Below are 55,778 nucleotides of genomic sequence, written 5' to 3' on the forward strand. Positions count from 1 at the left end.
TCGACCGCGGCGGTGTCGTAGATGAAGGTGTCGCCCGCGTCGATCTCGACGATGTCGTGGACCAGCAGCATGGCCGTGACCCGGGCGAGATCGGCGCCCGGCGGGGCGTACTCGGCGAAGACCATCGCCAGCATGCCGAGGTACCACGAGTGCTCGGCGTCGTTCTCCCTGCGGGAGCCGTCCATCAGGGTCGTGCGGCGCAGTACGCGCTTGAGTTTGTCGATTTCGACGACGAAACCGACCTGGGCCGGCAGACGTTCCTCATCAGGCACGGTGGTCACCGCCACAGCCTAATACGCGGGGCCCCGCGGCTTTCGTCCCCCGACACGCGGGCGCGGCGGCCCGGAGGCGTCCACCACCGCCCGAGCACTGGTCACGACCAGGCGATGGGACGGGATCGCGAAGGGGATCGGCCCGCGGTCGGGGAGACCGCGGGCCGATCGCGGCGGCGCGGGTCAGGCGACGCCGAGACCCTGGGCGACGCCCTCGCCGAGGTCCTTGTGGATGTTGCTCCAGTACTCGACGACGCGCTTCTTCATCTCGGCGGTGACCTCCGGGGCGGAGGCGTGGCCGACGATGTTGCTCACCAGGTGCTGCCGATCGGTGCCGGACAGCACGTTCTCCCACAGCGCGCGCGGCTGCACGAAGTCGTCGTCCTCGGCGTGCCTCTGGTAGGCGCTGCGGATGATCTCACCGGCGATGTGGTAGTTCTCGCCGGCGAACAGCGACGGGTCGGCGGCCGGCCCGCCGGCGCTGTTCGGCGCGTACACCGGGTCGGCCGGGTTGCTGACCCGCATCGCGCCGTCCTTGTTGTAGCTGTGGACCGGCGACTTGGGCTGGTTGACCGGCAGCTGCAGGTAGTTGGTGCCGATGCGGTAGCGGTGGGCGTCGGGGTAGGAGAACAGCCGGCCCTGGAGCATCTTGTCCGGGGAGGCGCCGATGCCGGGCACGAGGTTGGCCGGCTCGAAGGCGGCCTGCTCGACCTCGGCGAAGTAGTTCTCCGGGTTGCGGTTGAGGGTGAAGCTCCCGATCGTGATCTCGGGGTAGTCGGCGTGCGGCCACACCTTGGTCAGGTCGAAGGGGTTGAAGCGGTAGTCCGCGGCCGCCTCGAACGGCATGATCTGCACGTTCACCGTCCAAGACGGGTGGTCGCCGTTCCTGATCGCGGTGTGCAGGTCACGGAGGTGGAAGTCGGCGTCCTGCGCGACCACCGCGTCGGCCTCGGCGGCGGTGAAGTTCTTGACGCCCTGCTGGGTCTTGAAGTGGTACTTCACCCAGAACTTCTCGCCGGCCGCGTTGTACCACAGGAAGGTGTGCGAGCCGAAGCCGTGCATGTGCCGCCAGCTCGCCGGGGTGCCGCGGTCGGTCATCAGGAAGGCGACCTGGTGGGCCGACTCGGGGGACAGCGTCCAGAAGTCCCACTGCATGTTGTGGTCGCGCAGGTGATTGTCGGCGCGGCGCTTCTGGCTGTGGATGAAGTCGGAGAACTTCGAGGGGTCGCGGATGAAGAAGATCGGTGTGTTGTTGCCGACGATGTCGTAGTTGCCGTCCTCGGTGTAGAACTTGATCGCGAAGCCGCGCGGGTCGCGGGCGGTGTCGGCGCTGCCGAGCTCGCCGGCCACGGTGGAGAAGCGCAGGAAGAGGTCGGTCTCCTTGCCCTTCTGGAAGAGCCCGGCCTTGGTGAACTGGCTGACGTCCTCGGTGATCCGCAGGACGCCGTACGCGCCGCCGCCCTTGGCGTGCACCACGCGCTCGGGAACGCGCTCGCGGCTGAACTGGGCCATCTTCTGGATGACGTAGTGGTCCTGCAGCAGCAAGGGACCGTTCGGGCCCACGGAGAGCGAGAACTCGTCGCTCGGCGCGGGTATCCCCGCGTCGGTGGTGGTCACAGGCCGGTCGGTCATCGCGGTCCTTTCGGGTCAGCGTGGCGCGGAGCACACGCGCGTCCCGCTCCCACGGCTCTCGCGTGAGTGCGGTCGCGGGGGGTCAGTTGCTCCGCGAGAGGCATTCGGGGCAGGCGCCCCAATAGATCACGTCGGCCTCGTCCACCCGGAAGCCCGCGGCGTCCACCGGATCGAGGCAGGGGGCCTCTCCGGTCGCGCAGTCGACGTCGGCCACCTTGCCGCAGGCGCGGCAGACGAGGTGATGGTGGTTGTCGCCCACTCTCGCCTCGTAGCGAGCGGGGCTTCCCATGGGCTCGATCCGGTTCAGGAGGCCGGCGCCGTGCATGGCGTGGAGTCCGTCGTAGATCGCTTGGAGGGACACGTGGCCGACGCGTTCGCGCACACCGCGGTAGATGGCGTCCACGTCGAGGTGGTCGCCCGATCTGACGGTGTGCAGGATCGCCATGCGGGCCGCGGTCACCCGCAACCCGGCATCGTGCAACAGCTCGACATCCCCCACGACCTGCACCTTAGGCGGTAAACCTGAATCATTCAAGTCAAGGAACCTTCCCGGTCTGGCGATTTTCGATCGCCCCCCACATGGGGGTGGTGTCCAGATCTGGGCGAAGGTGGCATGCTCTTGAGGCGATGAGAACCCAGCCCTTGGCCGACGTTATGCCCGGATTGCCAGACATTTCCCCTCGGATGAAGCTTGCCCGCCGTGCCACGCGTGCCCGGCTGGCCTTCGCGGTCGCGGTCGCGATGCTGCCGGTCGTGGCGTGCTCGGCGGCGGAGTCCGCCGCACCGCCGGCCAGGAGCACCACGGGCGCCTCGAACACCTCCGGCGCGGCGACCGGCGAGCAGCGGGCCGAGAGCAAGCGCCGGCCGTTCACCATCGCCTTCGGCGGCGACGTGCACTTCGAGGGCATGCTCAGGAACCGGCTGGCCACCCCGCGCACCGCGCTCGGCCCCATCTCGGGAGTGCTGCGCCGCGCGGACCTGTCGATGGTCAACCTGGAGACCGCGATCACGCAGGGCGGCACCCCCGCGCCGGGCAAGCAGTTCACCTTCCGCGCCCCGCCGTCCGCGCTCACCGCGCTCAAGGCGGCAGGGGTCGACGTGGCCTCCATGGCCAACAACCACGGCATGGACTACATGGAGGGCGGGCTGCGTGACAGCCTGGCGGCGATCCGGCGCGCGCGGTTCCCCGTGGTCGGCATCGGCCGGGACGCCGCGGAGGCGTACCGCCCGTTCCGCAAGGTCGTCAACGGCAACCGGGTGGCGATCATCGGCGCCACGCAGGTGCTCGACTCCAACCTCGTCCAGGCGTGGACGGCGACCGCCGGCAAGGGCGGGCTGGCGTCGGCCAAGAACGAGCAACGGCTGCTCCAGGCGGTCCGGCAGGCCCGTCGCACCTCCGACACGGTGATCGTCCATTTGCACTGGGGCACCGAGCTGCAGAAGTGCCCGAACGCCGCACAGCTCTCCTTGGCCCCCAAGCTGATCGCCGCCGGTGCCGACGTCATCGTCGGCGGCCACGCGCACATCCTGCTGGGCAGCGGCTATCTCAAGGGACGCTACGTCAACTACGGCATGGGCAACTTCGTCTTCTACAACTCCGGTCCGCAGACCGGCCAGACGGGCGTGCTGACGCTGACCATCAACGGACGCAAGGTCCTGAAGGACCAGTGGACTCCGGCCCGGATCACCGGCGGCGTCCCGGTGCCGCTGACCGGCGCCGCGCGCACCCAGGCGGTGACGGGCTGGACGGCCCTGCGCGGATGCGCGGGGCTGAGCGCCCGCCCGTGATCGCCGCGCCGGCGCCCCATAGAGGTGCTCGGCGTCGAAGGCCGCGGTGAAGATGCGCAGCGACTGCCTGCGCGCCGAGTTCGCCGACGAGGGCATCAGGCTGAGCGTGATCTGCCCGGTGTTCATTTCCACCCCCATCGCTGGCAGAGCGGTCCACCACGGTGTGGACCGCTCCATGAGCGTGGCGGGCGGGAATCCGCCCAAGCGGGTCCGCCGCGCACCTCCTGTGTGCCGTCCACCGGAACACGGCGGTCGTCCCGGTGAACGCCGAGGGGAAAATCGGATATGCGCTTTTCGGTATTTCGCCGTCGCTGTTGCGGGGAATCGCCCGCATTATGGATTCCGATAGAGGACGTCTGGCGGGGAAGTACTGACCGCGGCGCCGTAAAAGGGCAAGATGAAGTCTGTGTCAGGGCTGCCCATCACCGGATGTCACGACGACGACCAGATGCCGCTGCGCCGAAGACCTTCGCAGCGCCGCAGCCTGCGTCGCGTCGAACGCATGCTCGATGCGTGTGCGGAGTTGCTCGACGAGGTCGGTTACGAGGCGCTGTCGACGACGCGTATCGCCGAGCGGGCGAACGTCGCCATCGGATCGGTCTATCAGTTCTTTCCCGACAAACGGGCGATCACCCAGGCGCTGACCCAGCGCAATGTGGACTTATTCATCTCCCGGGTCGGCAAGCGTTTCATGACCGAGGACTACTCCGGCTGGTGGCACGCGGTCGACGCGATCATCGACGTGTACGTCGAGATGCACCGGAGCGTTCCAGGGTTCCACGCGCTGCGGTTCGGCGACGCGGTCGACCTCAACCTGCTCGACTCGGTGGCGGAGAACAGCACCGTCATCGCGGGGCGGCTGCGCGGGCTGCTGCTCGCCGAGTTCGGCATGGCCGACAGTGAGGAGCTCGACCTGTGCCTCACCGTGGCCGTCGAGGCCGGTGGTGCGGTGCTCGCGCTGGCCTTCCGGCGCGACCCCTCCGGCGACCCGCCTCTGGTGACGGAGGCCAAGCGGCTGATCCGCGGCTATCTGTCCAGCCAGCTCCGCTCCCCGGGCGACGCCCGCGACGAGCCGCGGACCGCCTGAGCCTCAGCCCTCCCGGTTCCCGGACCGGACCGCCGGCGCCCACGGCGGGATGTTGCGCTCGCCGGAGCCTGGCTCGCACGAAGAGGTGACCTGCCGTACGGTCTGGCGGGCCGCCTGGAGCTCGGCCCGCAGCCGGACCAGCTCCTGGTGCTGCCGGTCGGCCGTCTCCAGCCGGGCGGTGGCGTACCCGACGGTGCCGGGGACGGCCGCGGCCACCAGGGCCGCACAGGCGAGGGCGAAGGTCGTCTGCCAGGACATGTCCATCGCAGCTCCTTCGAAGAGCGGGTGACGTTCCAGGCGAGTCGAATATGCCCTTCGCCCCGCACGACACACTGCGGGTAGTCAAACATGTGCAAATCAGGACGTAAGTAATGCCTGCCGTTGTCCCCGCACGGTGGAGCGGCGCTCGGTAATCTCGTCTTGTGGCACATGTGACACGTGAGCAGCTTGATCGTCTGCTCGAACAGGCTCTCCTCGACGACGACCACGGAACACTGGCGGGGAGGCTCGACGACCTGGCGCGCGGCTACGCGTCAGGAGAGGTGTCCCGTGCCGCGATCCTCGTGCTCGCCGCCGAGGAGTGGCGGCAGGCGGGCCAGCCGGCCCGGGCCCTCGAATGCTTCCACCGGGCGCTGGACGACGGCGGCGAAGTGAGCGTCGATCCCCGGGCGGGCATCGCCGACACCCTGTTCGAGCTCGACCGACCCGACGAGGCCCGCGAGCTGGTCGAGTCGATCAAGGCGGACGGGAACGTCGACCCCAGCACCGCCCTGAACGTCGCCGAGACCTTGCTGGCCTACGGCGACCCGCGGGCCGCCCACGAGTGGGCCACCGAGGGCATCCGCGCGGGAGAGGGGCCGCCCGGCATCCGCGACGCGCTGCTGCGCACGCGCTACCGCATCCGCGTCGACCTCGGCCTCCCCGAAGACGACCTCGACGCCCTCCTCGACGCCTCCCGCTGAGGAAGCCGGGGCCGCGATGCGGAAGAACGCGGCGCTCGGCGTGGGCGGCCCCGCCTCAGGGCCGGGCTCTCATCGGCGGGCGGTCCCGTTCACCGTCCTCTTTCGGGTGCGCCGGGGTCAGCGGACGCGCAGGCCGGCGACCGTGGTGCCGGTCGCCGGTTCGGTGCCGACCTCGGCGTCCAGCGCGCCCGGGACGTGCGCGGACACCGGGGCGGGAAGGGGCTCGGGGTCCACCGGCAGGCCGTTCACCCCGGCGACCACGCCCGGCGCGCCGACCGTGTGCCGCCCCTGCCCGTCCTCGTGGCGCAGGACGCCCTGTGCGGTCCGGGCCTCGCCGTAGGCCGCGCGGTTCGCGGCCATGCCCTTGAGCAGGAGCGGCAGGCCGATGCCGCGCACGATGGCCGGCAGGTCGGTGAGGCCGATCACCGCGGAGGTGTGGGCCGGCAGACCCGGCGAGCGCCCGACGTGCTCGAAGCTGAGGAGCAGGTCGCCCTGGCCGTGCGGCGCGGCCGGAGCCGCCGGCACGGGCGGCGCCGGAACCGGGACCGGGACCGGCCGCTCGTCGGTCCGCGAGGTGACGACGGGCGGGTGCGCGCCGGGAACGGTGGCCTCGTCGGACCGCGCGGCGGCGGAGGTGCCGCCCGTCCCCAGGCAGACCGTGCCCGCCGCGACGGCCATCGCGAGCATGCCCTTGATGTGCAGTGAACGAATCATGAAGACTCCCTGACTACTTTTCGTGCCTTGCCGAGCACCGAAGGTAGCCAGGGAGTCCCATCGTCGGCGGGTCGTTGACCCGATGCTGGGGAAATCCTTACCGGGCGGGCCGCACCGTCAGCGTGTCCCCCGCCTCGTCGAGGTCGACGACGACCTCGTCACCGTCCCGGATCTCGCCCGCCAGCAGGCTCTTGGCCAGCTTGTCGCCGATCGCCGACTGCACCAACCGGCGCAGCGGCCGCGCGCCGTACAGCGGGTCGTAGCCGGTCAGTGCCAGCCAGTCGCGCGCCGCCGGGGTGACGGTCAGCGTCAGCCGCCGGTCGGACAGGCGCCGGGCCAGCCGCGCCACCTGCAGGTCGACGATCTGCGACAGTTCCTCGGAGCCGAGCGCGTCGAACAGGATCACGTCGTCCAGCCGGTTGAGGAACTCCGGCTTGAACGAGCCGCGCACCGCCGCCATGACCCGATCGCGCTTGGCCCCGGGATCCAGCGCCGGGTCCACCAGGAACTGCGAGCCGATGTTGGAGGTCAGGATCAGGATGGCGTTGCGGAAGTCGACCGTGCGGCCCTGCCCGTCGGTCAGGCGCCCGTCGTCCAGCACCTGGAGCAGGACGTCGAAGACCTCGGGGTGGGCCTTCTCGATCTCGTCCAGCAGCACCACGGTGTACGGCCTGCGGCGCACGGCCTCGGTGAGCTGCCCGCCCTCCTCGTAGCCGACGTACCCGGGAGGGGCGCCGACCAGGCGGGCGACGCTGTGCTTCTCGCCGTACTCGCTCATGTCGATGCGCGTCATGGCGCGCTCGTCGTCGAACAGGAACTCCGCGAGCGCCTTGGCCAGCTCGGTCTTGCCGACGCCCGTGGGGCCGAGGAACATGAACGAGCCGGTCGGCCGGTCGGGGTCGGCCACCCCTGCGCGTGCCCGGCGCACGGCGTCCGACACCGCCCGCACGGCCTCGCGCTGCCCGATCAGCCTGCGCCCGAGCTCGTCCTCCATGCGCAGCAGCTTGGCCGTCTCGCCCTCCAGCAGGCGCCCGGCCGGGATGCCGGTCCACGACGAGATCACCTCGGCGATGTCGTCGGCTCCGACCTCCTCCTTGACCATGGAGTTCTCCGGCTGCGCCTGCGCGCTCGCCTCCGACAGCTCCTTCTCCAGCCGCGGCACGTCGCCGTACATCAGCCGGGAGGCCGCCTCGAAGTCACCATCGCGCTGGGCGCGCTCGGCCGCCGAGCGGACGTCGTCGAGCCGCTTCTTCAGCTCGCCGACCCGGTTGAGGCCGGACTTCTCCTTCTGCCAGCGCGCGACCAGCGCGTCGAGCTCCTCCTGGCGGTCGGCGAGCTCCTTGCGGAGTTTCTCCAGCCGCTGGACGCTCGCCTCGTCGGTCTCCTTGGCGAGGGCCAGCTCCTCCATCTTCGACCGGTCGACGGCCCGCTGCAGCTCGTCGATCTCGACCGGCCGGGAGTCGATCTCCATGCGCAGCCGGCTCGCGGCCTCGTCGACCAGGTCGATCGCCTTGTCCGGCAGGAAACGGGCGGTGATGTAGCGGTCGGAGAGGGTGGCCGCGGCGACCAGCGCGCCGTCGGAGATCTGCACCTTGTGGTGGGCCTCGTAGCGGCCCTTCAGCCCGCGCAGGATCGCGATGGTGTCCTCGACCGACGGCTCGCCGACGAAGATCTGCTGGAACCGCCGCTCCAGCGCGGGGTCCTTCTCGATGCGCTCGCGGTACTCGTCCAGCGTGGTCGCGCCGATCATGCGCAGCTCGCCCCGGGCCAGCATGGGCTTGAGCATGTTGCCGGCGTCCATCGCGCCCTCGGCCGCGCCGGCGCCGACCATGGTGTGCAGCTCGTCGATGAAGGTGACGACCTGGCCGTCGCTCTCCTTGATCTCGTTGAGCACGGCCTTGAGCCGCTCCTCGAACTCGCCGCGGAACTTCGCGCCCGCGACCATCGCGCCGAGGTCGAGGGAGACCAGCCGCTTGCCGCGCAGGCTCTCGGGCACGTCGCCGGCCACGATGCGCTGCGCCAGCCCGTCGACCACCGCCGTCTTGCCGACGCCCGGCTCGCCGATCAGCACCGGGTTGTTCTTGGTACGGCGGCTGAGCACCTGCACCACGCGGCGGATCTCGTTGTCCCGGCCGATCACCGGGTCGAGCCTGCCGGCTCGGGCCAGCTCGGTGAGGTCGACGCCGTACTTCTCCAGCGCGCGGTAGGTGTCCTCAGGGCTCTCGCTGGTGACCCGGGCGTGCCCGCGGACCTTCTCGAACGCCTCCAGCAGGGCGTTCGGCGTGGCACCCTGCGCCTTGAGCGACTCGGCCACCCGGCCACCGTCGGCCGCCAGGCCGACCAGCAGGTGCTCGGTCGACACGTACTCGTCCTCGAGCTGCTTGGCCCGGGCCGCGGCGGTGTTCAGCGCGGCCAGGAGCTGCCGGGAGGACGACGGCGCGCTCACCGTGGCGCCCTGGGCCTTCGGGATCTGCTCGAGCTGCTGCTCGGCCTCGGCGCGCAGCCGCTTCCAGTCGGCGCCGACGGCCTCGAGCAGGTGGACGGCCGTGCCGTCGGTCTGGGAGAGCAGAGCCGTGAACAGGTGGGCCGGGGCGACCTCCGGGTGGCCCTCGGCGGCGGCCCGCCGTACGGCGGCCGACAGGGCTTCCTGGCTCTTGCGCGTGAGCTTGTAGTCCATGCCTACCTTGCCTTTCTCGCATGGCGGATCGCCGGACGCCCGCCCGGCCCGCGCTGCTCCGCCTGGTGCCACGTCGCTCCGCACTGTGCCGGCGTCGCTCCGCTATATGGGGTGCTCCCCGGCCCGGGCTGCGCGAACGCGCCGGGGCGGGGTGGTGTCGATGGGGCCGCGCGGCCCGGGGCGGTGCCGGCCGGGCCGCGGCGTGGACGTGCGCCGCCGCTCACGCGGGAGGCAGTTGGTACTGGATCAGCGCACGGATCATCGCCAGCTCGCCGCGGAGACGGCCGATCTCCTCACGCATGCGGAGGTTCTCGGTCTCCAGGGCGAGGATGCGCTTGATGCCCGCCAGGTTGATGCCCTCCTCCTGGGAGAGCCGCTGGACCTCGCGGAGCAGCACGATGTCCCTGGTGGAGTACAGCCGGCCCCGTCCGGCCGTCCGGCCCGGACTGACCAGGCCGAGACGATCGTACTGCCGGAGTGTCTGCGGGTGCAGCCCGGAAAGCTGAGCGGCCACCGAGATGACGTACACCGGGGTGTCGTCGGACAGGTCGAAGTAGTTGGCGTCCATCGGCGTCGCCTCCTTTCGAGGGCTACTCGGTCTGCGCCTGCCTCAGCAGCTCGGCGCGTGGGTCCGCGCTTTCGGAGACCGCGCGGTACTCCTCGAGCGCGGCCCGCTCCTTGTCGTCGAGGCGCTGGGGAACCGTCACCTCGACGGTGGCCAGCAGATCACCTTTGGTGCCGTCCTTGCGGGTGACACCCCGGCCGCGCACGCGGAACGTGCGGCCGTTCGGAGTGCCCTCGGGGATCCGCAGGGTCACCGGCATGCCCTGGAGCACCGGCACCTTGATCTCGGCGCCCAGCGCCGCCTCGGCGAAGGTCACCGGGACGGTGATGGTCAGGTTGTCGCCCGACCGGCCGAAGATCGCATGGGGTTTCACGTGAATCTGGACGTACAGATCGCCGGCCGGGCCGCCGTTCTCGCCGGGCGCGCCCTTGCCCTTGAGCCTGATGCGCTGGCCGTCGGCCACACCCGCCGGGATGCGCGCCTGGAGGGTGCGGGTGCTCTTGCCGCGCCCGCTGCCCTCGCAGACGGGGCAGGGGTCGTCGACGAGGAGCCCGCGGCCCTTGCAGTCGCGGCACGGCTCGGAGAAGGCGAAGTTGCCGAGGTTACGGCTCGCCGCGCCGGTGCCCTCGCAGGTCGGGCAGACCCGAGGAGTGGTGCCGGCCTTGGCGCCGGTGCCGCTGCACGCCTCGCACGCCGAGGAGCTGGTGAGCCGCAGGGCCACCGTCGTGCCGTCCACGGCCTCCATGAACGACAGCGTGACCTCGGACTCGATGTCCTGGCCCCGGCGGGGCCGGGTGGTCGTGGTGGTGCGCCCGCCACGGTTGAACAGGCCGCCGAACAGGTCGCCGATGCGCTCACCCGTGCCGCCGCTCTGCGCCGACCCTCCGAACAGGTCGCCGAACTCGAACGGGAAACCACCACCGGCGCCACCGCGGGGGGCGCCGCCCCCCGCGTATCCGCCGAGACCCGACCCGAACAGCGCGCGCGCCTCGTCGTACTCCTTGCGGCGCTTGCTGTCGGACAGGACGTCATAGGCCTCCGAGACCTGCTTGAACTTGGCCTCGGTCTCCGTGTTGCCCTGGTTGGCGTCCGGGTGGTACTTCCTGGCCAGTCTCCGGTACGCCTTCTTGATCTCTTCGGCGGTGGCGGTCTTCGACACACCAAGGACCGCGTAATAGTCCTTCTCCAGGTAGTCCTTGGTGCTCATCTATCGCTTCCTTCGTGACCCAAAGGGATGGTCGCTCAATTGTCCTCGGGCTCGGCCGCCGCCGCGCCCGCTCCGTCCTGGTCGGACGCCGAGCGCTCCGAGGGCTCCTGCGGCTCGGCGACGGCGACCCGCGCGGGGCGCAGGATGCGATCGCCGATGCGGTAGCCCGGCTGGAGGATCTCCACGCAGGTGGGCTCGGTGACGTCGGCCGAGTAGCTGTGCATCAGGGCCTCGTGCACCATCGGGTCGAACACGTCGCCCTTGGCGCCGTAGGCCGAAAGGCCCAGCTTGCCGACGGCGCTGTCGAGCGCCTCGCTCACCTTGGCGAAGCCGCCGGTGAGTTCACCGTGGTCGCGGGCCCTGCCGATGTCGTCGAGCACGGGCAGCAGCTCGGCCAGCACGCTGGCCACCGCCTGCTCGCGGACCGTCACCCGGTCGCGCTCGACGCGCTTGCGGTAGTTGGAGTATTCGGCCTGGAGGCGCTGGAGGTCCGCCGTGCGTTCGGCGAGCTGGGCGGCGACCCCCTCGTCCGCCGGGGCCGCCGCGGGCGCGGCGGCCGGGGAAGGCGACTCGGTCGCCTTCCCCGCACCCTGGCGTACCTCTCCCGTTTCGGGATCGATGCGCCGGTTGTCGCGGATCACCAGGCCTTCGTGCTCGCTCCCAGAGTTCGGGGAGGTCACGCGGCACCGCCCTCCCGCTTCGGCTCGTCGTCGACGATCTCGGCCTCGACGACGTCGTCGTCGGCCTTGGCCTGGCCGGTGGCTCCGGCGCCGGCCCCGGCGGCCGCGCCCTCGGCGCCGCCCTGGGACTGGGCGTAGATCGCCGACCCCATCTTCTGGCTCACCGTCGCGAGCTTCTCGGCGGAGGTGCGGATGGCGGCCGTGTCGGTGCCCTCGAGGGTCTTCTTCAGCTCGCTCAGCGCCTCCTCGACCTCGGTCTTGACGTCGGCCGGGACCTTCTCGTCGTTCTCGCGGAGGAACTTCTCCGTCTGGTACGCGAGGCCGTCGGCGTTGTTGCGCGTCTCGGCCTCCTCGCGGCGGTTCTTGTCCTCCTCGGCGTAGGACTCGGCCTCGCGCATCATGCGCTCGATGTCGTCCTTCGGCAGCGCCGAGCCGCCGGTGATGGTCATCGACTGCTCCTTGCCGGTGCCGAGGTCCTTGGCGGAGACGTTCACGATGCCGTTGGCGTCGATGTCGAAGGTGACCTCGATCTGCGGGATGCCGCGCGGCGCCGGGGCGATGCCGGTCAGCTCGAAGGTGGCCAGCTTCTTGTTGTAGGCCGCGATCTCGCGCTCACCCTGGAAGACCTGGATCTGCACCGACGGCTGGTTGTCCTCGGCCGTGGTGAAGACCTCCGACCGCTTGGTCGGGATCGTGGTGTTGCGCTCGATGATCTTGGTGAAGATGCCGCCCTTGGTCTCGATGCCCAGGCTCAGCGGGGTCACGTCCAGCAGCAGGACGTCCTTCACCTCGCCCTTGAGCACGCCCGCCTGCAGCGCCGCGCCGATGGCGACGACCTCGTCGGGGTTGACGCCCTTGTTGGGCTCCTTGCCGCCGGTGAGCTCCTTGACCAGGTCGGTCACGGCCGGCATGCGGGTCGAGCCGCCGACCAGCACCACGTGGGCGATGTCGGCGACCTTGATGCCGGCGTCCTTGATGACCTGGTGGAACGGGCCCTTGCAGCGCTCGAGCAGGTCGGCGGTGATGCGCTGGAACTCCGACCGGGTGAGCTTCTCCTCCAGGTGCAGCGGGCCCTCGGCCGACGCCGTGATGTACGGGAGGTTCACCGTGGTCTCGGTCTGCGCCGACAGCTCGATCTTGGCCTTCTCCGCGGCCTCACGCAGCCGCTGGAGCGCCATCTTGTCCTTGGACAGGTCGACGCCGTGGGCGTTCTTGAAGCGGGTCACCAGCTCGTCGACGACGCGCTGGTCCCAGTCGTCGCCGCCCAGGTGGTTGTCACCGCTGGTCGCCTTGACCTCGACGAAGCCGTGGCCGTCCTCCTGGCCGACATCGAGCAGGGACACGTCGAAGGTGCCGCCGCCGAGGTCGAAGACCAGGATGGTCTGGTCCTTGTCCTTGTCGAGCCCGTACGCCAGAGCGGCGGAGGTGGGCTCGTTGATGATGCGCAGGACGTTGAGGCCCGCGATCGTGCCGGCTTCCTTGGTGGCCTGCCGCTGGGCGTCGTTGAAGTACGCCGGGACGGTGATCACCGCGTCGGTGATCTTCTCACCGAGGTAGGCCTCGGCGTCCGTCTTGAGCTTCTGCAGGACGAAGGCGCTGATCTGCTGCGGAGAGAACTTCTTGCCGTCGATCTCGACGGTCCAGTCGGTGCCCATCTCACGCTTGACCGAGCGGATGGTCCGGTCGACGTTGGTGACGGCCTGCCGCTTGGCCACCTCGCCGACGAGGACCTCCCCGTTCTTGGCGAACGCGACGACGGAAGGAGTCGTGCGCGAGCCCTGCGCGTTGGCGATGACCGTGGGCTCACCGCCCTCGAGGATCGAGACGACGGAGTTGGTCGTCCCCAGGTCGATACCTACCGCACGTGCCATGAGTACGTCCTTGTAGTCAAAGTTGAGTCCGTGTGACTCAATGCTAGCCCCGCTCGGCGTCCTGTCAAGCGAGTTGAGTCTGTACGGCTCAACCCTACGCGCCCCCCACCTATTCCGCGCACCCAGCCCCCAGGAACCTGGACTTCCTCGCCGCACACGGCCTCCCGGGCAGAGAAGGCTCCCACCTGGGCAACGCCATCACCCGCTCACCGGTTCCGGCCCAGGATGTGCGGCATCCGGTGCACGCTAGGGACATGAGGAGAGGCTCCCGTGCCGGCGATGACGACAAAAGGATGATCGCCGCCCACCGGCGTGAAGGCGAGACCGCCACCGATGTGCTCCGTCGAGCCCTTCGCCTGCTCGACCGCGAAGCCCGAGAAGAAAAGGCTCGCATGGACACGTACCGCCTCAGAGGCGAAGACCTTTCCGCCAAGTCGGCCGGCCGTACCCATGGCCAGTGATCCTTGACTGAGCCGGTCATTCGCTACGGAGCAACTCCATCAGGTCGTCCGTAGACATGCCCTCGGTCTCTTCGGCGCTGCCCCGCCCTTGCATGTGGCGTGCCAGACGCCGGCCTCTACTCTCGGCGCCCTGGGCCAACGCGAACTGATCGACGCGGGATTCGTCTCCGTGGCTCTCGCGCGTCTTGCCCAAGGCGTGTCGCGAGAGGACGAACCATACGACGCAGCGGGGACGATCCTCGGTGAAGCCCCACTGGGAGGCCAGCGCGCGGATCAACTGGACTCCGCGGCCGGAGGCGGCGAGGTCGCCGTCGGGGTGCGGCCGGATGCCGGGGGTGGTCTGCGCGCCCTCGTCGGCGACCTCGATCCGCACGTCGTCGTTCTCGGTGATCGCCACAGTGACCTCGACCACGGTCGAATCAGTGTGCGTCACGGAGTTCGTGGCCGCCTCCGACAGCAGCCAGACCGCGTCGTCACGACGAGGATGCCCATCCAGGATCTTGCGCAGCCAGCGGCGCGCCTCGCCCACGGATGCCTCCGTGGCGGGGAAGGCGGCGGTCTCCGTTCGCAGGGCAGGGGGGGCGGGTGTTCATGAAGTCCGATCGTCCTTTGTGTGGGGAGGCGGGATGTGATGGCGCACGCCACGCCACGCCGAGGGGCGGCGATACCGCTGCTGCGGCCCCGGCCGGGTGGCGCTGGGTGGCAGCCCACCTGGGCGGCTGCCGAAGGAGCGCGAGGGACGCGGCTGGGACGGTTCAGGCGGCGGACGGGACCACGCCGCGCATCCAGCCCGTGAATGTCGTTTCCCGCTCGGCCTCACGCATCTGTTCCAGAAGTGCGTGCGAGGTGAGGGCGTCCACGGTCAGAGGGGACGGGGTGGGGAACAGGGGCATGGCGTAGAAGCGGCGGCTCCACGGCCCGTAGACGATCGTCCAGGCCGGTTCGAGCCGGTCGAGCAGTACGGCGGTGGCGCGGGCACCTGGGTCGGGTTCGCCGCGCTCGACCTCGACATAGGGCTGCCCGGCGCTGTGACGACCGGTCCGTTCGGCGGTACGGGCGCCGAACAGACGCCATAGGCGCTTAAGCTGCATCACGGGTCAGGACCTCTCTTCCTGATTCCAGGGACCCGTACGGCGCTGCAATCGCCTACGGGTCCCGCCTTTTTCGATCGCTACGGTCTGTAGTAGTGCCATCATGGACAGTGATCAAAGGTGGTGGAAGGGCAACGGTGTGGTCCGGGCGTGGCCACACCTGACCACGATCACGAGGGGTGCCATGACGGCAGATCCGATCGACCCGCACGCGTCCGCGTGGCATCTGTTCGGCGCGGTGATGCGCCGCTGTCGCGAGGGGGAACACAAGATCGCACTCCGCCGCGCGGCATCCGATCTCTATATCGACTTCTCGAATCTGGCGAAGTGGGAGCGCGGGGAACGGATGCCTCCGCCGGACATGATTCCTCGTCTGGACGAGGCGTACGGCGCGGGCGGCATTCTGATCGCGTTGTACGGCATGCTGATGCGTTTCAACGCGGCTGCCGAATCAGAGCGTCTGCGCGCGGGTACACCTTGTGAAAACCCCGCATATCGCAATGGAGACGACGATATGGAACGCCGGGCCGCCCTCCACCTCCTCGCCGGCCTCGGAACCCTCGGCGCCATCGGCTTCTCGGGTGAACCTCTCCGCCAGCGGCTCGATCTCTCCCTCGGGCGCGCCAATCTCGGCATCGATGAATGGGCGCTGGTCTGCGACGACCACCTGCACGCTCTGCGTACCCGTTCTCCGGCCCAGGTCGCCGCCGGTTCGCTCATCGATCTGCACGCCGTGACGCGGCAGCTGAACACCGCCACGCCCGCCGACTCGATCGAGTTGCGACGAGTCCTGGCGGCGCTCGCGTCCGTCCACGCCAATGCACTGACCCGCCTGGGCGAGCACGATGCCGCGATCCGCTGGTGGCGCACCGCACGTCAGGCCGCCGATGAGTCCGGTGACCTGGAACTACGTCTCGGGGTCCGGGCCACCGAGGCCGGGCACGGGCTATACGGGCAGCGCGATCCCGCGACCGTGCTGCGGCTCACTCAGAACGCCCAGCAGATCGCGGGCACGCGGCCATCTTTGGGCCTCGCACTGGTCATCTGCTCGCAGGCGAAGGCGTTCACCAACCTGGGAAGGCACGCCGAAGCCTTGCGGGCACTGAACACGTTCCGAGACCTCCTGGCGGCCGACCCACGGGGGACGGACATCATGCCCGGTTACTGGAACGGCGGGCAGTTGCCCTTCGCCGAAAGCCTGATCTACGCGGGCGCCGGCGACGAGGGAAAGGCGGAGCGAGCCGGGCAGCGCATCCTGGACTTCACCAGGGACTACCAGATCGTCGCGAACGTGCGCCTGCACCAGGCCCTGTGCGAGGTGGCAGGCGGCGGCATCGACCAGGGGATGCGAACGGCGGCCTCGGTGATCGACGCTCTGCCTCAGGTCCACAACGACAGGATGGTGGTCGAGACCGGCCGAATGGTGCTCAGAGCCGTCCCCAGAGACCAGCAAGACCGCCCGTCCGTCACCGAGTTCCGCAAGGTGCTGACTCTCGAACCCGCCGGAACGCCCTGACGACAGACCATCCAAACCAGGGCGCCCGGTCCCCTTTGCGGTCGGCTCGTCATCCCGCTCTTGGGACCCTTCCCCGGGACATGTAGGCGGGCACAAAGGTTCCCGGCGGGTGGTCAGGGTTTGGCGCCGTCGATGATTTTGCGGTGGCCGAGGGGCTTGTTCAGTTTGACGGTCGTGGACTTCTGGACCGCGATCTCGATGCACGCCACGTCCTCGGCGCCGCGTGCCTGACCCTCGTACAGGGTGACCGTCACGCGCTTGGCCGTCTCGCGCACGCCGACCCGGTCGAGCACCGAGCAGGGCTCCACGCCCGACCACCAGATCACGGTGAGCCGGCGTCCGTCCTTCGAGGGGCGCACCTTCTGCCAGCGGACCTTGCGCGGGTTCACCGTCGGGCCCTTGGGCCGCGTGGGGGAGGGCCGCCCGGCCGCCGGCGCGGCGGGCGTGGTGACCTGTGCCGAGTTCGCGGGCGCCGTCGCGGTGTCGTCGGGGGACCCGCTCGCGCCCGTCGTGGGCGGCGGCGTACTGCCGCACGCCGCCGCCAGGAACAGTCCAGCCGCCGCCAATGTGGTCGTCATCGTCCGCATACCCCTTCGACGTACTCGATCTCCCCATGGTTCGGGACACGCGCGTGCTGTCGCCTCGACAAGGCGGCGGGACGCGAATGGGCCCCCGGCCTGGGAGGACGGGGGCCCATTCGTTGGGGGGCTCTAAGGGGAGCCGGCGGGTCAGTGCTCGCCGGGGACCCAGTCGTCGTCCGGGGTGCCGGTCGTCCGCAGGGCCGCCGCCGGCGGGACCGGGTCGGGGAACGGCGCGCAGTGCACGTCCGGGCCGGGCTTGCTCGCCGGCAGCGTGCCGTCGAGGAGGTAGGCCTTCCAGATGTCGTCGACGCAGGCGTTGCCGCGGCCGGTGAGGCCGTGGTTGCCGCCGCCGTCCATGACCACCAGGCGCGAGGACGGGAAGAGCTTGTGCATCACGACGCCGCCCTGGTACGGGGTGGCGGCGTCCTTGGTGTCCTGGAAGAACAGGGCGTTCTTGATGGCCTTGCCGTTGATGGGGGCCGGCTGCCCGCCGCGCACCGGCCAGCTCTGGCACTGCGCGTTGAACCAGGCGTTACCCCAGGTCAGGAAGGGGGCGGTGCGGTAGGACTGCCACCAGTCACGGTGCCAGGTGTTCCAGTCGCGCGGCCAGCGGGCGTCGCTGCACTCCACGGCCGAGTAGACCGCGAAGCTGTTGTCGTCGCCGCTGCTGTCGCCGTAGGTGCCGTAGGCGGTCACCAGCGGGGCGCTGTCGCCCGCCGCGTACTTCGACAGGGCGTTGGCCAGGAGCGGCCAGCGGCTCTTGAGGTAGCCGCCCGACAGGAAGGTGTCGTCCAGCTCGTCCGGGCCGACGCGTCCCTCGGCGGGAGCGGCCTTCAGCTTGGCCCGCGCCGCGTAGTAGGCCTTCTCGACGGTGGCGCCGTCGGTGCCCAGGTGGTAGGTCGCGTCGTAGGCGGCGATCCAGGCGAAGAAGTCCTTGGCGCGCACCTCGAACGCCTGGTTCTGGTCGAGGTTGGCGCCGTACCAGACCCGCTCGGGGTTGACGATGCTGTCCAGCACCAGGCGGCGGACCTTGGACGGGAACAGGGTCGCGTAGGTGGCGCCCAGGTAGGTGCCGTAGGAGTAGCCGACGTAGCTGATCTGCGCCTGGCCGAGGGCCTTGCGGATCTCGTCCATGTCCTTGGCGGCGTCCACCGTGGTCATGTGCCGCAGCAGCTCGCCGTGAGCGGTGTCGCACGCCTTGGAGTAGCCCTGCATCTTCTTGACCCAGGCCGCCTCCTCCGCCCAGGTGGACGGCAGGTAGTCCGGGCGCACCGGGTCGAAGAAGTGCGGGTCGCAGCTCAGCGCGGGCTCGCTGGCGCCCACACCGCGCGGGTCGAAGCCGATCAGGTCGTACTGCGCGGCCAGGGCGGCGCCGAGGCGGGTCTGCATCACGACCGGGTACGCCCGGCCGCTGCCGCCGGGGCCACCGGGGTTGAACAGGATCGCGCCCTGGTAGTGCGCCGTGTCGGTCGCCTTCTTACGGGTGATCGCGATCTTGATGGTCTTGCCCCGCGGGCGGGAGTAGTCCAGCGGCACCGCGATCGAGGCGCAGTCGATGCCCTCGGGCAGGTCCTCGCACTGTGCCCACTGCGGCGCCGCGGGCGGCGTGTGCCCGGGTGGGTTGTTCCCGGTACCGGCCGTCGCGGGGGACGCGGTCAGCGCTCCGCTCAGACCCAGGCCGGCGGTGGCCAGCGCTACAAGGATCTTCTTCAAGAGATGTACCCCTTCGAGCCGGCGGTTCTGCCGTTAGAACCGACTTATGGCACCTTCGGGTAGATCATCCGTATAAAAAGGTCATAAAACGACCGGCGTTGTCACTTGGTTGTCAAACCGCAACATGCGCCCGCCTCCCGTGATCGACGCTCGGAGCACCGTAGGCTTGGGGAGGTTCTCTCCTCACCAGCCGCTCCAGTCGTCGTGCAGGGAAGGATGCCGATGGTGTTGCGTCAGGTTCTGCTGGCCGCCGCGAGCAGTGACCGCCTCGAAGGCGTCGTCAGGAACGCCGGGGTCATCAGGGGGTTGACCGGCCGGTACGTCGCCGGCGACGGCCCGGCCGAGGCCGCCGCGGTGGCCGCGCGACTCGCCGCCGACGGCCTGCTCCTCACCCTGGACCATCTGGCCGCCCCGGCGCGCGACGCGGGACAGGCCGAGCGGGCGGTGAAGGACTGGCTCCTGCTGCTCGACTGCCTCACCCGCCGAGGCGTCGCCAAGGGCGCCGACCTGTCGCTCCGGCTGTCCGTCCTCGGCCTCGCCCTGGACGACGACCTCGCGCGCCGCAACGCCGCCCGCGTCTGCCAGGCGGCCGCGGAGGCCGGGGCCACCGTCACGATCGAGGCGGAGCACGGCACGACGGCCGAGGCCGCCCTGCGCGTCCACGCCGCCCTGCTCGGCGAGCACCCCGGCACCGGGGTCGCCATCGCCTCCTCGCTGTGCCGGGCCCAGGAGCACAGCTGCTCGCTGTCCTCCGGCCGCGTACGGCTGCGCCGGGGCCATGGGGGCGGGCCCGCCGCGGTGACCCACACGGCCCCCGCCGAGGTCGACCGCTCGTTCGTACGCTGCCTCAAGATCCTCATGGCCGGCCAGGGCCATCTGACCGTCGCCACCCACGACCGCAGGCTCATCGAGGTGGCCTCGGCGCTGGCCGTGCTGAACGAGCGCGAGCCGGACACCCTGGAGTACCAGATGTCCTACGGTGTGCGGCCGGCCGAGCAGGCCAGGCTGGCGACTCTCGGCGTGCCCGTGCGGGTGCGCGTGCCCTACGGCGACGACTGGTACCCCCATCTCGCCCGGCAGCTCGCCGGCCGCCCGGCCAACCTGGGCCTGCTGGCCCGCTCCCTGGTACGGCGCTGAGGTCTTCGCCCGGTGGTCCGCGCCCTCGGGCAGGGGCGCGGATCCGGGTCGCACCGCGAGGGGAGTGCCTGTCGCGGAGAGTCGGTAGGCTTCGAGCGTTCCCGACTCCTACACGAGCTCACGAGGTGCGGTGAGATGATCGCGATTCTCGGAACCGGCAAGATGGGCGAGGCCCTGCTGTCCGGGCTGCTGCGCGCCGGAGTCGATCGGGACGAGATCGTGGCCACCGCGCGCCGCGAAGATCGGGCCCGGGCGCTGCGCGAACGCCACGGAGTGCGGGTCATGGACAACGCCGAGGCCGCCAAGATCGCCGAGACGCTGATCCTGGCCGTCAAGCCGCAGGACATGGGCGCCCTGCTCACCGAGATCGCCCCGCACGTCCCGCAGGGCAAGCTCGTGGTGACGGTCGCGGCCGGCATCACGACGTCCTTCGTCGAGTCCCGGCTCGGCGAGGAGGTCCCGGTCGTGCGGGTCATGTCCAACACGCCGGTCCTGGTGGACGAGGCCATGAGCGTGATCTCCGCCGGGGCGCACGCCTCCGAGGAGCACCTCAAGCAGACCGAGGACCTGCTGGCGCCGGTCGGCAAGGTGCTGCGCATCCCCGAGAGCCAGCAGGACGCCGCGACCGCGCTGTCCGGCAGCGGCCCGGCCTACTTCTTCTACCTGGTCGAGGCCATGGTGGACGCCGGCATCCTGCTCGGCATGCCACGGGCCGCGGCGCTGGACATGGTCACCCAGTCGATCGTCGGCGCGGCGATCATGCTGCGCGACTCGGGCGAGCACCCGGTCATCCTGCGCGAAGCGGTCACCTCGCCGGGCGGGACGACGATCGCCGCCATCGCCGAGCTGGAGCGCCACAGCGTCCGCGCCGCGTTCCTCGCGGCCATCGAGGCCGCCCGCGACCGCAGCCGCCGGCTCGCCGCCGGCTGATCTCAGTCGTTCTCGGTGACCAGGCGGACGAACTCCTCGAAGGAGATCCGGCCGTCCCCGTCGGCGTCGGCCTGGTCCTCCAGCGCGCCGATCGCCTCGGCGGGCAGCTCCGGGAAGTGGTGGAGGTACTCCGCCTCGGTGATGAAGCCGTCGCCGTCCTCGTCGATGGACGCGAACCGCTCCTTGAGCCGTGCCCAACGCGGATCAGCGGGTGTTGCCGTCACGTGCTCTGCCTCCGGCGCGAGAAGTCTTCGGTACGCCGAACACCATAGTTCCGACATTCCGGAAATACGACTCCACGCGCCGCGAGAGCCCCGTGCCGCCACACGTCCCCGGTCGTCTCCTACGTCAGCCCACCCCTCCGTCCCTACCGCGGCCGTCGCGTCCTGTCCCGGCGGTCCGGTCCCCTTCGTCCGGGCCCGCACCGGCCGTCTCGCCGGTCCGCCCGTCCTGGTCCTCATGGGTCGTACGGCCGCGATAACGGTTTATGGTTAGGAAACTTTTCTATTAAAGTGCCTCCTGGCCGGATGGACGAGCGGCAGGGGGCGTGGTGACGGCGCAGGCGGGTGCGCGCGAACGGGCGGGCGAGCCGGCGGTGTGGACGCGCGACTTCCGGCTGTTCTTCACCGCCCGCTCGGTCTCGACGCTCGGCACGGCCATGGTGCCGGTCGCGCTGTCGCTCGGCGTGCTGCAGGCCGGGTACGGGGTGAGCGGCGTCGGTTTCACGCTGGCGGCCGGAACGGTGCCGGTGGCCTCCCTGGTGCTGTTCGGCGGGGTGTTCGCCGACCGGTTCACCCCGCGCCGCATGATGGTCGGCGCCGACCTGGTGCGCCTGGTGACCCAGACGGTCACGGCCCTGCTCTTCCTCACCGGCACCCCCGCCCTGTGGCAGCTCGTGGTCGTCGCGGCCGTCAACGGCACCGCCGCCGCCATGTTCCAGCCCGGCCTGGCGAGCCTGATCCCGCGCATCGCCGGGGACGTGCAGCGGGCCGTGGCCACCCAGCGCACCTCCGAGTCGTTCATGTTCCTCGTCGGCCCGTCCGTCGCCGGCACGCTGGTGGCGTTCTCCGACGTCGGCCTGGTCTTCCTGATCGACGCCGCGGGCTATGGCGTCAGCGCGCTCTGCCTGGCCCTGCTGCGGCTGCGCGCCGCCCCCGCCGCCGTGCCCGAAGGTTCGATCTGGGGCAACCTCGCCGAGGGCTGGCGGGAGTTCCGCGCCCGCGCCTGGATGTGGGGGGTGATCCTCGTCTGGGTCGTCATGGGCATCGCCGTCTTCGGCCCGGTGGAGCCGCTCGGCGCGACCCTGGTCACCGGCGCGTACGGAGCCACCGGGTACGGCCTGGTGATGTCGGCCTACGGCGCGGGAACGATCCTCGGCGGGGTCGTCGCCATGCGGCTCAAACCCCCGCGGCCGCTGGCGGCCGGCGCGACGGCGATGTTCCTCTACGCGCTCCGCCCGATGTCGGTCGCCTTCGGGCTCCCGCTGCCGCCGATGGCCGTCTGCCATCTGCTCGCCGGCGTCGCCATGGCCTTCTGGGGAGTCATGTGGATGTCCAGCGTGCAGACCCAGGTGGCGCCGCGGGTGCTGAACCGCGTCCACGCCTACGAGGTGGCCGGCTCGGTCATGGCCCTGCCGGTCGGGCAGGCCCTCGGCGGGCCGGTCAGCACGCTGGTGGGCGCCCGCGAGGTGCTCGCGGCGTCCACGCTGATCGCCGTGGCCGGATGCGTCGTGCTGCTGTCGGCGCCGCCGATCCGCCGACTGCGCCGGGTCTCCGGCACCGGCTGAGCCACGGAGCCAATGGCGGGGGCCCAGGCGGGGGCGAGGAACGCGCTCCTACGATGGGCCGGGTGACGATTCGTCGCGGTATCCCCCCGCTTCTCATCGGACTCACCCTGCTCGTCTCGGCCTGCTCCCAGGACGAGACGCCCAAGGTGCAGATCGCCGAGGTCACGCGTGCCCCGGTCAGCGAGGTCGTCGAGGCGCCGGCCACGGTCAGCGCCCGCGCCACGGCCGTCCTGCGCTCCCCGGCGGCGGGCACCGTCGCCAAGCTGTACGTACAGGACGGCGACACGGTCAGGAAGGGGCAGATCCTCGCCAAGATCCGCTCGCCGCAGGCACAGGAGCAGCTCAAGCAGGCCCGCGCCGCCGAGCGGCAGGCGAAAAGGCCCGTGCGACTGGGCGGTGCCGCCTCCGCGCCCGCCATCCGGCTCGCCGGGCTCACCGGCGCCCCCGCGCTCGACCGCCAGGCCGCCCGCGGGTTCGCCCGGGCCCGCGCCGCCGCCCGGAAGGTCGAGGATCGGCGGGTGCGCGCGCAGCTCCTCGCCGCTGTGGACGCCGCCCAGACGCAGCACCGTGCCCAGCGGGCGGCGCTGGAGCAGATCACCCGGAACCTCACCCGGTCGGTCAACCAGATCCTCGCCCAGGTCAGTGGCCAGATCGGCGCGGGCATCGGCGGGCTCGCCACGTCCATGACATCCCTGCAGGCCGCGTCCAGGAGCCAGGCGAAGGCCGCGGCCAAGGTCGCGGGCGCGACGGTCAAGGGACTGACGATCAAGGCGCCGTTCGGCGGAGTGGTGACGCTGGGCGGTCCCGCGGGCGGCGGCCCCGACCTCGGCTCGCTGCTCGGGCAGCTCCCCGCGGGCCTGTCCGGTCAGGCCGGCGCCGCGGCGGCAGGGGCGAGCCCCGGTGGAGCCGCCTCCGGCTCCTCCGGCGGCGCGGTCGCCACCGGCGTGCCGGTCGGGGCCGGCGACGCCGTGGTCACCGTGACGGACGTGTCCAAGCTGACCCTCACCGCCGATGTGGACGAGACCGACGTGCTGCTCGTCACCCGCGGCGTCCGGGCCGAGGCCGAGCTGGACGCTGTCGCGGGAGCCACGTACCGGGCGAAGGTGGCCGGGGTCGGCGTCACCCCCAAGGAGGGCACCACCGGCGGGGTCGGCTACCCGGTGCGGCTCGTCCTCGGCGCCGGCGCCTACGACGACGGCGGCGCGGCGCCGCGGCCGAAGCCCGGCATGAGCGCGGTCGTCCGGCTGACCGTGCGCGAGTCCCCCGACGCCGTGGCGGTGCCGGCCGCGAGCGTGGTGACCAGTGGCCAGGACTCCGTGGTGTGGGTGGTCCGCGGCGACGGCACGGCCGAACGCAGAGTGGTGAAGCTGGGCGCCCAGGGCGACGCCCTGGTCGAGGTGGCCCGCGGGCTCGCCCCGGGGGAGCGCGTGGTCGTACGGGGCGCCGACGCCGTGCGGCAGGGACAGCGGCTCACGTGACGGCCCCGGAGCACGAGCGGCCCGTCCCGGCCTTCGAAGCCGTCGGCCTGGCCCGCTCCTACCGGCTGGAGGGCGTGTCGGTGGACGCGCTGCGCGGGGTGGACCTGCGCATCGACCACGGCGAGTTCGTCGCGATCATCGGCCCGTCCGGGTCGGGCAAGTCCACTCTCATGCACCTGCTCGGCTGCCTGGACCGTCCGACCTCCGGCATTCTGCGGGTGAACGGCGTCGACGTCGCCACGCTGGACGACACCGGGCTCGCCGAGCTGCGCAACCAGGCGATCGGCTTCGTGTTCCAGTCGTTCCACCTGCTCGGGCGCACCTCGGCGCTGGACAACGTCGCGCTGCCGCTGGTGTACCGCGGGGTGGGCCGGTCCGAGCGCCGCGAGCGGGCCCGGCGCGCCCTCGAGGCCGTGGGGCTCGCGCACCGCCTGGACCACCGGCCGTCCCAGATGTCGGGTGGCGAGCAGCAACGGGTGGCGATCGCGCGGGCGCTGGTCGGCGACCCCAAGGTGGTGCTCGCCGACGAGCCGACCGGCAACCTCGACTCGCGCAACGGCCAGGAGGTGATGGACATCCTCACCGAGCTGAACGCGGCGCGCGGCGTGGCGGTGGTGCTGGTCACCCACGAGCGCGAGGTCGCCGACCTGGCGCGCCGCCGCATCCACGTCCGGGACGGGCAGGTCGAACTGGACGAACGGGACGGAGTAGGCGGCTCCCCGCAAGGCGTGTCCGCGCAGGGTGACCCCGCGGCGGGCCGCCGGGAGGGGCCGTGAGGACCGCCGAAGCGTTGCGGATGGCCCTGGAGGCGCTGCGGACGAACCGGCTGCGCAGCGCGCTCACGATGTTCGGCGTCGTCATCGGCGTGTCGGCCGTGGTGGTCCTCGTCGCCATCGGCACCGGGGCCAAGGAGGCCATCGAGGGCGAGATCGCCGGGCTGGGCAGCAACATCATCCTGGTGGTCCCCGGCCAGGTCGGGCTGGGCGCGGCGCCCACCCAGAGCCGCCTGGACCTCGCGGACGTCGCCTACGTCCGGCGGGTGGTCGGCGACCCGGGCAAGGTGACCGTCGCGGTCAACTCCGGCGAGCCCGTGCGGGTCGGCCGCACCGAGGTCTTCGCCACCGTCACCGGCACCGACGAGAACATGCCGCACATCTTCGAGCGGCCGCTGCGCCGCGGTCGCTACCTCGGCGAGACCGACGTGGACACCCGGCGCCGGGTCGCCGTCCTCGGCTCGGAGGTGGCCGACAAGCTGTTCGGGGACGTGGACCCGATCGGCCGCCAGGTCACCGTCTCCGGGGTCCGCTTCCGCGTCGTCGGGCTGTACGCGCCGGTGGGCGCGACGTTCGGCGTGGCCCGCGACCAGGAGGTCCACATCCCGGTCACGACCGCCCAGCGCCTGATCGGCCTGCCGCGGATCAACGGCATCGCCGTCGGCGCCTCCGGGCCGGACGAGATCGAGCCGCTGCGGCAGCGGGTGCTCCAGGGGCTCGCGGCGCGTTACCCGGGGGAGCGGTTCAGCGCCGTGACCCAGACGCAGTTGCTGGGCACCATCGGCAGCGTGCTCGGGATGCTCACCGGCGTGCTGGCCGCCATCGCGGGCATCTCGCTGCTGGTGGGCGGCGTCGGGGTCTCCAACATCATGCTGGTCAGCGTGCGCGAGCGCACCCGCGAGATCGGGCTGCGCAAGGCGCTCGGCGCCCGGCAGCGCGACGTGCTCGGGCAGTTCCTCATCGAGGCCGTGCTGCTCACCACGATCGGCGGCGTGCTCGGCATCCTGCTCGGCGTGGGCGGCTCCCTGCTGATCCAGGCGCTCTCGCCGGTGCCGGCCGCGATCACCTGGTGGTCGGTGGCCCTGGCCTTCGGGGTCTCGGCGGGCGTCGGGGTCTTCTTCGGCGTCGCGCCCGCCCGCCGGGCCGCGCGACTCGACCCGGTCATCGCCCTGCGGGCCGAATGATGTTCTTGCGGTTGAGGTACGGTCGTCTCATGTGGGGCGGCGGAGAGCTGGTGGCGACATGAGCCGGTCCGTGCGGGTCATCTGGGACGAGAGGCTGACCTCCTACGATTTCGGGCCCGGCCACCCCATGGCGCCCGTGCGGGTCGAGCTGACCATGGCGCTGGCCCGCGACCTCGGCGTCCTTGCGAAGGTCGAGCCGGTCGACTGCTCGCCGGCCACCGACGACGAGCTGGCCCTGGTCCACCGCCGCGACTACATCGAGGCGGTCAAGCGCGTCTCGGCCACCGGCCGGCCCGAGCTGTCCTATGGCCTCGGCACCGTGGACAACCCGGCCTTCGCGGGCGTCCATGAGGCGTCCGCGCTGATCGCCGGGGCCTCGCTCGCCGCCGCCCGCGCCGTCTGGACGGGGCAGGCCGAGCACGCGGTGAACATCGCCGGCGGCCTGCACCACGCGATGCCCGGCTCGGCCAGCGGCTTCTGCGTCTACAACGACGCGGCCGCGGGCATCGCCTGGATGCTCGAGCAGGGCGCGCGCCGCGTCGCGTACGTCGATGTGGACGTCCACCACGGCGATGGGGTCCAGGCGATCTTCTTCGACGACCCCCGGGTGCTCACGATCAGCCTGCACGAGAGCCCGCGCACGCTGTTCCCTGGCACCGGCTTCCCCAGCGAGACCGGGGCCGACGGGACGGCCGTCAACGTCGCGCTGCCCGCCGGGTGCGCCGACGCCGGGTGGCTGCGCGCCTTCCACGCGGTCGTGCCGCCGCTGTTGCGCGAGTTCCAGCCGGACGTCCTGGTCAGCCAGCAGGGCTGCGACACGCACGCCCTCGACCCGCTGGCCCACCTCATGCTGAGCCTGGACGGCCAGCGCCAGACGTACGCGGCGCTGCACGCGCTCGCCCACGAGACGGCGGGCGGCCGGTGGGTGGCGACCGGCGGCGGCGGGTACGAACTGGTCCAGGTGGTGCCGCGCGCCTGGAGCCATCTGCTCGCCGAGGTGGCCGGTGAGCCGGTCGACCCGGGGACGGTCACCCCGCAGAGCTGGCGCGAGCTCGTCACGCTGCGCACGGGAGAGGTGCCGCCGCTGCACATGACCGACGGCCGCCGGGCGGACTACCGCGACTTCTCCGAGGGGTACGACCCGGCGGACGCGGTGGACCGCGCGATCATGGCGACCCGCAAAGCGGTGTTCCCCTACCACGGCCTCGACCCGATGCCCTGACGCCACCGCTTCCCCTCGATCGGCCGCCGCGACCGTACATATGACCGGCGCGAAATGGGGAATGCGGCCCCGAAATGGTGTTCGGCGCGAGGCCGGCCGCCACAACATTTCGCGGGCCCTGGAATTAGGCCGCCGAGTGCGTCACTGTTGACGGGAAACGCGACCGGCCTGCCGAGGCTCTGCGGTGATCTGCCGGGCAGGAAGGCGGGGCGTGCTCCCATCCGGAGGTCGTGGACCTGGGCACCGGCCGTGGCCGCCCGGCGCCGCGCGGCCCGGCCTGGAATTTCATGATTTGTCCACTGGTTAGCATTATGGGGGACTTGTCGATCAGGCGTTCATGGTGACACGCGCGGTGATCCGTCGTTCCACGGGGTGATCCAGCGCCGTGGTCCTGTCTGGTGGAGCCGCCGGCGTGCCCACCGCGGACGCCGGCCCTGCCACCTCGCCCACGGAGAGAATCATGGAGACCGCGAGCCCGCTTCCGCGAAGCGAGCTGATACGGCATCTGGTGGACACCAGGATCGCCGGGAACATCGCCACCACCCGGGAGAACAACCTCGACCACTATCGCTCACTCGCCCTCGGTGACCCCTACTACATGTTCGGGCTCACCTTCCGCAACGACTGGACCTACCGCGACGTGCTGGCGCTCATGGCCAAGTCGGCAGGGGTCGTGGACGACCCCGAGCACCGTGCGGGCCAGGACACCATCGACCCCGAGCGGACCGTGGACGCATTGGACGCGATGGCCGCCCGCATCGCCGCGGCGCTCAAGCGGCCGAACCCGCGCCTGCTGTTCGCGACCGGCCACCCCACCGGCATCATGACCATCCACCTGGCGCTGGCGCGCCTCGCCGCACGGTGCGGCGCGACCCTGCTCACCCCGGCCGAGGGCACGATGATCTCCAGCGGCGGACTGGGCCGCAAGCGCCGCATCCTGTACTTCGACGACGTGTGCGTGCTCGCCGACGGCGGCGCCCTGGTGCACAGCCACGACCCCGCTCCGATGCAGAGGATGCTCGCCCGGCTCGACTCCGAGCCGCCCGATCTGGTGGTCGCCGACCACGGCTTCGCCGGGGCGGCCGGCGAGGCGGGCGTGGAGACCGTCGGATTCGCCGACAGCAACGACCCGGGCCTGTTCGTCGGCGAGGCCGAAGGGAAGATCGCGGTGACCGTCCCGCTGGACGACAATGTGTTCCCGCGCCACTACGCACCGTTGACCGCCTATCTCATCTCACGGGTCCAGAGTGACCTGTGAGGCGGGTCGATCGGTTGTGGTCTGTCCCTAATGTCGGTTGCGAGCGCACCTTAGAGGGGACACATCGACCGTTTGCCAACTTTTTTGTGATCCCAGGCGACTCTAATGGGACACGGTTGGACCGAGTGACGGAAGCGGGTTCGGGGCTCGGTCCGGCTGCTGGCCAGCGACTTTGCCCGTTCTGGTGGCAGGGGTAGCCGATCACTGATGGAATAGGGGGTTTGCGCGATCGGAGACGCGTTCTACGCTGACAGCAGTACACGTGCGTGAGCAATGGCACCAGTGGGGATAACCCGGAAACACGTGCGGAAGAGGCGTCCGATGGGTGCAGGCGAAAGACCTCTCAGCGAGGTGAAGTTCCTGACGGTGGCCGAGGTCGCCACCGTCATGCGGGTGTCCAAGATGACGGTGTACCGGCTGGTCCACTCTGGTGAGTTGCCGGCCATCCGGGTCGGGCGATCCTTCAGGGTGCCTGAGCAGGCGGTGCACGACTATCTGAGGGATGCGTTCATCGAGGCGGGTTGAATGGATCAGTGATCACATCACTGGTCGTTCGATGACCTGCTGATGATGGCCGCATGGTTCGCGACGAGGCGAACCTGACCGGGGTGCGGGGTGGGCGGCCGGCCGCCCGCCCGTGTCGTACCGGTCGCCGGTCGCGTCCTTCGGCGGCCACGCGGGTTCCCCCCAGGGAGCGATCGACCGCGAATCGCCGGTAGGCTGTTGGATCGGTGTGCGCCATGGCGAGGCGCGGGCTCGATGGCCGAGGTGTGCCGCGATGGCGGTGTTCCCAGGTCTTCGGGTGGTGCGCAAGCGTCGTGTCGTGCACTGATGTTGACCAACCTACCTTCACCTGGGGGTCCCGTGGGCTCTGTGATCAAGAAGCGTCGTAAGCGCATGGCGAAGAAGAAGCACCGCAAGCTTCTCAAGAAGACCCGCATCCAGCGGCGTAACAAGAAGTAGTAGCGCGGACCGACAACGCAGAGCGGCCGGCCGGGTGCGACGGCGTCACCGTCGTCGCGAGCGCCCACGAAGGTGGGCGTCCTGGGCTGAGCGGGACCACGAGAAAGCGATTCTGCGAGGCGCAGATGGCACACACCGTGCTGGTCACGGGAGTCTCCCGGCACATTGGTGCCCGGGTGGCGAGCGCCCTCTCGTCGGACCCGGCCATCGACCGGGTCATCGGAGTGGACACCGTGCCGCCGTCCTCCAACGCGCTGGGCGGCGGCGGCGTCGCGCTGGGCCGCACCGAGTTCGTCCGGGTTGATCTGCGCAGCCCGGACATCGCGCGCGTCATCGCGGCCGCGGACATCGACACCGTCGTTCACATGAGCCTGGTGAGCGCGCCCTCGGCGAGCGCGGGCCGGCCGTCGATGAAGGAACACAACGTCATCGGCGCCATGCAGTTGCTGGCGGCGTGCCAGCGGTCGGCGACCGTGCGCAGGGTCGTGATCCGCTCGACGACCGCCGTCTACGGTTCGACCCCACACGACCCGGCGGTGTTCACCGAGGACGCCGAGCCGATCGAGGTGCCGCACCACGGGTACGCCAAGGACGCCACCGAGGTCGAGTCCTTCGTGCGTGGCTTCGCCCGGCGGCGTCCGGACGTATCGGTCTCCACACTGCGGTTCGCCAACTTCATGGGGCCCGGCGTGGACTCCCCGCTGACGCGCTACTTCGCCCTGCCCGTCCTGCCGACCGTGTTCGGCTTCGACCCCCGCCTGCAGTTCGTCCACGAGGACGACGCGGTGGAGGTGCTGCGCCGCATGGCCGTGGAGGACCACCCCGGCACCTACAACGTCACGGGCGAGGGCGTCATGCTCCTGTCGCAGTGCGTGCGCAGAAGCGGCCGGCCCACCGTCCCGGTGCCCGCTCCGGCCTTCCACCTCCTCGGCGACATCGCGCGCCGCACCGGGAGCGTCGACTTCTCCCGTGAGCAACTCGTGCTGATGAGTTACGGGCGTGCCGTCGACGCAGGGAAGATCTCCGCCGAGCTCGACTGGCGGCCCAAGTTCTCCACCGCATCGGCCTTCGATGATTTCCTCCACTCGCGTGGCTTGTTTGCCGGTATGCCACTCACTGTGATCGACTGGTTGTCGACAGTGCTTGGTGGGGGTGCGCGACGGTGAAGAACACCGAGAAGCCATATGACCATCGTGACGAGGAGCCCGGGAACGCCCAGGTGATCCCCATCACCGCCGCGCGGCGGCGCGCGGGCGAAAGCGACGCGAGCTCCGTCGAGGACCGCCTGGCCGGCTTCCTGGACTTCCTGCGCCGCCGGGTCGCCGGCGAGTACGAGGTCGACGAGTTCGGGTTCGACCCCGAGCTGAACGACAAGGTGCTCCTTGAGCTGATCCGCCCGCTCTACCGCCACTGGTTCCGGGTGGAGACCAGCGGGCTGGACAACGTGCCGGCCGAGGTGGGCGCCCTGGTGGTCGCCAACCACTCGGGCACGCTGCCGGTCGACGCCCTCATGCTCCAGGTCGCGCTGCACGACGAGCACCCCGCGCACCGTCCGCTCCGCCTGCTGGGCGCCGACCTCGTCTACCAGCTTCCCGTGCTCGGCCACCTGTCCCGCAAGTCCGGGCACACCCTGGCCTGCCCCGAGGACGCCGACCGCCTGATGCGCAAGGGCGAGCTGGTCGGCGTGTTCCCTGAGGGCTTCAAGGGCGTCGGCAAGCCGTTCTCCGAGCGCTACAGGCTGCAGCGCTTCGGGCGGGGCGGCTTCGTCGCCTCGGCGATCCGCGCCCAGGTGCCGATCATCCCGTGCGCGATCGTCGGTGCCGAGGAGATCTACCCCAAGCTCGGAGATCTCCGCTCCCTCGCCCGGCTGCTCGGCCTGCCGTACCTCCCGATCACGCCGCTGTTCCCCTGGCTCGGGCCACTCGGCCTGGTGCCGCTGCCCTCCAAGTGGCTGATCGAGTTCGGCGAGCCGGTGCGCACCGACGAGTACGACCCGGAGGAGGCCGACGACCCCATGCTGGTCTTCAACCTCACCGATCAGATCCGCGAGACGGTCCAGCAGCGGCTCGACCGGCTCCGTCTGCAGCGGGGCCACGCCTTCCCGCCGTTCTTCTAGCCGTTCCGCGGCCGGGCCGGACCCGCGTTCGGTGCCGTGGTGTGGCGGTCGCTCGACCTTGTGCCGCATTCGCGATGCCCTTTGGATGGGATGTGTCACACCCGGGTACAGTCGTGTCGTCATGAGAGCTGATGCCGCACGCAACCTGGACGCCGTCCTGCGCACGGGGGCCCGCCTGCTCGCCGCGGACCCGTCCACCAGCATGGGGGCGATCGCCGCCGAGGCCGGAGTGGACCGCCGCACCGTCTACCGGCGATTCCCCAGTCGCGAAGCCCTGCTCGCGGCCGTCTTCCAGGCGAAACTCGACTCCGCCGAGCGCGTCCTGGACGAGGCCCGGCTGGTCGAGGCGCCGGTGGCCGTGGCGCTGCACCGCTACGTGGAGGGCATCGTCCCGGTGAGCCGCCAGTGGCCGGTGGACGTGCGCCGCATGATGCGCGCCGACCCGGTCGCCAATGCCCGCCGGGAGACGCAGAGCGCGCGCCTCGACCGGTTCGTCGAGCGCGCCGCCGCCGAGGGACTGTTCCGCGCCGACGTGCCACCCGCCTGGGCCCGCGCCACGCTCGACCACCTGGTCGACACCGTCGCCCACGACTTCCCCGACCTCGCGCCGCCGCAGGCCGCCGACCTCGTGCTGAAAACCCTCCTCAACGGCCTCGGCCCCCACTGACCCCGAATCCCGCCTGCAACGTTGACATTCGCAGTACGTGGGCTTTAGCGTAGCCATACGGTTACCCTGTGTTGACCTCCTGCCGGGACATTCGAGACCGCATCTACAAGCTGGCACGTGAGCGAGGGCTGCGAGTCGATTGGGCCGAGACGTCGCCGCTCTATCGCCTATTACGACGACCACGGGGTCGCCGTGGCCCGTGCGAGTGTCCCAGTGAGGGGCATCAGCGTTCGTGCACTGGACGACCTGCAGGCCGACCTCGAGCCTGTGTTCGGGAAGGACTGGTTGCAGTGACCTTGACCGTCCGCCGGGTGACGTTCCGTGTCAGCCGTGAGCGTGCTCTCGACCTTGACGCCGACGTCTGGTACGCGGGTCCGGTCAATGCTCCGATCCGTTCTGGAGTGTCCGCCGCTACCCTCGCAGAGCTGCGGTCCGCCGTCGAAGCGGTCAAACACTTCGTCTTGGGCGTGTCCGAGGACACGCCTGTCACCGTCGAATACCTCTATGACCTTCCCGGAGTCCCTGCCGAAGTTTGGCGGGCGAACCGCGAGTTGCGAGAGCGGCTCTGCGCGGCGGGGTTGTCGGAGGACGACCAGGTGGAGTTGCTGCTTACCGCGTGAGGTGGGTCAGACGGAGCGGTAGTGCTTTCTGAGCGCTATGGCGGCGGCGACGCCGCCGGCCAGGGCTCCGGCGCCGGCGGCGATGGGCAGGCCGATCATGGTGGCCTTGCGGCCCGTACGGAAGTCCCTGATCGGCCAGGCGCGCTTGCGGGAGTGCTCGAGCAGCAGGCCGTCGGGGTTGACCGCGATCGGGTGGCCGACGAGCTCGAGCAGCGGCAGGTCGTTCACCGAGTCGCTGTAGGCCGTGCAGCGCGTCAGGTCGAGCCCCTCGCGGCGGGCCAATGCCTTGACGGCCTCGGCCTTGGCCGGGCCGTGCAGCAGGTCGCCGACCAGGCGGCCGGTGTAGACGCCGTTCTCGGTCTCGGCGACGGTGCCGAGGGCGCCGGTCAGGCCGAGACGCTGGGCGATGACCCGGGAGAGCTCGACCGGGGTGGCGGTGACCAGCCAGACGCGCTGGCCGTTGTCCAGGTGGTTCTGGGCGAGGGCGCGGGTGCCGGCCCAGATGCGGTCGGCCATCACCTCGTCGTAGATCTCTTCGCCGAGGCGCACCACGTCGTCGACCTTGAGCCCGGCCACGAACGCCAGGGCGGTCTCCTTGGCGCGGGCGATGTGCTCGGGGTTCTCGTTGCCGCGGACCCGGAACAGCGCCTGGCCGAGCGCGAAGCGCAGGAGATCTTTGGTGGTGAACAGTCCCCGTGAGGCGAGGCCGCGGGCGAAGTGGTAGATCGAGGCGCCGCGCATCATCGTGTTGTCGACGTCGAAGAAGGCCGCCGCGGTCGGGTCGGGGTCGGCGAGCGGCGCGGAGACCGCGGCCGCCGCCGCCACCTCTCCGGCTATCTCGGCCTCGGTGCGCCGTCGCAGTAACCGCCTCATAGCACCTCAGCTTATCGGGGAGGAGACGGTGGAGTCGGTGTACGCGGCGTTAGCGTGGCGTGACGGTTGCCGCGCGCGCGGGCGGCGCGCAAGTGATTTGAGGGATCTTCCAGCAGGCGGCGGCAGGTCAGGGCGCGAGATCGTCGATCATGTCGAGGTAGGCGCTGGCCTTCATCCGGTCGTCGCCGCCGAGTTGGGGGATCATCGGCTCCACCACGTCGCGCTGCTCCTCGGTGAAGCGCTTGATCGCCGGGGCGTGCTTGCCCTCGCGCTTGACGTGGCCGAGCGCGGTGAGGGCGGACCTGGTGGTGGAGGTCATCTCGTCCAGGGTGGGGCCGATGAGCCGTTCGCGCCGGGAGCCGGGGTAGCCGAGCAGGGCGGCGGCCTCGGTGGCCCGCGAGTGGGCGGCGGTCAGCTCGCGCTCGGCGCGCTGGACGTCGTCGGTGGTCATGCTGAGCATGGTCGCCTCGGCGGCCCGCTTGATCGGGTAGAACGGGTCGCCCGGCACCGCGGCGTAGGTCTGCAGCCCGGTGACGACCAGCACCCCGGTCAGGGCGACGGCCACGACGCTGGAGCGCAGACGCGGCGGCACCAGGCGCCGGCGCCGCCGGCCGGTGTCGGGGGCGGTCTCGGGTTCGGCGGCGGTCGCGTGGGCGGCGAGGAGCTCCTCGCGCAGCCGGGCACGGAAGTCCGGCCGCGGGCCGTGCGCGGGTTCGGTGCCTATGGCACGGAGCCGGGCCGTCAGCTCGGGATGGGACGGCTCGCGGCCGACGGCGGACGAACGCCTGAGCGGCCACCGCGTAGGCCCCCACTTGCCCATGAAGACTCCCTGCCGCGCCCACTACGATGATCCATAGGTGCTATCTGCCCAACGATGCGGGGAGCCATCAGGTTACGGCCGCCCCGGCCTGCAGGTGAGCCCCGCGCGGGGGTCGTCCCGCTCAGTTGAGATCGTCCGGAAGAGCCCTGGCCAGCGCGCGGACGGCGCGGAACTGCAGGGCCTTGATCGCGCCGCTCTTCTTGCCCATGATCAGGGCCGTCTCGGCGAGGGACATCCCGTGCAGGAAACGCAGGACCACGCACTCCTGCTGCTCGGGGTTGAGGTCGCGCACGGCGCGCAGGATGCGCTCGTTCACCATGGTGGCCACCACCGCGTTCTCGGGGATGTGCCGCCCGTCCAGAGGGGTGTCCAGCACCTCGGCGGTGGACACCTCCATCCGGTGGCGCCCGGACTTGAAGTGGTCGGCGACCAGGTTCCTGGCGATGGTCACGAGCCACGCGCCGAAGTCCTTGCCCTGCCAGGTGAAGTCGGCGATGCGCCGCAGGGCCCGCAGGAACGTCTCGCTGGTGAGGTCCTCGGCGAGGGCGTGGCAGCCGACGCGGAAGTACACGTAGCGGTAGACGAGATCCACGTACCGGTCGTAGAGCGCCGCGAAGGCGTCCGCGTCGCCGGTCTTGGCACGCAGAACCACCCTCCGCAGTTCGTCGATGTCCGGGGAGGGACGCTCGCGCTGCTCGGCGGCGGCGCGCGTGAGGTTCACTGTGTCGGCCGATCCAGGAGGGGAAAGCCCGGCGAGCGACCAAGAGTTCGACATCCGGTATCCCTGGGGAGCAAGGGAAGGGCGCGTGCGTGCTCGAACACTCTAGAAATCATCGTGAAATTACACAATCCACTTTGCCCCTGTAACTACCCCTCGTAACAGGAGTGTTGGAGCACTTCGGGCGTCGGCTACCGGTTTGGAGGTAATGTCCGGCAGAGTTGTCACCATCATGGAAGTCGTCGTAGCCGTCACCGCGTTCGCCGGTGCGATCTTCGCCGCCATCGTCACGGGCATCCTGGCCGGACGCCTGAGAGACGAGCGCAGCGGCTGGCTCATCGCCTGGACCGCCACCACCGCGGCCCTGTGCCTGGCCCTCGGTGCCGTCGCCATCGGGCACCTGATGGGATTCGGATCGGTGACCTTCAGGGTCTACCAGATCACCGGTGCGTTCCTGGCGCCGTTCTGGCTGGCCGTCGGTGTGATCCAGATGCTCGCGCGCAAGGCGCCCGCACGCTTCGCCGCCTGGTTGTTCGGCATCGCGTTCACGCTGGTCACCGTGGTGATCCTGATCCTGGACCCGGTGAGCAACCCCGACAAGTTCACCAAGGCCCTGCCGCTCGGGGACACCCACTGGACGATCATCCCGACCGCCCTGCTGAGCGCCGCCCACGCCCTGGTCTACCTGATGCTGATCGGCTGCCTGATCGTGGCCGTGCTGCGGTGGCGCAGCGGCGACGACGTGGACGCCGACAACATGCACGCCGCCGTGGTGCTCGCCCCCACCGGGCTGGCCCTGGTCGGCGCCGTGCGGTTCGCGATCCCCGGCGTCTTCGCCGCGCTGGTGACCATCCTGATGGTCGGAGCCGTCTGGTACGCCGTGGCCCGCCCGCTGGCCCCTTACGACGAGGAGCGCGACGGCCCCGACGACGACTGGGACGAGGAGCGCCCCTCCCCGCGCCGCCGCGACCGCGAGCCGGCGCCGGAGGCCGCCTACGACTCCGGCCCGCTCCCCGCCGCGCCCGCCGCGACGGCGACCTCGGCTCTGCCCCCGCCGCCGCGCCGGTCGAACCTCGGTGACCTCGTGGCCGAGTACCGCGCCGGCGACCCCGGCGAGGTGGACCACGCGGCCCGCATGGGCGGCCCCGCCGGGCCGCCCGGTGGCTACGGTGGTCCGATGACCGGCGAGTTCTTCGGGCAGGACGTCCCCGTCGCGGGCCTTCCCGGGCAGGGGACGCCCGCGTACGGTCAGCACGCTCCCGCCCAGCACGCCTACGGCGCCCCGCCGGCCGACCCGGCCGGGCAGTACGGGCGGGGTCCGTTCGAGCAGGCCCCTGGCACCCATGCCGGGCCGGACGGCGCGCACCGGGGGCCGGGGCCGCAGGAGGCGATGCCGGCCACCGGCATGCTGTTCAACAGCAACGAGCTGCGGGAATCCTTCGGCATCGCCGACGCCGGGGGCGGCCTCGGCCGCCGCGCCGAGCCGGCGCCCGCGGCGCACGCCCCGAGCGTGCGGCCCTCCTCCAGCATCTACGGTCTGCTCACCGTGTTCACCCTGATGGACGGCGCGGGCGAGGCGTTCGACCGGCTCGCCGAGGAGACCGTGGAGGCCGTGCGCCGCAGCGAGCCGGACACACTGATCTTCATCTGTCACTCGGTCAAGTCGGCGCCGCTCCAGCGCATCGTCTACGAGATCTACCGGGACGAGGTGGCCTTCACCGAGCACCAGCGCCAGGCGCACATGGAGCGCTTCGCCCGGGAACGGGTGGCCCACGTGCTCGCGGCCAACGTGATCGAGCTGAACGTCAGCGCCGCGAAGGTGGTGCCCCTGCCCACGGCCTTCCACGTCTGAGCGGTGGCGGGCCCGGGGCGGTGAGTCCGGTCAGGCGGTGAGCGCGGCGCGCAGCCGGGTCTCGTCGACGCGCCAGAAGTCGTGCTGGACGCCGTCGATGAGGGTCACCGGGATCATTTCCCAGTAGGCTTCGCGATCGGCCTCGGAGGCGTTGACGTCACGCTCCTCCCAGGGAACGCCGAGCTCCCCGGCCACCCGCCGGATGACGGCCCTGGCGTCGTCGCACAGATGACAGCCGGGCTTGCCGATGAGGGTGATCGTGTGGTCTCGCGGGGCCATGGGCCCAGCTTAACGACAGCCGGCGAGGCCCCCGGAAAGCCGATCGGGCGTCTCCGGCGAGATGGTGGTGTGCGATCTGTCACAGGGGACAGGGCCCGATTCGGCGACCGGGACCCCTACCTGGGACAGTTGGCACCCGAGAGCGGGCGCCCGTTACTTTGTGCGTAGCTTCACAAAGGTACTAACCTGGATGCTCCCGTCCTCTTCTTGACAAACCATCGTCACCTGCGAGCGCGGCCGGGATGCACCGGCCGCCCGTCCCCTGGAGTTCCGGTCAAGTGACCCGCCGCCCGTCCCAAGCGCGCGATCGTGGCATCCCCGATGCGACCGTCGCGCGACTGCCGCTCTACCTGCGCGCGCTGAACGGGCTCGCGGAGCGGGGCATCTCCACCGTAAGCTCAGAAGACCTGGCCGTCGCCGCGGGAGTCAACTCGGCGAAGCTCCGCAAGGACCTCTCCCACCTGGGGTCCTACGGCACACGTGGCGTCGGTTACGACGTCCAGTACCTGATCTACCAGATCTCACGCGAGCTCGGCCTGACCCAGGACTGGGCCGTCGCCATCGTCGGGGTCGGCAACCTCGGCCGTGCGCTCGCCAACTACGGCGGGTTCGTCTCCCGAGGCTTCCGGGTGGCCGCGCTCTTCGACGCCGACCCCGCCGTGGTGGGCGAGCGGCTCGTGGGGATGGCCGTCGAGCACACCGACGGACTGGAAAACGTGATCGAGAATCGAGGGGTCTCCATCGTGGTGATCGCCACGCCCGCGGCGGCCGCCCAGCAGGTGGCCGACCGGGTCATCGCGGCGGGGGTCACGAGTATCTTGAACTTCGCCCCCGTCGTGCTCAACGTGCCTGACGGAGTCGATGTCCGCAAGGTCGACCTCTCGACCGAACTGCAAATCCTTGCGTTCCATGAACAGCGCAAAGCGGACCGTGAGACAGGGAGTTCCATGATGGCCGAGGCGATGGACGCATGAGCCTTCTCGCGGTTGGTCTCAGCCACAGGACGGCGCCGGTGGCGCTGCTGGAGCGGGTCTCGGCGACCGGAGAGACCCTGGTCAAGTTGCTGCACGACATCGTCAGGGACGAGCACGTGTCCGAGGCGATGATCGTCTCCACCTGCAACAGGGTCGAGGTGTACGCCGAGGTCGACCGCTTCCACGGCGGTGTCTCCGCGGTCGCAGGCCTGCTCGGCGCGCACTCGGGCGTCCCCCAGGAGCAGCTCACCCGCCACCTGTACGTCCACTACGAGGACCGGGTCGTCGAGCACCTGTTCGCCGTGGCCTGCGGCCTGGACTCCATGGTCGTCGGCGAGGGGCAGATCCTCGGCCAGGTGCGCCGCTCGCTGCGGCTAGCCCAGGACGAGGGCACCGCGGGCAGCATCCTGAACGAGCTGGCCCAGCAGGCGCTGCGCGTGGGCAAGCGCGCCCACACCGAGACCGGCATCGACCGCGCGGGCGCCTCGCTGGTCGGCGTCGGCCTCACCCTCGCCGAGCGGGTCCTCGGCCCCATCCAGGGCAGGCGGGCCCTCGTGGTCGGCGCCGGCTCGATGAGCGCGCTGTCCACCGCCACCCTCGCCCGGGCCGGCGTGACCGACATCGTGGTGGCCAACCGCACCTTAGAGCGGGCCGAGCGGCTGGCGCAGAGCGTCGGCGGCCGGGCCGTCGAACTGGCCGAGGTCGGGCGTGAGCTCGCCGCCGCCGACCTGGTCATCTCATGCACTGGAGCAGGTAGCGTGGTCATCGACACCGAGATGGTGGCGCGAGCCGCGCGTTCCGAGCCGTTGTTCCTGCTCGACCTCGCGCTTCCGCACGACGTGGACCCCGGGGTCCGCACCCTGCCCGGCGTCACGCTGGTCGATCTGGAGTCGATGCAGCAGTCCGGGCTCGGCGGCGAGGGCGCCGGCGGCGAGGTCTCCGAAGGCGTCGCCGCGGTCAGGTCGATCGTGGCGGCCGAGGTCTGCGAGTATCTCCGGGCCGAGCGCGCGGCGAAGGTCACCCCGACGGTGGTGGCCCTGCGCGCCAAGGCCGCCGACGTCGTGGAGGCCGAGCTCGGGCGGCTGGTCACCCGGGTGCCCGAGATCGACGAGCGGGTGCGCGGCGAGATCACCCAGACCGTGCGCCGGGTCGTGGACAAGCTGCTCCACGAGCCGACGGTACGGGTCAAGCGCCTGGCCGCGTCGCCCGCGGGCGACCATTACGCCGAGGCCCTGCGTGAGCTGTTCGACCTGAACCCGAAGGTGCCCGAGGCAGTGACGAGAGCCGACGTGGCCGAGGTCGAGACCGACCTCACCGGCCTCGCCGGCGAGGAGGACGCATGAGCGGCCACGGCGCCGGTCCGGCCACCGCGCAGCGTGTGCTCCGGCTGGGCACGCGCAAGAGCCTGATGGCGACCACCCAGTCAGGGCTGGTCGCGCACCGGCTGACCGAGCTGACCGGCCGACAGATCGAACTCGTCGGCGTCACGACCTTCGGCGACGTCACCCGCGCCCACCTCGCCCAGCTCGGCGGCACCGGCGTCTTCGTCAGCGCCCTGCGCGAGAAGCTCCTCCACGGCGAGATCGACTTCGCGGTCCACTCCCTCAAGGACCTGCCCACCAAGCCCGACCCGGACGTGGTCATCGCGGCGATTCCGCCCAGGGACGACCCGCGCGACGCCCTCGTCGGGCCGGCCGGGCTCGCCGATCTGCCGGCCGGCGCCCGGGTGGGCACCGGTTCGCCGCGCCGCGTGGCACAGCTTCGCCTGCTCCGCCCCGACATCGAGTACGTCGCCATCCGCGGCAACGCCGACACCCGTATCGGCAAGGTGACCTCCGGCGAGCTGGACGCCGTGGTGCTGGCCGCCGCGGGGCTCGGCCGCATCGGCCGGGAGGCCGAGATCGCGCAGCTGTTCGAGGTCGCCGACATGCTCCCCGCGCCGGGCCAGGGGGCCCTGGCCGTGGAGTGCCGCGCCGATGACGCGGCCATGATCGAGTTGCTCGCCGTCCTGGACGACCCGCGCACCCGCGCGGCGGTCGCCGCCGAACGCGCCGTGCTGGCCGCCCTCGAGGCCGGTTGCAGTGCGCCGGTAGGTGCGTACGCGGCCGATGACGGGCACATTCTCAACCTGACCGCCACCGTGGTCGCCCTAGATGGCGCCCGGTCGGTGCGCAAGTCCACCGCCGGTGATCCCGCGGCGGCCATGGAGCTCGGTCGCGATCTCGCGACCGCCATGATCGCCGAGGGAGCCGGCACGTTGATGGGGGAGCGGACCCATTGAGCTCCGGTAGCCAGACCAGCAAGACCACCGAGCCCGGCACCACGCAGGCCACGGGCGTGACAGGCGCGCCCCAGGCCGCCGGCGGCCGCCCGGGCGGCGGCGAGCGGGGGCGCACCGGCTTCGTGGCGTTCGTGGGCGCCGGGCCGGGTGACGAGAACCTCCTGACCCTGCGCGGCGCCGACCTGCTGTCGCGGGCCGACGTCGTCGTGCTCGACAAGGACGCCTGCGGCGGGCTGCTGCGCCACTGCCGCCAGGACGTCCGGGTCGTGGACGTCTCCGGCGACACCGGGGCCGTGCCGCTCCAGGCCGTGCAGGAGGCCAAGGCCGGGGGCCACGTCGTGCGCCTGTGCCCCGGTGACCCCGGCTTCTTCTCCTCGGTCACCGACGAGGTCGCCGCCTGCGCCAAGGCCGACATCGAGTTCGAGATCGTGCCCGGTGTGCCCCCGGCGACCGCCGTGCTGACCTACGCCGGCATCGCCCCGGCGGCCGGCGCGCCGGAGTTCCGTGTCGTGGACGCCGCCCAGGTGGACGACTGGTCGGCGCACGCCTCCTCCGCGGGCACCCTGGTGATCTACAACGGTGTCGGCGAGGCCGTCCCGATCGCCAAGGCGCTGGTCGCCGCGGGCAGGCCCGACACCACCCCGGTCGCGGTCACCCAGAGCGGCACCACCACCGAGCAGTACACCGTGGCGTCCACGCTCGGCAGGCTCGCCGCCGACCTCAAGCACGCCGGCATGGCCGAGCCCGCCGTCATCGTGATCGGCGACGCGGTGACCGCCCGCGACAAGCTGTCCTGGTTCGAGAACAAGCCGCTGTTCGGCTGGCGCGTGCTGGTGCCGCGCACCAAGGAGCAGGCCGCCGGCCTGTCGGAGCAGCTCCGCTCGTACGGCGCGGTGCCCGAGGAGGTGCCGACGATCTCCGTGGAGCCGCCGCGCACCCCCCAGCAGATGGACCGCGCGATCAAGGGCCTGGTGACCGGCCGCTACGAGTGGGTGGCCTTCACCTCGGCCAACGCCGTCAAGGCGATCAGGGAGAAGTTCGAGGAGTACGGCCTGGACGCGCGGGCGTTCGCCGGACTGAAGGTCGCCGCGGTCGGCGAGGCCACGGCCAGGGCGCTGGTGGAGTTCGGCGTCAAGCCCGACCTGGTGCCGGTGGGCGACCACTCCTCCGAGGGCCTTTTGGCCGAGTGGCCGCCGTACGACTCGATGCTGGACCCGATCAACCGCGTGCTGCTGCCGCGTGCCGACATCGCCACCGAGACGCTGATCGCGGGCCTGACCGAGCTGGGCTGGGAGTGCGACGACGTCACGGCCTACCGCACCGTGCGCGCCGCACCGCCGCCCGCGCCGATCCGCGAGGCGATCAAGGGCGGCGGCTTCGACGCCGTGCTGTTCACCTCCTCCAGCACCGTGCGCAACCTGGTCGGCATCGCCGGCAAGCCGCACAACGTGACGGTCATCGCGGTCATCGGGCCGCAGACCGCCAAGACCGCCGAGGAGTTCGGCCTGCGGGTGGACATCATGGCCGACAGCCCTTCCGCCTCCGCCCTGGCGGCGGCCCTGGCGGAGTACGGCGCCAAGCAGCGTCAGGCGGCCCTCGCCGCCGGAGACGTCCCGCGGCGGCCCTCACAGACCCGCAGAGGAGCCCGCCGCCGGGCCAAGTGACCCGTGGCCCGGCCGGGCCACGGGGACGGACGAGAACGCCCGGGCGCGCGGCGCGTGCGGTCCACGCCCGACCGCCCGGGAGGGGGAGATGAGACGATGACCGACGCGCGGTTCCCCGTCGCGCGGCCGCGCAGGCTGCGCCGCACCGCCGCGATGCGGCGCATGGTGGCGGGCACCCGGCTGCACCCGGCCGACCTGGTGCTGCCGATGTTCGTCAAGGAGGGCGTCACCGAGCCGGTGCCGGTCGGCTCGATGCCCGGGGTGTTCCAGCACACCCGCGACTCGCTGCGCAAGGCCGCCCACGAGGCCGCCGAGGCCGGCGTGGGCGGGCTGATCCTGTTCGGCGTCCCCGCGGTCAAGGACGCCCGGGGCTCGGCCGCCGACGACCCCGACGGCGTCGTGCAGAAGGCCGTGGCCGACCTGCGGGCCGACCTCGGCGACGCCCTGACGATCATGACCGACACCTGCCTGGACGAGTTCACCGACCACGGGCACTGCGGCGTGCTCACCCCGGACGGCGAGGTGGACAACGACGCGACGCTGGAGCGCTATGCCTCCGCCGCCGTCGCCCAGGCCAGGGCCGGCTCGCAGGTCATCGCGCCGAGCGGCATGATGGACGGCCAGGTGGGCGCCATCCGCGCCGCCCTGGACGCCGACGGCTTCTCCCACATCCCGATCCTCGCCTACTCCGCCAAGTACGCCTCCGCCTTCTACGGGCCGTTCAGGGAGGCCGCCGAGTGCGCGCCGCAGTTCGGCGACCGCAACGCCTACCAGCAGGACCCGGCGGGGCCGATCGGCGAGGCGCTGCGCGAGGTGCGGCTCGACCTGGCCGAGGGCGCCGACGCCGTCATGGTCAAGCCCGCGCTGCCCTACCTGGACATCCTGCGCCAGGTGCGCGACAGCGTCGACGTGCCGGTCGCGGCCTACCAGGTGAGCGGAGAGTACGCCATGGTCGAGGCCGCGGCGGCCAACGGCTGGGTCGACCGTGAGCGCATCATCATGGAGTCGCTGATCGCCATCCGGCGCGCCGGGGCGGACATGATCCTCACATATTGGGCTACCGAAGTGGCCAGGAGACTATCCTGACGGGTCATTTTCCGGGGGTCGCCGCACCTTGGACGCCCGCCATCGGGCATCATCGGTGAAAGGCAGGGTGGGGGAGGAACACGAATGGTCGGGGTACCACTGACGGCTCGCCGGGCGAGAAAGCGCGCCAAATCCCATACCAAGGCGCACGCGATCACGGCGGTGCTCGGGTACGCCGAGCTCGGCTGGGCGAGCTGTCCAGGCGCTCATCCGCTTCGTGAGGGCGGGCGCGCCTGTTCGTGCGACCGCGTCGGCTGTCCCGACCCGGGAGCCCACCCGACCTCGCCGGCCTGGAAGATGATGGCCACGACGGACACCTCGGTGCTCACCCGATGGTGGGAGCAGAACCCCGAGGCGAACGTCATCCTTCCCACCGGCAGGGTGTTCGACGTCTTCGACGTACCGGCCGCGGCGGGCCAGACGGCCCTCGCCGCCATGGACGCCGCCGCCTTCCACACGGGCCCGGTCGCCGCGAACGGCGACCGGGTCCTTTTCTTCGTCGCCACCCGCGGCGCCCCCGAGGACGAGGACGAGTGGTGGTCCTGCCACCTCGACCACACGCCCGAGACGATCGAGGACACCCCGGGCCTGCGCTGGCACTGCCGCGACAGCTACGTCCTGGCCCCGCCCTCCGCGCTGGCCGACGGCACGCACTCCCGCTGGCTGCGCCCGCCGGACGGCCGGCCGCTGCCCGACCCGCTGCACGTCCTCGACCGGCTCGCCGACGCCTGCGAGTGACCTGCCCGCGGGCTTTCGCGGTGATCCCGGGCCCCGGTGAGGGCGGCGCCCTCGCGGGCTAACCTGGACCCGTGAGCCGTACGAAGATCTCAGCAGACCTGTTCGAGCGTGCCCGCGCCATCGTGCCGGGCGGCGTCAACTCCCCGGTGCGGGCCTTCGGGGCCGTCGGCGGGACGCCCCGGTTCATGGAGTCCGGCGAAGGGGCGTACATCACCGACGCCGACGGCAACCGCTATGTCGACCTTGTCTGCTCCTGGGGCCCGATGATCCTCGGCCACCGGCATCCGGCCGTCGTCGAGGCGCTCACGGCGGCCCTCGCCCACGGCACCTCCTTCGGCACCGCCACCCGCGGCGAGGTCGAGCTCGCCGAGGAGATCGTCGCGCGGATCGCGCCGGTGGAGAAGGTCCGCCTGGTCAGCTCCGGCACCGAGGCCACCATGTCGGCCGTGCGGCTCGCCCGTGGCTTCACCGGCCGCTCGCGCGTGGTGAAGTTCGCCGGCTGCTACCACGGCCACGTGGATGCTCTGCTGGCCTCCGCCGGCTCGGGCGTGGTGACGTTCGGCCTGCCGGACACCCCGGGGGTGACCGGCTCCTCGGCCGCCGACACCATCGTGCTGCCGTACAACGCGCCGGACGCCGTCCGCGAGGCGTTCGCGGCGTACGGCGACGAGATCGCCTGCGTGATCACCGAGGCGTGCCCGGCCAACATGGGCGTGGTGCCGCCGGCCGCGGGCTTCAACGCCCTGCTGCGCGAGCTGTGCACGGCGAGCGGCGCCCTGCTCATCATGGACGAGGTGCTCACCGGTTTCCGGGTGAGCGCCGCCGGGTGGTACGGCCTGGACCCGGTCGAGGCCGACCTGATGACCTTCGGCAAGGTCATGGGCGGCGGCCTGCCCGCCGCCGCGTTCGGCGGGCGTGCCGAGGTCATGAGCCGGCTCGCGCCCGAAGGGCCCGTCTACCAGGCCGGAACGCTGTCGGGCAACCCGCTGGCCTGCGCCGCCGGGCTGGCCACGCTGCGGGCCTGCGACGAGGAGGTCTACGACCGGGTGGACGCCGCCGCCCTCATCATCGGGCGCGCCGCCTCGGACGCCCTGGCGACGGCCGGGGTTCCGCACCGGCTGCAGCGGGCGGGCAACCTGTTCTCGATCTTCTTCACCGAGGAGCCGGTCACCGACTTCACCGGAGCGCGCAGCCAGGACACCGGGGCGTACCGCGCGTTCTTCCACTCGATGCTCGACCAGGGCGTCTACCTGCCGCCGTCGGCGTACGAGGCGTGGTTCCTGTCGGCCGCCCACGACGAGGAGGCCCTCTCCCGGGTCGCCGAGGCCCTGCCCGCCGCCGCCAAGGCCGCCGCCGCCGCTGCCTGACCGTCGCCATGGGCGCTCGTTTCAGATGAGACGCGCCTTCGGCCGGAGGATGATTTAGCATCGCTGTATGCTCGATCTGCATCGGTTGAAGGCGTTGCACGCGGTCGCGGTGTACGGCTCGGTCGGGGCCGCGGCGGAGGCGCTGATGGTCACCCCGTCGGCCATCTCCCAGCAGATCGCCAAGCTCGAACGCGAGACCGGCGCGCGGCTCGTCGAGCGCAGCGGGCGCGGGGTCAAGCTGACCGACGCCGCCGGGCTGCTCGCCGAGCACGCCGAGCGCATCCTCGCCCTCGTGGAGACCGCCGAGGCCGACTTCGAGGCCCTGCGCGGCGCCGTGGTCGGCCGGCTCACCATGGCCGCGTTCCCGACGGCCGCGCGCGGGCTGCTCCCCGAGGCGCTCAGCGAGCTCAGGCGACGCCACCCCGACCTCGACCTGGTGCTGTACGAACGCGACCCCGAGCGGCAGGTCCGCGAGGTGTCCCGCGGCGAGCTCGACCTGGCCCTGGTCCAGGACTGGCTGAACCGGCCGATGGCCATTCCGGAAGGGCTGTCGCGGGCCGTGCTGTTCGACGACGTGGCCGACGTGGCGATCCCAGCCGCTCATCCGCTGGCGGGCGAGCGTGAGATCGACCTGGCCGCGCTGCACGGCGAGCGGTGGATCAGCTCCTCGCCCGGCACCGTGTGCCACGACTGGCTGGTCTTCACGCTGCGCACCTCCTCCCTGGAGCCGGAGTTCGCCTGCATGGCCGACGAGTACCCGACGCAGCTCGCGCTGGTCGCCGCCGGCCTGGGCTGCGCCATCGTGCCGCGTCTCGGCCGCGGCCACGTGCCCGAGGGGGTCGCCATCGTGCCGCTCAGGCCGCGTCCCACCCGGCGCATCTACGCCATCTGGCGCACCGACGCCGCGCGCCGCCCGGCCATCCGCGCGGCCGTGGAGGTGCTGCGGCAGTTGGCTCCGCCGGGCATGCTCCCGATCTCCGCGGTCGACGCGGGGCAGGACGTCCCCGCGTCCGGCGGTTCCCTTCCGGCAACGGCGGTTCCCGTTCCCGCGCTCTCCGGTCCGTCCCGTCCCGCCGAGGCGGGTGCACCGGGGGAGGCCGCCGCGGTCCCGGCGGCACGAGGGCGCGCCGGGGCGGTGCGAGAGGGGCGGCAGGGGCCAGGACAGTACTCTGGTGTCCGTCATGACTGAAAGCACCGTTGTTCACCTGCTCCGGCACGGAGAGGTGCACAATCCCCAGAACCTGCTCTATGGCAGGCTGCCCGGATATCACCTGTCCGACAACGGCCGCTCCATGGCCGAGCTGGTGGCCAAGGCGTTCGCGGGCCGCGACATCGTCGCGCTCTACAGCTCGCCGCTCGAGCGGGCACAGGAGACCGCGGCCCCGATCGCCGAGACGCTCGACCTGCCCATCACGAGCGATGCCCGGCTCATCGAGGCCGACAACATCTTCCAGGGTCACGTGGTCGGCGGCATGTTCCGCGTGCCGCGCAACTACCGGCACATGTGGAACCCCGCCCGGCCCTCCTGGGGCGAGCCGTACATCAAGATCGTCAGCCGGATGCGCGCGGCCGTCGACGCCGCCCGGGTGCGGGCCCGCGGCCACGAGGCCGTCATGGTCAGCCACCAGCTCCCGATCTGGGTGATCCGGCTGGCCGCCGAGGGCCGCCGCCTGTGGCACGACCCGCGCCGCCGGCAGTGCGCCCTCGCCAGCGTGACGAGTTTCACCTTCGAGGGCGACCGGCTGGCCAGCATCGGCTACAGCGAGCCGGCGGCCTCGCTGGTGCGCCCGTCCCGCCCGCCGCGCCCGCCCGAGCGCGGTTAGCGCCCCCTCCCGGCGCCGCGCCCCGATTGCGAGGGCGTCCGGTGCGCTGGGTAGGGTTTGAGCTCTACCTCTTGTAGTACAAGGAGACCCTGCTCCGTGTCCTCGAAGTCCCGCGCCTTCGTCACCGCGCTGCTGGCCGCGGCGGCCCTTTCCGGATGCGCCGGCGGCCAGGGATCCTCACAGCCGCAGTCCGGCGACACCCGCTTCGTGGCCGGAGACGGCAGCATGCGCGTGGTGCCCGCCGCCGAACGGCAGGCCGCCCCGCCGATCGAGGGGCAGACGCTGGACGGCGCCCGCGCCTCGCTGGCCGAGCACCGGGGCAACGTCGTCGTGCTCAACTTCTGGGCGTCCTGGTGCGCCCCGTGCCGCAGCGAGGCGCCCGTGCTGAAGGACATCGCCTCCCAGACCAAGGACCTCGGCGTGCGGTTCCTCGGCGTGGACGCCAAGGACGACAAGGCGCAGGCCCTGGCCTTCCAGCGCGCCCAGCAGCCGGGGTACCCAAGCCTGTACGACCAGCCGGGCAAGGTCGCGCTCGCGTTCCACGGCATGGTCAACCCCGCCGCCATCCCCTCGACGCTGGTGCTCGACCGCCAGGGCAGGGTGGCCGCCCGCGCCCTCGGCGAGGTGCGCCACTCCGACCTGCTGAACGTGGTGACCAAGGTCAGCGATGAGAAGTGACCGCCGCGCCCACGGGGGCTCCGGCCTGCGGGAGGCGCCGTGAGCGGCCCCGCCGGCACGGTCATGGCCGGCTCGCTGCTGCTCGCGCTGCCGATCGCGCTGGTCGCAGGCCTGGTGTCCTTCCTGTCGCCGTGCGTGCTGCCGCTGGTGCCCGGCTACCTGTCCTACGTGACCGGCATGAGCGGCGACCCCAGACGCGGGCCGATGGTCGCGGGAAGCGCCCTGTTCGTCCTCGGCTTCTCCGTGGTCTTCGTGGCCGGCGGCGCGCTGTTCGGCGGGCTCGGCGCGCTGCTGCTCGGCAACTCAGAGGTGATCACCCGGGTGCTCGGCGCGCTGACGATCGTGCTCGGCCTGGCCTTCCTCGGCCTGCTCCCCGGGCTGCAGAGGGACGTGCGCATCCACCGCTTCCCCGCCGCGGGCATCGCGGGCGCGCCCCTGCTCGGCGTCGTCTTCGGCCTCGGCTGGACGCCGTGCATCGGCCCGACCCTGTCGGCCGTGCTCACCCTCTCCCTCGACCAGGCCAGCGCGGTGCGCGGCGCCGTGCTCGCCTTCGCCTACGCCCTCGGGCTGGGCGTCCCGTTCGTCCTCGCGGCGCTCGCCTACCGCAAGGCCATCCAGACGTTCGCGGCGGTCCGCCGCCACTCTCGGCTCATCACCCGGGCCGGCGGCGCCATGCTCGTCGTCGTCGGCGTGCTGCTGGTGACCGGCCTGTGGGGCCAGTTCATCGCCGGCATCCAGGGCTGGGTGGGCGCCTTCGAGCCGGTGATCTGACATGACGACGACCGAACAGACGCAGGACGTTCAGGCCGCGCCCGCGGGGCTCGGGCCGGTCGGCTGGCTGCGCTGGGCGTGGCGGCTGCTGACCTCCATGCGCACGGCGCTGATCCTGCTGTTCCTGTTCGCCCTCGCCTCGGTGCCCGGGTCGATCTACCCGCAGCGGTCGATCAGCCCCGACAAGGTCGCCCAGTACTTCAAGGACAGTCCGCAGGCCGCGGCCTGGCTGGACCGGCTGTGGCTGTTCGACGTGTTCACCTCGCCGTGGTTCGCGGCGACGTACCTGCTGCTGTTCATCTCACTGGCCGGATGCGTCCTGCCGCGGGCCGCGGCCCACTGGCGCGAGCTGCGGCGCAGGCCCCCGGCGGCGCCGCGCAACCTCTCCCGGCTCCCGCAGCACGCCTATTTCCGCACCGGCGAGGCCGCGACGGTCGAGTCCCTGGCCGCGGTGCTGCGCGCGCGGCGCTTCCGCACGGTCACCGGGCCGGGCTGGGTCGCCGCGGAGAAGGGCTACCTGCGCGAGACCGGGAACCTGCTGTTCCACGCCGCCCTGCTCGCCCTGCTGATCGCCGTCGGGGCCGGCGGCCTGTACGGCTACCGGGGCAACGTGCTGCTCGTCGAGGGCAACGGCTTCGCCAACACCGTCTCCGCCTACGACCGCTACATCCCCGGCCAGCGGGTGTCCCCCGACTCGCTGGAGCCCTTCTCCTTCACACTCAAGGACTTTCAGGCGACCTACGTCGCGGCCGGCGAGCGCCGCGGCCAGCCGCTGGACTTCTCGGCCTCGCTGCGGGTCGCCGACCACCCGGGCGCGCCGGAGCGGCCCTACGAGCTGCGGGTCAACGAGCCGCTGGAGGTCAACGGCACGCAGACCTACCTGCTCGGCCACGGCTACGCCCCGACGTTCAAGGTGCTCGACGGCAAGGGGCAGGTGGCCTTCGAGGGCCCGGTGCCGTGCCTGACCGCCGACCAGGTGACCTACACCTCCGAGTGCGTCATCAAGGTGCCGGACGCGCTCCCCGAGCAGCTCGGCTTCCTGGTGCGCTTCCTGCCGACCACCGTGCCGGCCGCCGACGGCTCATGGATCTCGATCTTCCCGGGGATGGCCAACCCGACGGCCCAGGTCTTCGCCTTCTCCGGCGACCTCGGGATGAACACCGGCCGCCCGCAGTCGGTGTACCAGCTCGACACCGCCAAGCTCAAGCCGCTGGTCATGGGCCTCAAGACCAAGCCGCTGGCGGTCGGTGACACCCTGCCGCTGCCCGGCGGCGCGGGCTCGATCCAGCTCACCGGCGTACGCGAGTGGATCAGCCTGCAGATCGCCTACGACCCCGGCCGCGGGCCGGCTCTGGTGGCGGCCGCGCTCGCCGTCCTCGGGCTGGTGCTCTCGCTGACCGTCCGCCGCCGCCGCGTCTGGGTGCGGGTGACCGAGGACGGCGACGGCGCGGCCCGTACCGTGGACGTGGGCGGGCTGCCCCGCACTGAGGGCGGCGACACCGCGTTCGCCGAGGAGTTCGGCCAGATCGTCACCGCCCTGACCGGCGTGGCGCCACCGTCCGGAGCCGAGGACGGCCCGGAACCGCCGGGAGGGTCCGAAGACCGGGCGGCGCCGCCGCGTGGTTCCAAGGACGACGAGGCCGCTCCGCGGCACCAAGCAGAGGCCGGTCGCTCCGTGACCTCGTCTCAGGAAGCCGAGGCAGGCCCGGCCGCCTCGCCGCAAGGAGTCAAGGATGCCCACTGACGTCAACGGGGGCCTGGCCACGTTCAGCGACCAGCTGATCCTGGCCACCGTCCTGCTGTACGTGTTCGCCATGATCGGCTACGCGCTCGACCTCGGCTTCGGCCGCTCCTCGCGCAAGACCGGGACGACCGGCGCCGCCGTCCCGTCCCTGGCCGCGTCCGGTACGGCGGCGCGGGCCAAGGTCGCCGCAGGCGGTGCCGTCCAGACCCTCGACCGCCCGGCCGGCGCGTCCGGCGGGGAGGACACCGGCGCGGGCCCGGAGGGTTCGGAGGCCGGCCGGCGCACTCCGGCGTGGGCCGCGCACGCCGCCACCGTCGCCGTCGCGCTGAGCTGGCTCGGCTGGGCCGCCAACCTCGGCGCGATCGCCACCCGGGGCCTGGCCGTCGGCCGCTGGCCGTGGGGCAACATGTACGAGTTCGTGGTGGCGATCTGCTTCGCGGCGGTGACCGCGTTCCTGGTCATGCAGGCGCGCCTGCCGGTGCGGTTCCTCGGCGCGTTCGTCTCGCTCGCGGCGGCGCTCGGCCTGGGCTTCGCCGTGCGCTACCTGCACGTGCAGGCCGGGCCGGTCGTGCCCGCCCTGAACTCCTACTGGATCGCCATCCACGTCACCGCGGCCATCTGCGCGAGCGGCCTGTTCATCCTCGCGGGCGTCGCGGGCGTGCTGTACCTGGCGCGTGGCGAGGGGCCGTCACGGCTGCCCGGCCGGGCCGAGCTCGACCGGGTGGCGCACCGGGCCATCGTGATCGCCTTCCCGATCTGGACGTTCGCGGTGATCGCCGGAGCCCTGTGGGCCGACAAGGCGTGGGGTCGCTACTGGGGCTGGGACCCCAAGGAGGTCTGGTCGTTCATCGCCTGGATCGCCTACGCGGCGTACCTGCACGCCAGGGCGACCGCCGGGTGGCGGGGACGGGCCGCGGTGATCATCCAGCTCGTCGCGTTCGGGTGCCTGCTGTTCAACCTGATCGGGGTGAACATCTTCCTGTCCGGCCTGCACTCCTACGCCCAGGTCCCCTGACCCTCCCCTGACCTCGCGGAGCGCCCCCTGGAGGGCGCTCCGCCATTCCCGGGATTGCTCCCAAACCCGGCACCCTCCGCCGCCCTGAGGACGCGAGAACGGCACCGCCTCCGCCTCCCCAGCGGACCGGGCACCCCTTCCAAGCCTCCCTTTGCCCTTCCGCCCCGGAGCGCTCGTGAACGACGACGAAGAGCGCCGCCTCAAAGGCGCCACGAGCACGCCGAGCGAAGCGAGGCAAAGAGGTACAGCCTCAAGGGCGCCACGAGCCGCCGAGCGTAGCGAGGCAATTCAGCACAGCTCAGTCGTCCTCGCGGCGGAGGCGGCGGTCGAGGTCACGGAGGAAGTCGGGGTCGTCGTCGGGGCCACGGGGCACGGAGGGCCGGGGGCCTGGACGGCCCATGCGCTGCCGTCGTACGGCCTGCCCGCTCAATGGACGCCCGAGGAGCAGCCACAACACCCCGCCGAGACCCGGGAGGAGGACGAGCATGAGGACCCACAGGATTTTCGGCAGGTTCCGCACGTCGCCCTCGGGTGTGGTGATCGCGTCGAACAGGCAGTAGAGCCAGAAGGCCAACAGCGCCAGACCGAGAAGCACGCTAGGCATGTCCGCAGGGTATGTCATCCGAAAGTAGATCGTGTCCGCTCCGTGTGAGCCGCCTTCAGATCCATCACCGTCGGACATTCCTGATGACTCCCGCGCGGGCTCGACGTACGGTGGTCCGTGACCACGCTTCGCGCGGATGGAGAGGTGTGCCGATGGTCGCGTTCGCCCTGGCCCCCTGGGCGCGGCGTTGACGGCGTTCCCGGGCGACAAGGGACGCCACCGCAGAGGGCCGCGCTGGCGGCAGCGTGGGTCGTACGCCTTCCCCTACCGTGGCGAGGCGCCCCGCGAGGGTGGGGCCGAGCAGGCGGCCGAGACCGACCGCGCCGAGCCGGTGCGCGAGGCCCGGGCGGACCGCCGTGACGCCGGACGGCCTGATTCGCTGCGCGAGGGCCGCGCCGAGCCGCGGGAGAGTGGCCGCCGGGCGGGCCGCCGGGAGAGCAGGGCCGACGCGTTCTGGGCCGGTGATCGTCCGCCCGTGGACGGTTCGCGGGCCGTGACCGCCCCCGTGGTCGACCGCCCGCAGTACATCTGGCGTGACTTCGAGCTGGACGACGAGCCGCCGCTGGCCCAGCCGAATTCTCCCGACAGCCCCGACCGCGGTGACGGACTGCGGCACTGCGGCCCGCTGGAGCAGATCCTGTACCGCCAGTGGGACGCCGCGGACGGGCCGCCCTCGCCGGACGCCGTGCGGGCCATCGACAGCCTGGCCCGGCTCCCCGAGCGCCTGAAAGCGCTTCTGACGGTCGGACTGGACGGCATCTACGTCGGGCCCGGGGGTGTCCCCGATCTGGACGACATGGGCTATCTGCGGGGCGCGCCGCTGCCGTCGGGCCGGGCGACCTGGGACATCTGCGCGGGCGCGTACGGCGATCGCAAGATCGTGGTGGGCGACCGGCCGTCGCCGACGCCGGACGTCATGATGCACGAGACCGGTCACGCCCTGGACGACATCGACGCGGCCCAGGGCGAGTGGGTGTCCGACTCGCCGGAGTTCGCCGCGTTGTACGAGGAGTGCACCCCGCTGTTCGCGTCGGCGTTCCACCGGCAGCCCGGTGGCCTGGGCCGTAAGGAATTCTTCGCCGACGCCTTCGCCGCGATCGCCTCGCGGCAGCGGCCGGCGCTGCTCGACATGCTGAACGGGGACACGCGCGCGGCGCTCAATGTCATGCTGTTCTTCAACCGGCGCTACGGAATCTAGGTGATCCGCCATGTTCGTCATCCGGCTCGCGGACGGGACGTTGCGGATACCTCGCACCCTCGCCAGTGACGACGGGCGCCTGATCGGCAACGCCTATGTGGAGCTGGCGCCGAGCGACCCCGAGTACGACCGCTGGCTGCCCGAGTCGATCACCGAGGAGCAGGAGGCCGAGCGGCGCAGGCGCTGGCGGGAGGACAACGACGCCTTGGAGCGGGAGTTCCTGGCCTTCAAGGAGTCGCAGGCGGGTTCGGACCGCTGAGCGCGCACCGCCGGCCGATGACGCCGTGGCGACCACCGGCGGGGGCGCGTGCCGAGGCGAAGAACGCCCGGCAGATTAGGACCGAAATTCGGGTAAAGGTCACCCAAAAAAGAACAGTGACCCTGCGGCTTCCGGGGGGCACGCAGGATCACCGATGGTGCATGGTGCGGTGCGAGGACGTCGAGCCCTGCGAAGGACGCCGGGCACGACCAGCTCTCACCTGTACATCAGACACGCGGTGAGTCGCCGCTCGGCCGTTCGGCCGTGAGGACTTCCTCGCCACGCAGGAGGGCGTGCACCTCCGACTCGCGGAAACGCCGGTGCCCTCCGGGGGTTCGGATACTGCTGATGCGGCCGGCGGCCGCCCAGCGGGTCACCGTTTTTGGATCGACCCGGAAGAGGGCGGCAACCTCTCCGGGGGTCAGCAGGCGCTCGCTGCTACTCTCCACAATCTCTCCCCCTCGCATCCCGCGTCCTGAAGCGGGCGGACAGGTATCCAGTTTGCCGAGCAAAAAACTGATATATCCGTGGTTTACATCCACTGATCACGGGTTGTTATCAGCTGACTGCCCGTTTGTTATATGATAGAGCCTCTTTGGGGCGCTCGTGGGTGTTTCTTTACATAAGCGCCGTGATGTGAACACTAGCAGTGCTCGCTCCCGATGCGAAGTGAGCGGCTAAAGCTGCGCGTCCGAAATCGCCCCACGGGCCGGGCGACCGGTAGGCGGCCCGGCCGGCAGGTGCCGTAACCTCGACGTTGTGCGACCGTTTCTCGTTTACACCGCGTCACGGCTGGGACTGTTCGCCGTCACCCTGGGTGTGCTCTACCTGATCGGCCTTCACGACGTCTTCTGGCTCCTGGTGACCAGCTTCGTGATCAGCGGCATAGCCAGCTACGTGCTGCTGTCCAAGCAGCGAGACGCGGTGAGTGAGCAGATCAGCAAGGGCCGCAGGGGTTAGGGGAGCGGGAACATGCCGACCCGGGCATGGTACTCGTGTCCAAGGTGCGTGGTGTCGCTTCCGATCAGAAGGCCCCGCTCGTGCGCGAGGAAGGCTTTGACGCCGATGCCCCGATCACGGGTCGGGTTCCACGCGAGCGCTTTACCGGTGACCGGGTCGATCGCCCCGATGCCGGGCCGGGCCACCGCGCCCGGCCCCGCCGAGTCGGAGCCGCGCGGGTTGTCCAGCCAGCGCTGATGGCCGCCGACGTACACCGCGGCCCCGGTGACCGCCACCGAGTACAGCGAGTCACCGCCAGTGTGGTTGACCCACGTGGGCCGGACCACCCGGTCCCGGGAATAGGTCTCGAAGCGGGCCGCGGAATCGCAGAGCTTGCGCGGCCCCTTCGCACCGCCTGTCGTCACCACGACGAAATACTGTCCGTCTGGTGAGAAATCCAGGCCTCTGACGTAAGAAGGGAACACATCTTTACACACGGCGGTGTACGCCTCAGTGCGCCAGCCCGTTACCGCCGGGCGGGTGGCGCCGATGTCGATCAGCCCCACCTGCTGCCGCGGCTGCCCGTCCAGGGTGGTGAAGGAGCCGTCCACCGCGAGCCGGTCACGGGCGGCCGCCATCGCGGTGATCTTCACCTCGCCGCGCCCGCCGCCGGGGGTCACGGTGAACGCCGGGTCCACCGCGCCGGTGGCGGGGTCGAGCCTGGCGAGCGCCGTGCGCCGGACGCGGCCGATGCCGGTGAAGTCGCCGCCGGCGTAGAGGCGGCCGGAGTGCAGGACGAGGCTGGAGACGTCGCCGCCCCGCGCCGGCGCGGAGAAGCCGGGGACCGGCGCGCCGTCGGCCACCCGGAGCCGGGCCAGCCCGCGGGTGCCGGCGCCGCCCGCCGAGACGAAGGAGCCGCCGGTGTAGACCGTGCCGTCGGGGCCGGCGGCCAGCGCGGTCACCGGACCGTCCACCCGCGGCGCGAACCGGCGGTCCACCTTTCCGGTGAACAGGTCGAAGGCGAACAGGTTGCCGCGCGCCAGCCGTTCGGAACGGCCGGCCTCGCGCACCTGGCGGAAGGACCCTCCGACCACGACCGTGCGCCCGACGAGGGCGAAGGCGTTGACGATGCCGTCGAGCACGT

At 71.4% G+C, this 55,778-nt stretch carries 59 protein-coding genes (1 of these 59 only partly in view); 36 read left to right on the plus strand and 23 right to left on the minus strand.

Going from position 1 to position 55,778, the window contains the following annotated elements; all coding sequences use genetic code 11:
- The 3 genes from IEY93_RS38495 to IEY93_RS22730 all read right to left on the minus strand — a co-directional run.
- On the minus strand, positions 1-281 hold a 281-nt coding region (locus IEY93_RS38495), incomplete at its 3' end, for an HD domain-containing protein (protein ID WP_229691374.1).
- A gap of 174 nt (positions 282-455) precedes the next feature.
- Positions 456-1,904 carry a catalase gene (locus IEY93_RS22725; protein ID WP_189165134.1) on the minus strand — a complete coding sequence of 483 codons (1,449 nt, stop codon included), beginning with the start codon at positions 1,902-1,904 and terminating at the stop codon, positions 456-458.
- An 82-nt stretch (positions 1,905-1,986) separates the two neighbouring features.
- Positions 1,987-2,403 (minus strand): Fur family transcriptional regulator, encoded by a 417-nt coding sequence (locus IEY93_RS22730; protein WP_189165135.1) that lies wholly within the window; start codon positions 2,401-2,403, stop codon positions 1,987-1,989.
- Positions 2,404-2,588: 185 nt separating this feature from the next.
- On the opposite strand from IEY93_RS22730, the gene IEY93_RS22735 reads away from it, so the two are divergent.
- The 3 genes from IEY93_RS22735 to IEY93_RS22745 are packed head-to-tail and all read left to right on the plus strand — an operon-like array spanning position 2,589 to position 4,779.
- Complete coding sequence (locus tag IEY93_RS22735) at positions 2,589-3,692, plus strand: CapA family protein (protein ID WP_229691375.1); 1,104 nt, start codon at positions 2,589-2,591, stop codon at positions 3,690-3,692.
- Positions 3,693-3,744: 52 nt separating this feature from the next.
- Positions 3,745-4,041, plus strand: a complete 297-nt coding sequence (locus IEY93_RS39790) for a hypothetical protein (protein WP_372444515.1) — start codon at positions 3,745-3,747, stop codon at positions 4,039-4,041.
- A 48-nt stretch (positions 4,042-4,089) separates the two neighbouring features.
- Positions 4,090-4,779 (plus strand): TetR/AcrR family transcriptional regulator, encoded by a 690-nt coding sequence (locus IEY93_RS22745; RefSeq protein WP_189165137.1) that lies wholly within the window; start codon positions 4,090-4,092, stop codon positions 4,777-4,779.
- Between the two features lie 3 nt (positions 4,780-4,782).
- Here IEY93_RS22745 and IEY93_RS22750 read toward each other — a convergent pair whose 3' ends face one another.
- The gene (locus IEY93_RS22750) at positions 4,783-5,037 is read right to left on the minus strand and encodes a hypothetical protein (protein WP_203968765.1); all 255 of its coding nucleotides are present in this window, start codon (positions 5,035-5,037) and stop codon (positions 4,783-4,785) included.
- A gap of 173 nt (positions 5,038-5,210) precedes the next feature.
- On the opposite strand from IEY93_RS22750, the gene IEY93_RS22755 reads away from it, so the two are divergent.
- Positions 5,211-5,741, plus strand: coding sequence for a tetratricopeptide repeat protein (locus tag IEY93_RS22755; protein WP_189165139.1), 531 nt, complete (start codon positions 5,211-5,213; stop codon positions 5,739-5,741).
- 117 nt (positions 5,742-5,858) lie between these two features.
- Here IEY93_RS22755 and IEY93_RS22760 read toward each other — a convergent pair whose 3' ends face one another.
- The 9 genes from IEY93_RS22760 to IEY93_RS22800 form a co-directional block, all read right to left on the minus strand.
- Positions 5,859-6,455 (minus strand): hypothetical protein, encoded by a 597-nt coding sequence (locus tag IEY93_RS22760; protein WP_189165140.1) that lies wholly within the window; start codon positions 6,453-6,455, stop codon positions 5,859-5,861.
- 97 nt (positions 6,456-6,552) lie between these two features.
- The gene (gene clpB, locus IEY93_RS22765) at positions 6,553-9,132 is read right to left on the minus strand and encodes an ATP-dependent chaperone ClpB (protein WP_189165141.1); all 2,580 of its coding nucleotides are present in this window, start codon (positions 9,130-9,132) and stop codon (positions 6,553-6,555) included.
- A 220-nt stretch (positions 9,133-9,352) separates the two neighbouring features.
- Complete coding sequence (locus tag IEY93_RS22770; protein ID WP_189165142.1) at positions 9,353-9,700, minus strand: heat shock protein transcriptional repressor HspR; 348 nt, start codon at positions 9,698-9,700, stop codon at positions 9,353-9,355.
- Between the two features lie 22 nt (positions 9,701-9,722).
- Positions 9,723-10,904, minus strand: a complete 1,182-nt coding sequence (gene dnaJ, locus IEY93_RS22775; protein ID WP_189165143.1) for a molecular chaperone DnaJ — start codon at positions 10,902-10,904, stop codon at positions 9,723-9,725.
- Between the two features lie 35 nt (positions 10,905-10,939).
- On the minus strand, positions 10,940-11,584 hold the full coding sequence (grpE, locus tag IEY93_RS22780; protein WP_189165144.1) for a nucleotide exchange factor GrpE: 645 nt from the start codon (positions 11,582-11,584) through the stop codon (positions 10,940-10,942).
- Positions 11,581-13,455 carry a molecular chaperone DnaK gene (dnaK, locus tag IEY93_RS22785; protein ID WP_189165145.1) on the minus strand — a complete coding sequence of 625 codons (1,875 nt, stop codon included), beginning with the start codon at positions 13,453-13,455 and terminating at the stop codon, positions 11,581-11,583. Before dnaK ends, grpE begins: the two co-directional genes overlap by 4 nt.
- A gap of 206 nt (positions 13,456-13,661) precedes the next feature.
- Positions 13,662-13,907, minus strand: coding sequence for a hypothetical protein (locus IEY93_RS22790; protein ID WP_189165146.1), 246 nt, complete (start codon positions 13,905-13,907; stop codon positions 13,662-13,664).
- A 25-nt stretch (positions 13,908-13,932) separates the two neighbouring features.
- Complete coding sequence (locus IEY93_RS22795) at positions 13,933-14,487, minus strand: ATP-binding protein (RefSeq protein ID WP_268241579.1); 555 nt, start codon at positions 14,485-14,487, stop codon at positions 13,933-13,935.
- A 184-nt stretch (positions 14,488-14,671) separates the two neighbouring features.
- On the minus strand, positions 14,672-15,010 hold the full coding sequence (locus tag IEY93_RS22800; protein ID WP_189165148.1) for a hypothetical protein: 339 nt from the start codon (positions 15,008-15,010) through the stop codon (positions 14,672-14,674).
- 181 nt (positions 15,011-15,191) lie between these two features.
- On the opposite strand from IEY93_RS22800, the gene IEY93_RS22805 reads away from it, so the two are divergent.
- A complete protein-coding gene (locus IEY93_RS22805; protein WP_189165149.1) occupies positions 15,192-16,523 on the plus strand; it encodes a helix-turn-helix domain-containing protein in 1,332 nt (443 codons plus the stop codon).
- A 113-nt stretch (positions 16,524-16,636) separates the two neighbouring features.
- Here IEY93_RS22805 and IEY93_RS22810 read toward each other — a convergent pair whose 3' ends face one another.
- Together IEY93_RS22810 and IEY93_RS22815 are read right to left on the minus strand one after the other, a co-directional pair.
- A complete protein-coding gene (locus IEY93_RS22810; RefSeq protein ID WP_189165150.1) occupies positions 16,637-17,101 on the minus strand; it encodes a hypothetical protein in 465 nt (154 codons plus the stop codon).
- A 150-nt stretch (positions 17,102-17,251) separates the two neighbouring features.
- Positions 17,252-18,817 carry an alpha/beta hydrolase gene (locus IEY93_RS22815; RefSeq protein WP_189165151.1) on the minus strand — a complete coding sequence of 522 codons (1,566 nt, stop codon included), beginning with the start codon at positions 18,815-18,817 and terminating at the stop codon, positions 17,252-17,254.
- A 222-nt stretch (positions 18,818-19,039) separates the two neighbouring features.
- Between IEY93_RS22815 and IEY93_RS22820 the strand changes: the two genes are divergently transcribed.
- Together IEY93_RS22820 and proC are read left to right on the plus strand one after the other, a co-directional pair.
- The gene (locus tag IEY93_RS22820) at positions 19,040-19,954 is read left to right on the plus strand and encodes a proline dehydrogenase family protein (RefSeq protein ID WP_229691376.1); all 915 of its coding nucleotides are present in this window, start codon (positions 19,040-19,042) and stop codon (positions 19,952-19,954) included.
- Between the two features lie 135 nt (positions 19,955-20,089).
- A complete protein-coding gene (gene proC, locus IEY93_RS22825; protein WP_189165153.1) occupies positions 20,090-20,884 on the plus strand; it encodes a pyrroline-5-carboxylate reductase in 795 nt (264 codons plus the stop codon).
- 2 nt (positions 20,885-20,886) lie between these two features.
- Here proC and IEY93_RS22830 read toward each other — a convergent pair whose 3' ends face one another.
- The gene (locus IEY93_RS22830) at positions 20,887-21,108 is read right to left on the minus strand and encodes an EF-hand domain-containing protein (RefSeq protein WP_229691377.1); all 222 of its coding nucleotides are present in this window, start codon (positions 21,106-21,108) and stop codon (positions 20,887-20,889) included.
- 323 nt (positions 21,109-21,431) lie between these two features.
- On the opposite strand from IEY93_RS22830, the gene IEY93_RS22835 reads away from it, so the two are divergent.
- The 12 genes from IEY93_RS22835 to IEY93_RS22890 all read left to right on the plus strand — a co-directional run bounded on the left by IEY93_RS22835 (position 21,432) and on the right by IEY93_RS22890 (position 32,951).
- Complete coding sequence (locus tag IEY93_RS22835; RefSeq protein WP_203968767.1) at positions 21,432-22,670, plus strand: MFS transporter; 1,239 nt, start codon at positions 21,432-21,434, stop codon at positions 22,668-22,670.
- 62 nt (positions 22,671-22,732) lie between these two features.
- A complete protein-coding gene (locus tag IEY93_RS22840) occupies positions 22,733-24,148 on the plus strand; it encodes an efflux RND transporter periplasmic adaptor subunit (protein WP_189165155.1) in 1,416 nt (471 codons plus the stop codon).
- Positions 24,145-24,924 (plus strand): ABC transporter ATP-binding protein, encoded by a 780-nt coding sequence (locus IEY93_RS22845; protein WP_189165156.1) that lies wholly within the window; start codon positions 24,145-24,147, stop codon positions 24,922-24,924. Before IEY93_RS22840 ends, IEY93_RS22845 begins: the two co-directional genes overlap by 4 nt.
- Positions 24,921-26,105, plus strand: a complete 1,185-nt coding sequence (locus IEY93_RS22850) for an ABC transporter permease (protein ID WP_189165157.1) — start codon at positions 24,921-24,923, stop codon at positions 26,103-26,105. Before IEY93_RS22845 ends, IEY93_RS22850 begins: the two co-directional genes overlap by 4 nt.
- 58 nt (positions 26,106-26,163) lie before the next feature.
- On the plus strand, positions 26,164-27,327 hold the full coding sequence (locus IEY93_RS22855) for an acetoin utilization protein AcuC (protein WP_189165158.1): 1,164 nt from the start codon (positions 26,164-26,166) through the stop codon (positions 27,325-27,327).
- A 460-nt stretch (positions 27,328-27,787) separates the two neighbouring features.
- The gene (locus IEY93_RS22860) at positions 27,788-28,585 is read left to right on the plus strand and encodes a phosphatase (protein WP_189165159.1); all 798 of its coding nucleotides are present in this window, start codon (positions 27,788-27,790) and stop codon (positions 28,583-28,585) included.
- A gap of 321 nt (positions 28,586-28,906) precedes the next feature.
- A complete protein-coding gene (locus IEY93_RS22865; RefSeq protein WP_030456159.1) occupies positions 28,907-29,110 on the plus strand; it encodes a helix-turn-helix domain-containing protein in 204 nt (67 codons plus the stop codon).
- Positions 29,111-29,449: 339 nt separating this feature from the next.
- Entirely contained in the window at positions 29,450-29,548 is a 99-nt protein-coding gene (locus IEY93_RS22870; RefSeq protein ID WP_018654693.1) for a 30S ribosomal protein bS22, read from the plus strand.
- Between the two features lie 125 nt (positions 29,549-29,673).
- Positions 29,674-30,714 (plus strand): NAD-dependent epimerase/dehydratase family protein, encoded by a 1,041-nt coding sequence (locus IEY93_RS22875; RefSeq protein WP_189165160.1) that lies wholly within the window; start codon positions 29,674-29,676, stop codon positions 30,712-30,714.
- Positions 30,715-30,767: 53 nt separating this feature from the next.
- Entirely contained in the window at positions 30,768-31,664 is an 897-nt protein-coding gene (locus IEY93_RS22880) for a lysophospholipid acyltransferase family protein (protein WP_189165213.1), read from the plus strand.
- Positions 31,665-31,785: 121 nt separating this feature from the next.
- Positions 31,786-32,331, plus strand: coding sequence for a TetR/AcrR family transcriptional regulator (locus tag IEY93_RS22885; protein WP_189165161.1), 546 nt, complete (start codon positions 31,786-31,788; stop codon positions 32,329-32,331).
- Between the two features lie 290 nt (positions 32,332-32,621).
- Entirely contained in the window at positions 32,622-32,951 is a 330-nt protein-coding gene (locus IEY93_RS22890) for a hypothetical protein (RefSeq protein WP_189165162.1), read from the plus strand.
- 6 nt (positions 32,952-32,957) lie between these two features.
- Here the strand turns inward: IEY93_RS22890 and IEY93_RS22895 are convergent, their stop codons facing one another.
- From IEY93_RS22895 to IEY93_RS22905, 3 genes are all read right to left on the minus strand, one after another.
- A complete protein-coding gene (locus IEY93_RS22895) occupies positions 32,958-33,824 on the minus strand; it encodes an HAD family hydrolase (protein ID WP_189165163.1) in 867 nt (288 codons plus the stop codon).
- A 127-nt stretch (positions 33,825-33,951) separates the two neighbouring features.
- Positions 33,952-34,644 (minus strand): DUF5667 domain-containing protein, encoded by a 693-nt coding sequence (locus IEY93_RS22900; protein ID WP_189165164.1) that lies wholly within the window; start codon positions 34,642-34,644, stop codon positions 33,952-33,954.
- Between the two features lie 121 nt (positions 34,645-34,765).
- Positions 34,766-35,365 (minus strand): sigma-70 family RNA polymerase sigma factor, encoded by a 600-nt coding sequence (locus IEY93_RS22905; protein ID WP_229691378.1) that lies wholly within the window; start codon positions 35,363-35,365, stop codon positions 34,766-34,768.
- A gap of 229 nt (positions 35,366-35,594) precedes the next feature.
- Here IEY93_RS22905 and IEY93_RS22910 point away from each other — a divergent pair, with 229 nt between their 5' ends.
- A complete protein-coding gene (locus IEY93_RS22910) occupies positions 35,595-37,214 on the plus strand; it encodes an antibiotic biosynthesis monooxygenase (protein ID WP_189165166.1) in 1,620 nt (539 codons plus the stop codon).
- Positions 37,215-37,244: 30 nt separating this feature from the next.
- On the opposite strand, the gene IEY93_RS22915 is transcribed toward IEY93_RS22910, so the two are convergent.
- Positions 37,245-37,493, minus strand: coding sequence for a glutaredoxin family protein (locus IEY93_RS22915; RefSeq protein WP_189165167.1), 249 nt, complete (start codon positions 37,491-37,493; stop codon positions 37,245-37,247).
- Positions 37,494-37,771: 278 nt separating this feature from the next.
- Here IEY93_RS22915 and IEY93_RS22920 point away from each other — a divergent pair, with 278 nt between their 5' ends.
- From IEY93_RS22920 to ccsB, 13 genes are all read left to right on the plus strand, one after another.
- Positions 37,772-38,467, plus strand: coding sequence for a redox-sensing transcriptional repressor Rex (locus tag IEY93_RS22920; RefSeq protein ID WP_203968768.1), 696 nt, complete (start codon positions 37,772-37,774; stop codon positions 38,465-38,467).
- Positions 38,464-39,810, plus strand: a complete 1,347-nt coding sequence (locus IEY93_RS22925) for a glutamyl-tRNA reductase (RefSeq protein WP_189165169.1) — start codon at positions 38,464-38,466, stop codon at positions 39,808-39,810. The genes IEY93_RS22920 and IEY93_RS22925 overlap by 4 nt, the downstream gene beginning before the upstream one ends.
- Positions 39,807-40,748 carry a hydroxymethylbilane synthase gene (hemC, locus tag IEY93_RS22930; RefSeq protein ID WP_189165170.1) on the plus strand — a complete coding sequence of 314 codons (942 nt, stop codon included), beginning with the start codon at positions 39,807-39,809 and terminating at the stop codon, positions 40,746-40,748. The genes IEY93_RS22925 and hemC overlap by 4 nt, the downstream gene beginning before the upstream one ends.
- A gap of 131 nt (positions 40,749-40,879) precedes the next feature.
- Entirely contained in the window at positions 40,880-42,412 is a 1,533-nt protein-coding gene (locus IEY93_RS22935) for a bifunctional uroporphyrinogen-III C-methyltransferase/uroporphyrinogen-III synthase (protein ID WP_189165214.1), read from the plus strand.
- A 96-nt stretch (positions 42,413-42,508) separates the two neighbouring features.
- Complete coding sequence (gene hemB, locus IEY93_RS22940; protein ID WP_189165171.1) at positions 42,509-43,498, plus strand: porphobilinogen synthase; 990 nt, start codon at positions 42,509-42,511, stop codon at positions 43,496-43,498.
- Positions 43,499-43,582: 84 nt separating this feature from the next.
- Complete coding sequence (locus tag IEY93_RS22945) at positions 43,583-44,236, plus strand: bifunctional DNA primase/polymerase (protein WP_189165172.1); 654 nt, start codon at positions 43,583-43,585, stop codon at positions 44,234-44,236.
- Between the two features lie 71 nt (positions 44,237-44,307).
- Positions 44,308-45,603 carry a glutamate-1-semialdehyde 2,1-aminomutase gene (gene hemL / locus IEY93_RS22950; RefSeq protein ID WP_189165173.1) on the plus strand — a complete coding sequence of 432 codons (1,296 nt, stop codon included), beginning with the start codon at positions 44,308-44,310 and terminating at the stop codon, positions 45,601-45,603.
- A gap of 67 nt (positions 45,604-45,670) precedes the next feature.
- The gene (locus tag IEY93_RS22955; protein WP_307837607.1) at positions 45,671-46,792 is read left to right on the plus strand and encodes a LysR family transcriptional regulator; all 1,122 of its coding nucleotides are present in this window, start codon (positions 45,671-45,673) and stop codon (positions 46,790-46,792) included.
- Positions 46,785-47,426: a histidine phosphatase family protein gene (locus IEY93_RS22960; protein WP_189165174.1), complete on the plus strand. Its 642-nt coding sequence runs from the start codon at positions 46,785-46,787 to the stop codon at positions 47,424-47,426. The genes IEY93_RS22955 and IEY93_RS22960 overlap by 8 nt, the downstream gene beginning before the upstream one ends.
- Before the next feature lie 96 nt (positions 47,427-47,522).
- Positions 47,523-48,104, plus strand: a complete 582-nt coding sequence (locus IEY93_RS22965; RefSeq protein WP_189165175.1) for a TlpA family protein disulfide reductase — start codon at positions 47,523-47,525, stop codon at positions 48,102-48,104.
- 63 nt (positions 48,105-48,167) lie between these two features.
- Positions 48,168-48,875: a cytochrome c biogenesis CcdA family protein gene (locus IEY93_RS22970; protein WP_189165215.1), complete on the plus strand. Its 708-nt coding sequence runs from the start codon at positions 48,168-48,170 to the stop codon at positions 48,873-48,875.
- 1 nt (position 48,876) lies between these two features.
- A complete protein-coding gene (gene resB / locus IEY93_RS22975) occupies positions 48,877-50,619 on the plus strand; it encodes a cytochrome c biogenesis protein ResB (protein ID WP_189165176.1) in 1,743 nt (580 codons plus the stop codon).
- Positions 50,609-51,634, plus strand: coding sequence for a c-type cytochrome biogenesis protein CcsB (gene ccsB, locus IEY93_RS22980; RefSeq protein WP_189165177.1), 1,026 nt, complete (start codon positions 50,609-50,611; stop codon positions 51,632-51,634). Before resB ends, ccsB begins: the two co-directional genes overlap by 11 nt.
- A 298-nt stretch (positions 51,635-51,932) precedes the next feature.
- Here ccsB and IEY93_RS22985 read toward each other — a convergent pair whose 3' ends face one another.
- Positions 51,933-52,238 (minus strand): PLDc N-terminal domain-containing protein, encoded by a 306-nt coding sequence (locus IEY93_RS22985; RefSeq protein WP_189165178.1) that lies wholly within the window; start codon positions 52,236-52,238, stop codon positions 51,933-51,935.
- Between the two features lie 187 nt (positions 52,239-52,425).
- Here IEY93_RS22985 and IEY93_RS22990 point away from each other — a divergent pair, with 187 nt between their 5' ends.
- Positions 52,426-53,436: a hypothetical protein gene (locus tag IEY93_RS22990; protein WP_229691379.1), complete on the plus strand. Its 1,011-nt coding sequence runs from the start codon at positions 52,426-52,428 to the stop codon at positions 53,434-53,436.
- 10 nt (positions 53,437-53,446) lie between these two features.
- Positions 53,447-53,695, plus strand: a complete 249-nt coding sequence (locus tag IEY93_RS22995; RefSeq protein ID WP_189165179.1) for a hypothetical protein — start codon at positions 53,447-53,449, stop codon at positions 53,693-53,695.
- Between the two features lie 227 nt (positions 53,696-53,922).
- On the opposite strand, the gene IEY93_RS23000 is transcribed toward IEY93_RS22995, so the two are convergent.
- Positions 53,923-54,162 carry a BldC family transcriptional regulator gene (locus IEY93_RS23000; protein WP_189165217.1) on the minus strand — a complete coding sequence of 80 codons (240 nt, stop codon included), beginning with the start codon at positions 54,160-54,162 and terminating at the stop codon, positions 53,923-53,925.
- A gap of 292 nt (positions 54,163-54,454) precedes the next feature.
- Between IEY93_RS23000 and IEY93_RS23005 the strand changes: the two genes are divergently transcribed.
- The gene (locus IEY93_RS23005; RefSeq protein ID WP_189165180.1) at positions 54,455-54,655 is read left to right on the plus strand and encodes a DUF4229 domain-containing protein; all 201 of its coding nucleotides are present in this window, start codon (positions 54,455-54,457) and stop codon (positions 54,653-54,655) included.
- Here the strand turns inward: IEY93_RS23005 and IEY93_RS23010 are convergent.
- On the minus strand, positions 54,652-55,778 hold the 3' portion of the coding sequence (locus IEY93_RS23010; RefSeq protein WP_189165181.1) for a delta-60 repeat domain-containing protein. 163 nt of this gene lie beyond the right edge of the window; only the last 1,127 of its 1,290 coding nucleotides appear in the window; its start codon lies beyond the right edge, outside the window; it ends in the stop codon at positions 54,652-54,654. The genes IEY93_RS23005 and IEY93_RS23010 overlap by 4 nt on opposite strands.

Source organism: Sphaerisporangium melleum (assembly GCF_014646695.1).
Lineage (GTDB): Bacteria > Actinomycetota > Actinomycetes > Streptosporangiales > Streptosporangiaceae > Sphaerisporangium > Sphaerisporangium melleum.

Coding starts and splice junctions, on each gene's coding strand:
- IEY93_RS22725 (WP_189165134.1), bottom strand. CDS start 1,904: ATGACCGACCGGCCTGTGACCACCACCGACGCGGGGATACCCGCGCCG.
- IEY93_RS22735 (WP_229691375.1), top strand. CDS start 2,589: ATGAAGCTTGCCCGCCGTGCCACGCGTGCCCGGCTGGCCTTCGCGGTC.
- IEY93_RS39790 (WP_372444515.1), top strand. CDS start 3,745: ATGCGCAGCGACTGCCTGCGCGCCGAGTTCGCCGACGAGGGCATCAGG.
- IEY93_RS22745 (WP_189165137.1), top strand. CDS start 4,090: ATGAAGTCTGTGTCAGGGCTGCCCATCACCGGATGTCACGACGACGAC.
- IEY93_RS22750 (WP_203968765.1), bottom strand. CDS start 5,037: ATGTCCTGGCAGACGACCTTCGCCCTCGCCTGTGCGGCCCTGGTGGCC.
- IEY93_RS22760 (WP_189165140.1), bottom strand. CDS start 6,455: ATGATTCGTTCACTGCACATCAAGGGCATGCTCGCGATGGCCGTCGCG.
- clpB (WP_189165141.1), bottom strand. CDS start 9,132: ATGGACTACAAGCTCACGCGCAAGAGCCAGGAAGCCCTGTCGGCCGCC.
- IEY93_RS22770 (WP_189165142.1), bottom strand. CDS start 9,700: ATGGACGCCAACTACTTCGACCTGTCCGACGACACCCCGGTGTACGTC.
- dnaJ (WP_189165143.1), bottom strand. CDS start 10,904: ATGAGCACCAAGGACTACCTGGAGAAGGACTATTACGCGGTCCTTGGT.
- dnaK (WP_189165145.1), bottom strand. CDS start 13,455: ATGGCACGTGCGGTAGGTATCGACCTGGGGACGACCAACTCCGTCGTC.
- IEY93_RS22790 (WP_189165146.1), bottom strand. CDS start 13,907: ATGGGTACGGCCGGCCGACTTGGCGGAAAGGTCTTCGCCTCTGAGGCG.
- IEY93_RS22805 (WP_189165149.1), top strand. CDS start 15,192: ATGACGGCAGATCCGATCGACCCGCACGCGTCCGCGTGGCATCTGTTC.
- IEY93_RS22810 (WP_189165150.1), bottom strand. CDS start 17,101: ATGACGACCACATTGGCGGCGGCTGGACTGTTCCTGGCGGCGGCGTGC.
- IEY93_RS22820 (WP_229691376.1), top strand. CDS start 19,040: ATGGTGTTGCGTCAGGTTCTGCTGGCCGCCGCGAGCAGTGACCGCCTC.
- proC (WP_189165153.1), top strand. CDS start 20,090: ATGATCGCGATTCTCGGAACCGGCAAGATGGGCGAGGCCCTGCTGTCC.
- IEY93_RS22855 (WP_189165158.1), top strand. CDS start 26,164: ATGAGCCGGTCCGTGCGGGTCATCTGGGACGAGAGGCTGACCTCCTAC.
- IEY93_RS22860 (WP_189165159.1), top strand. CDS start 27,788: ATGGAGACCGCGAGCCCGCTTCCGCGAAGCGAGCTGATACGGCATCTG.
- IEY93_RS22865 (WP_030456159.1), top strand. CDS start 28,907: ATGGGTGCAGGCGAAAGACCTCTCAGCGAGGTGAAGTTCCTGACGGTG.
- IEY93_RS22875 (WP_189165160.1), top strand. CDS start 29,674: ATGGCACACACCGTGCTGGTCACGGGAGTCTCCCGGCACATTGGTGCC.
- IEY93_RS22885 (WP_189165161.1), top strand. CDS start 31,786: ATGAGAGCTGATGCCGCACGCAACCTGGACGCCGTCCTGCGCACGGGG.
- IEY93_RS22895 (WP_189165163.1), bottom strand. CDS start 33,824: ATGAGGCGGTTACTGCGACGGCGCACCGAGGCCGAGATAGCCGGAGAG.
- IEY93_RS22900 (WP_189165164.1), bottom strand. CDS start 34,644: ATGGGCAAGTGGGGGCCTACGCGGTGGCCGCTCAGGCGTTCGTCCGCC.
- IEY93_RS22910 (WP_189165166.1), top strand. CDS start 35,595: ATGGAAGTCGTCGTAGCCGTCACCGCGTTCGCCGGTGCGATCTTCGCC.
- IEY93_RS22915 (WP_189165167.1), bottom strand. CDS start 37,493: ATGGCCCCGCGAGACCACACGATCACCCTCATCGGCAAGCCCGGCTGT.
- IEY93_RS22925 (WP_189165169.1), top strand. CDS start 38,464: ATGAGCCTTCTCGCGGTTGGTCTCAGCCACAGGACGGCGCCGGTGGCG.
- hemC (WP_189165170.1), top strand. CDS start 39,807: ATGAGCGGCCACGGCGCCGGTCCGGCCACCGCGCAGCGTGTGCTCCGG.
- hemB (WP_189165171.1), top strand. CDS start 42,509: ATGACCGACGCGCGGTTCCCCGTCGCGCGGCCGCGCAGGCTGCGCCGC.
- IEY93_RS22945 (WP_189165172.1), top strand. CDS start 43,583: ATGGTCGGGGTACCACTGACGGCTCGCCGGGCGAGAAAGCGCGCCAAA.
- IEY93_RS22955 (WP_307837607.1), top strand. CDS start 45,671: ATGCTCGATCTGCATCGGTTGAAGGCGTTGCACGCGGTCGCGGTGTAC.
- IEY93_RS22960 (WP_189165174.1), top strand. CDS start 46,785: ATGACTGAAAGCACCGTTGTTCACCTGCTCCGGCACGGAGAGGTGCAC.
- IEY93_RS22970 (WP_189165215.1), top strand. CDS start 48,168: ATGGCCGGCTCGCTGCTGCTCGCGCTGCCGATCGCGCTGGTCGCAGGC.
- resB (WP_189165176.1), top strand. CDS start 48,877: ATGACGACGACCGAACAGACGCAGGACGTTCAGGCCGCGCCCGCGGGG.
- ccsB (WP_189165177.1), top strand. CDS start 50,609: ATGCCCACTGACGTCAACGGGGGCCTGGCCACGTTCAGCGACCAGCTG.
- IEY93_RS22985 (WP_189165178.1), bottom strand. CDS start 52,238: ATGCCTAGCGTGCTTCTCGGTCTGGCGCTGTTGGCCTTCTGGCTCTAC.
- IEY93_RS22995 (WP_189165179.1), top strand. CDS start 53,447: ATGTTCGTCATCCGGCTCGCGGACGGGACGTTGCGGATACCTCGCACC.
- IEY93_RS23000 (WP_189165217.1), bottom strand. CDS start 54,162: ATGCGAGGGGGAGAGATTGTGGAGAGTAGCAGCGAGCGCCTGCTGACC.